Annotated in this window: 55 protein-coding genes and 1 pseudogene (1 of these 56 running past the window's edge); 21 read left to right on the plus strand and 35 right to left on the minus strand. The window is 60.5% G+C overall.

All coding sequences use genetic code 11. The annotated features are described in order from the left end of the window. Positions 1-500 precede the first annotated feature (500 nt). Positions 501-1,133 (minus strand): antitermination protein NusG, encoded by a 633-nt coding sequence (locus tag HKN06_05325; protein ID NNF60735.1) that lies wholly within the window; start codon positions 1,131-1,133, stop codon positions 501-503. A gap of 75 nt (positions 1,134-1,208) precedes the next feature. Beyond that, positions 1,209-3,239, minus strand: coding sequence for a thioredoxin domain-containing protein (locus tag HKN06_05330; protein NNF60736.1), 2,031 nt, complete (start codon positions 3,237-3,239; stop codon positions 1,209-1,211). A gap of 28 nt (positions 3,240-3,267) precedes the next feature. Here HKN06_05330 and HKN06_05335 point away from each other — a divergent pair, with 28 nt between their 5' ends. From HKN06_05335 to HKN06_05355, 5 genes are read left to right on the plus strand one after another with little or no spacing between them, the layout of a single operon-like run. Next, positions 3,268-4,476, plus strand: coding sequence for a class I SAM-dependent rRNA methyltransferase (locus HKN06_05335; GenBank protein ID NNF60737.1), 1,209 nt, complete (start codon positions 3,268-3,270; stop codon positions 4,474-4,476). Between the two features lie 16 nt (positions 4,477-4,492). After that, positions 4,493-5,344 (plus strand): prolipoprotein diacylglyceryl transferase, encoded by an 852-nt coding sequence (locus tag HKN06_05340; GenBank protein NNF60738.1) that lies wholly within the window; start codon positions 4,493-4,495, stop codon positions 5,342-5,344. Further along, positions 5,341-6,135, plus strand: a complete 795-nt coding sequence (gene thyA / locus HKN06_05345) for a thymidylate synthase (GenBank protein NNF60739.1) — start codon at positions 5,341-5,343, stop codon at positions 6,133-6,135. Before HKN06_05340 ends, thyA begins: the two co-directional genes overlap by 4 nt. Before the next feature lie 42 nt (positions 6,136-6,177). After that, the gene (locus tag HKN06_05350; protein ID NNF60740.1) at positions 6,178-6,666 is read left to right on the plus strand and encodes a dihydrofolate reductase; all 489 of its coding nucleotides are present in this window, start codon (positions 6,178-6,180) and stop codon (positions 6,664-6,666) included. Beyond that, entirely contained in the window at positions 6,663-7,127 is a 465-nt protein-coding gene (locus tag HKN06_05355) for a hypothetical protein (GenBank protein ID NNF60741.1), read from the plus strand. The genes HKN06_05350 and HKN06_05355 overlap by 4 nt, the downstream gene beginning before the upstream one ends. Positions 7,128-7,228: 101 nt before the next feature. Here the strand turns inward: HKN06_05355 and HKN06_05360 are convergent, their stop codons facing one another. The 16 genes and pseudogenes from HKN06_05360 to HKN06_05435 all read right to left on the minus strand — a co-directional run bounded on the left by HKN06_05360 (position 7,229) and on the right by HKN06_05435 (position 22,215). After that, positions 7,229-7,432, minus strand: coding sequence for a cold-shock protein (locus HKN06_05360; GenBank protein NNF60742.1), 204 nt, complete (start codon positions 7,430-7,432; stop codon positions 7,229-7,231). Between the two features lie 201 nt (positions 7,433-7,633). After that, entirely contained in the window at positions 7,634-8,989 is a 1,356-nt protein-coding gene (locus HKN06_05365; GenBank protein ID NNF60743.1) for an FAD-dependent monooxygenase, read from the minus strand. Further along, positions 8,986-10,257, minus strand: a complete 1,272-nt coding sequence (gene kynU / locus HKN06_05370) for a kynureninase (protein NNF60744.1) — start codon at positions 10,255-10,257, stop codon at positions 8,986-8,988. Before kynU ends, HKN06_05365 begins: the two co-directional genes overlap by 4 nt. Further along, positions 10,250-11,047 carry a cyclase family protein gene (locus tag HKN06_05375; protein NNF60745.1) on the minus strand — a complete coding sequence of 266 codons (798 nt, stop codon included), beginning with the start codon at positions 11,045-11,047 and terminating at the stop codon, positions 10,250-10,252. Before HKN06_05375 ends, kynU begins: the two co-directional genes overlap by 8 nt. Next, positions 11,044-12,051 carry an amidohydrolase gene (locus HKN06_05380; GenBank protein NNF60746.1) on the minus strand — a complete coding sequence of 336 codons (1,008 nt, stop codon included), beginning with the start codon at positions 12,049-12,051 and terminating at the stop codon, positions 11,044-11,046. Before HKN06_05380 ends, HKN06_05375 begins: the two co-directional genes overlap by 4 nt. 20 nt (positions 12,052-12,071) lie before the next feature. Continuing rightward, on the minus strand, positions 12,072-12,593 hold the full coding sequence (locus tag HKN06_05385; protein ID NNF60747.1) for a 3-hydroxyanthranilate 3,4-dioxygenase: 522 nt from the start codon (positions 12,591-12,593) through the stop codon (positions 12,072-12,074). A gap of 21 nt (positions 12,594-12,614) precedes the next feature. After that, positions 12,615-13,028: pseudogene (locus tag HKN06_05390) on the minus strand (RidA family protein). Beyond that, positions 13,021-14,466 (minus strand): aldehyde dehydrogenase, encoded by a 1,446-nt coding sequence (locus HKN06_05395; protein NNF60748.1) that lies wholly within the window; start codon positions 14,464-14,466, stop codon positions 13,021-13,023. Before HKN06_05395 ends, HKN06_05390 begins: the two are co-directional and overlap by 8 nt. A 4-nt stretch (positions 14,467-14,470) precedes the next feature. Beyond that, on the minus strand, positions 14,471-15,244 hold the full coding sequence (locus tag HKN06_05400) for an SDR family oxidoreductase (GenBank protein NNF60749.1): 774 nt from the start codon (positions 15,242-15,244) through the stop codon (positions 14,471-14,473). A 30-nt stretch (positions 15,245-15,274) separates the two neighbouring features. Next, entirely contained in the window at positions 15,275-16,111 is an 837-nt protein-coding gene (locus HKN06_05405) for a symmetrical bis(5'-nucleosyl)-tetraphosphatase (protein ID NNF60750.1), read from the minus strand. A 6-nt stretch (positions 16,112-16,117) separates the two neighbouring features. Then, complete coding sequence (apaG, locus tag HKN06_05410) at positions 16,118-16,486, minus strand: Co2+/Mg2+ efflux protein ApaG (protein ID NNF60751.1); 369 nt, start codon at positions 16,484-16,486, stop codon at positions 16,118-16,120. A 19-nt stretch (positions 16,487-16,505) separates the two neighbouring features. Beyond that, positions 16,506-16,937, minus strand: a complete 432-nt coding sequence (locus tag HKN06_05415; protein ID NNF60752.1) for a universal stress protein — start codon at positions 16,935-16,937, stop codon at positions 16,506-16,508. 27 nt (positions 16,938-16,964) lie between these two features. After that, positions 16,965-17,732 carry a 16S rRNA (adenine(1518)-N(6)/adenine(1519)-N(6))-dimethyltransferase RsmA gene (gene rsmA / locus HKN06_05420; GenBank protein NNF60753.1) on the minus strand — a complete coding sequence of 256 codons (768 nt, stop codon included), beginning with the start codon at positions 17,730-17,732 and terminating at the stop codon, positions 16,965-16,967. A 1-nt stretch (position 17,733) separates the two neighbouring features. Beyond that, positions 17,734-18,729, minus strand: coding sequence for a 4-hydroxythreonine-4-phosphate dehydrogenase PdxA (gene pdxA / locus HKN06_05425; GenBank protein NNF60754.1), 996 nt, complete (start codon positions 18,727-18,729; stop codon positions 17,734-17,736). 8 nt (positions 18,730-18,737) lie between these two features. Beyond that, on the minus strand, positions 18,738-20,024 hold the full coding sequence (locus HKN06_05430; GenBank protein ID NNF60755.1) for a molecular chaperone SurA: 1,287 nt from the start codon (positions 20,022-20,024) through the stop codon (positions 18,738-18,740). Positions 20,025-20,028: 4 nt separating this feature from the next. After that, positions 20,029-22,215, minus strand: coding sequence for an LPS-assembly protein LptD (locus HKN06_05435; protein ID NNF60756.1), 2,187 nt, complete (start codon positions 22,213-22,215; stop codon positions 20,029-20,031). Between the two features lie 87 nt (positions 22,216-22,302). Between HKN06_05435 and HKN06_05440 the strand changes: the two genes are divergently transcribed. Beyond that, on the plus strand, positions 22,303-22,974 hold the full coding sequence (locus HKN06_05440; GenBank protein NNF60757.1) for a nucleotidyltransferase family protein: 672 nt from the start codon (positions 22,303-22,305) through the stop codon (positions 22,972-22,974). 260 nt (positions 22,975-23,234) lie between these two features. On the opposite strand, the gene HKN06_05445 is transcribed toward HKN06_05440, so the two are convergent. From HKN06_05445 to HKN06_05505, 13 genes are all read right to left on the minus strand, one after another. Continuing rightward, the gene (locus HKN06_05445) at positions 23,235-24,629 is read right to left on the minus strand and encodes a hypothetical protein (protein NNF60758.1); all 1,395 of its coding nucleotides are present in this window, start codon (positions 24,627-24,629) and stop codon (positions 23,235-23,237) included. A 198-nt stretch (positions 24,630-24,827) separates the two neighbouring features. Continuing rightward, entirely contained in the window at positions 24,828-25,742 is a 915-nt protein-coding gene (gene lipA / locus HKN06_05450; protein NNF60759.1) for a lipoyl synthase, read from the minus strand. Between the two features lie 41 nt (positions 25,743-25,783). Continuing rightward, positions 25,784-26,452: a lipoyl(octanoyl) transferase LipB gene (gene lipB / locus HKN06_05455; GenBank protein ID NNF60760.1), complete on the minus strand. Its 669-nt coding sequence runs from the start codon at positions 26,450-26,452 to the stop codon at positions 25,784-25,786. Between the two features lie 5 nt (positions 26,453-26,457). Further along, entirely contained in the window at positions 26,458-26,715 is a 258-nt protein-coding gene (locus tag HKN06_05460; GenBank protein NNF60761.1) for a DUF493 domain-containing protein, read from the minus strand. After that, positions 26,708-27,580 carry a D-amino acid aminotransferase gene (locus HKN06_05465; GenBank protein ID NNF60762.1) on the minus strand — a complete coding sequence of 291 codons (873 nt, stop codon included), beginning with the start codon at positions 27,578-27,580 and terminating at the stop codon, positions 26,708-26,710. Before HKN06_05465 ends, HKN06_05460 begins: the two co-directional genes overlap by 8 nt. After that, positions 27,577-28,704: a D-alanyl-D-alanine carboxypeptidase gene (locus HKN06_05470; protein ID NNF60763.1), complete on the minus strand. Its 1,128-nt coding sequence runs from the start codon at positions 28,702-28,704 to the stop codon at positions 27,577-27,579. The genes HKN06_05465 and HKN06_05470 overlap by 4 nt, the downstream gene beginning before the upstream one ends. A 38-nt stretch (positions 28,705-28,742) precedes the next feature. Next, positions 28,743-29,687, minus strand: coding sequence for a septal ring lytic transglycosylase RlpA family protein (locus tag HKN06_05475; GenBank protein ID NNF60764.1), 945 nt, complete (start codon positions 29,685-29,687; stop codon positions 28,743-28,745). Further along, positions 29,684-30,655, minus strand: coding sequence for a lytic murein transglycosylase B (gene mltB / locus HKN06_05480; protein ID NNF60765.1), 972 nt, complete (start codon positions 30,653-30,655; stop codon positions 29,684-29,686). The genes HKN06_05475 and mltB overlap by 4 nt, the downstream gene beginning before the upstream one ends. Further along, positions 30,652-31,716 (minus strand): rod shape-determining protein RodA, encoded by a 1,065-nt coding sequence (gene rodA / locus HKN06_05485; GenBank protein ID NNF60766.1) that lies wholly within the window; start codon positions 31,714-31,716, stop codon positions 30,652-30,654. Before rodA ends, mltB begins: the two co-directional genes overlap by 4 nt. 68 nt (positions 31,717-31,784) lie before the next feature. Next, positions 31,785-33,680, minus strand: a complete 1,896-nt coding sequence (mrdA, locus tag HKN06_05490; protein NNF60767.1) for a penicillin-binding protein 2 — start codon at positions 33,678-33,680, stop codon at positions 31,785-31,787. Between the two features lie 2 nt (positions 33,681-33,682). Beyond that, a complete protein-coding gene (mreD, locus tag HKN06_05495; protein NNF60768.1) occupies positions 33,683-34,177 on the minus strand; it encodes a rod shape-determining protein MreD in 495 nt (164 codons plus the stop codon). Further along, the gene (gene mreC / locus HKN06_05500) at positions 34,174-35,058 is read right to left on the minus strand and encodes a rod shape-determining protein MreC (GenBank protein NNF60769.1); all 885 of its coding nucleotides are present in this window, start codon (positions 35,056-35,058) and stop codon (positions 34,174-34,176) included. The genes mreD and mreC overlap by 4 nt, the downstream gene beginning before the upstream one ends. A 66-nt stretch (positions 35,059-35,124) precedes the next feature. After that, complete coding sequence (locus HKN06_05505) at positions 35,125-36,168, minus strand: rod shape-determining protein (protein ID NNF60770.1); 1,044 nt, start codon at positions 36,166-36,168, stop codon at positions 35,125-35,127. A gap of 124 nt (positions 36,169-36,292) precedes the next feature. On the opposite strand from HKN06_05505, the gene gatC reads away from it, so the two are divergent. The 12 genes from gatC (at position 36,293) to HKN06_05565 (ending at position 49,827) form a co-directional block, all read left to right on the plus strand. Next, positions 36,293-36,580, plus strand: coding sequence for an Asp-tRNA(Asn)/Glu-tRNA(Gln) amidotransferase subunit GatC (gene gatC, locus HKN06_05510; protein NNF60771.1), 288 nt, complete (start codon positions 36,293-36,295; stop codon positions 36,578-36,580). 4 nt (positions 36,581-36,584) lie between these two features. Then, complete coding sequence (gene gatA, locus HKN06_05515) at positions 36,585-38,039, plus strand: Asp-tRNA(Asn)/Glu-tRNA(Gln) amidotransferase subunit GatA (GenBank protein NNF60772.1); 1,455 nt, start codon at positions 36,585-36,587, stop codon at positions 38,037-38,039. Further along, positions 38,036-39,472 (plus strand): Asp-tRNA(Asn)/Glu-tRNA(Gln) amidotransferase subunit GatB, encoded by a 1,437-nt coding sequence (gene gatB / locus HKN06_05520; GenBank protein ID NNF60773.1) that lies wholly within the window; start codon positions 38,036-38,038, stop codon positions 39,470-39,472. The genes gatA and gatB overlap by 4 nt, the downstream gene beginning before the upstream one ends. 90 nt (positions 39,473-39,562) lie before the next feature. Then, entirely contained in the window at positions 39,563-40,555 is a 993-nt protein-coding gene (locus HKN06_05525; protein ID NNF60774.1) for a glycosyltransferase, read from the plus strand. Further along, positions 40,552-40,965 carry a GtrA family protein gene (locus tag HKN06_05530; protein ID NNF60775.1) on the plus strand — a complete coding sequence of 138 codons (414 nt, stop codon included), beginning with the start codon at positions 40,552-40,554 and terminating at the stop codon, positions 40,963-40,965. Before HKN06_05525 ends, HKN06_05530 begins: the two co-directional genes overlap by 4 nt. After that, positions 40,962-42,791, plus strand: coding sequence for a hypothetical protein (locus tag HKN06_05535; protein NNF60776.1), 1,830 nt, complete (start codon positions 40,962-40,964; stop codon positions 42,789-42,791). The genes HKN06_05530 and HKN06_05535 overlap by 4 nt, the downstream gene beginning before the upstream one ends. Next, on the plus strand, positions 42,788-43,498 hold the full coding sequence (locus tag HKN06_05540) for a class I SAM-dependent methyltransferase (GenBank protein NNF60777.1): 711 nt from the start codon (positions 42,788-42,790) through the stop codon (positions 43,496-43,498). Before HKN06_05535 ends, HKN06_05540 begins: the two co-directional genes overlap by 4 nt. A 61-nt stretch (positions 43,499-43,559) precedes the next feature. Further along, on the plus strand, positions 43,560-43,745 hold the full coding sequence (locus HKN06_05545) for a hypothetical protein (GenBank protein NNF60778.1): 186 nt from the start codon (positions 43,560-43,562) through the stop codon (positions 43,743-43,745). Between the two features lie 150 nt (positions 43,746-43,895). After that, positions 43,896-44,840, plus strand: coding sequence for a metalloregulator ArsR/SmtB family transcription factor (locus tag HKN06_05550; protein NNF60779.1), 945 nt, complete (start codon positions 43,896-43,898; stop codon positions 44,838-44,840). 8 nt (positions 44,841-44,848) lie between these two features. Further along, positions 44,849-45,739, plus strand: a complete 891-nt coding sequence (gene metF / locus HKN06_05555) for a methylenetetrahydrofolate reductase (GenBank protein ID NNF60780.1) — start codon at positions 44,849-44,851, stop codon at positions 45,737-45,739. 5 nt (positions 45,740-45,744) lie between these two features. Further along, positions 45,745-49,443, plus strand: a complete 3,699-nt coding sequence (metH, locus tag HKN06_05560; GenBank protein NNF60781.1) for a methionine synthase — start codon at positions 45,745-45,747, stop codon at positions 49,441-49,443. Positions 49,444-49,503: 60 nt separating this feature from the next. Continuing rightward, positions 49,504-49,827 carry a hypothetical protein gene (locus HKN06_05565; GenBank protein ID NNF60782.1) on the plus strand — a complete coding sequence of 108 codons (324 nt, stop codon included), beginning with the start codon at positions 49,504-49,506 and terminating at the stop codon, positions 49,825-49,827. Here the strand turns inward: HKN06_05565 and prmC are convergent. Continuing rightward, complete coding sequence (prmC, locus tag HKN06_05570) at positions 49,808-50,668, minus strand: peptide chain release factor N(5)-glutamine methyltransferase (GenBank protein NNF60783.1); 861 nt, start codon at positions 50,666-50,668, stop codon at positions 49,808-49,810. The two genes, HKN06_05565 and prmC, sit on opposite strands and share 20 nt — an antisense overlap. Positions 50,669-50,773: 105 nt before the next feature. On the opposite strand from prmC, the gene HKN06_05575 reads away from it, so the two are divergent. Continuing rightward, on the plus strand, positions 50,774-52,168 hold the full coding sequence (locus HKN06_05575; protein NNF60784.1) for a pyridoxal-phosphate dependent enzyme: 1,395 nt from the start codon (positions 50,774-50,776) through the stop codon (positions 52,166-52,168). Beyond that, complete coding sequence (locus tag HKN06_05580) at positions 52,165-53,322, plus strand: cystathionine gamma-synthase (GenBank protein NNF60785.1); 1,158 nt, start codon at positions 52,165-52,167, stop codon at positions 53,320-53,322. Before HKN06_05575 ends, HKN06_05580 begins: the two co-directional genes overlap by 4 nt. Here HKN06_05580 and HKN06_05585 read toward each other — a convergent pair. Genes HKN06_05585 through HKN06_05595 form a run of 3 tightly spaced genes read right to left on the minus strand, consistent with a single transcriptional unit; the run spans position 53,319 to position 56,705 of the window. Further along, positions 53,319-54,323, minus strand: coding sequence for a cysteine synthase A (locus HKN06_05585; protein NNF60786.1), 1,005 nt, complete (start codon positions 54,321-54,323; stop codon positions 53,319-53,321). The two genes, HKN06_05580 and HKN06_05585, sit on opposite strands and share 4 nt — an antisense overlap. Before the next feature lie 9 nt (positions 54,324-54,332). Next, entirely contained in the window at positions 54,333-55,418 is a 1,086-nt protein-coding gene (gene prfA / locus HKN06_05590) for a peptide chain release factor 1 (protein NNF60787.1), read from the minus strand. 24 nt (positions 55,419-55,442) lie between these two features. Then, entirely contained in the window at positions 55,443-56,705 is a 1,263-nt protein-coding gene (locus HKN06_05595) for a glutamyl-tRNA reductase (GenBank protein ID NNF60788.1), read from the minus strand. A gap of 197 nt (positions 56,706-56,902) precedes the next feature. Here HKN06_05595 and HKN06_05600 point away from each other — a divergent pair, with 197 nt between their 5' ends. Then, a protein-coding gene (locus HKN06_05600; protein ID NNF60789.1) for a tetratricopeptide repeat protein crosses the window boundary here: on the plus strand, positions 56,903-57,671 show its beginning. The gene runs 938 nt beyond the window's last position; 769 of the gene's 1,707 nt are visible here — the first part of the coding sequence; it begins with the start codon at positions 56,903-56,905; its stop codon lies beyond the right edge, outside the window.

Raw genomic sequence — 57,671 nt, forward strand, 5'->3', positions numbered from 1 at the left:
GCGACAGGTTCCTGTGGGAGCGGCTTCCAGCCGCGCCGACCTGCGACAGGTTCCTGTGGGAGCGGCTTCCAGCCGCGCCGACCTGCGACAGGTTCCTGTGGGAGCGGCTTCCAGCCGCGCCGACTTGCGACAGGTTCCTGTGGGAGCGGCTTCCAGCCGCGACGACCTGCGACAGGTTCCTGTGGGAGCGGCTTCCAGCCGCGCCGACTTGCGACAGGTTCCTGTGGGAGCGGCTTCCAGCCGCGACTGCCAGGAACGATGGTTAGCCGCAGTCCTGCAAGACAGTATTCCTTGCCAGTTCCGGCTCCCGGGCTCGCAGTCGCTGACAGGAAACACTGTATTCTCTCCCGCCGCACTGTTACCGACCTGAGAGGCTGTTCGCCGCGGTATTAAGATGGTGCTGTGTGGCAACCAGCGTCGCGGCTGATGATGGGTTGGCAGGGTAGAAGAAGTCGAACCGGCCGGAGCCGGTTCGACGATTACTGATTTGCGATTGTTGCTTACAGGAAATGTACGATCGCAAAAATGACCGCGGTCAGCGCCAGGCTGCTGTGGATCACGCCGACGACTGATTTCATCGGTCCGACTTTGCCGACGATCGCGTTGGCTTCAAGTACCAGTATCACGATGAGGGCGAGCATAAAGCCCAGGTCTGAGAAACTCGGTGCCTGGAAGCCGGCCATGCTGAAGGCGCCATGTTTGGAGCCGAGCATGCCGAACAGCATCGGGCCCGAAAACAACGTATTAGTGCGGGAGGCGAGCAGCGCTTTCGGCCCGGCTTTGCCGGCATCGCCTTCGTTTATGCCAATGACAATTTTCTGTGCCGGCCAGATGATCAGCCATACGTTGAGGAACATGAATATGCCCATCAGTGCGCCGAGCAGGATGTATTGGTTGGCACCCTTGCCGAGCGTCCACAGCAGGTAGACACCGGTCAGGAAGGTGAACATGGCACCCCAGCGGAACCACCACAATGCACGTGGCACCAGCTTCTTGGTGGCATCGGCCTTGGCGCCGGCATCAGCCTCGGCGAAGTACGAGCCCTGTACGAAATTGAAGTAGTACAGCAAGCCAATCCAGGTGATGCCGAACAGGACGTGTCCCCAACGGAACAGAAAATCGATCAGCGCCATCATCATCATTCCCCTTTTGGATGAGTGCAGGCACAGAACAGACGTTGTGCCCGTAGTTCGGGGCGAAAGTTTACCCTAACGGTTTTGGTTGCGCAGTAATTCGTCCAGCCCGGCGCCGGCCGTGCAGGTATGGCCGCGGCACAGATAGGCGAAAATTTCGCCACGTGGCTCGCGTAGCGCCAGTCCGTCAGGCAGGTTTTTTGCGTCGGCCGGTATTGCATAGCACAAACGGTCGGGGCGATAGTCGGAGCGGAGTTGCTGCTGCCAGTGATCCAGTTTTTCCGCGCTGCCGCGCAGCACCAGGATCTCGGGTGGCTGCAGGAAACCTGCCAGCGCATTGACCAGGCTGGCATGCGCCTGCGGATGGTGGCGCATCAGGTCCCAGCCGGCGCGCAGCGTGCGTTCGGCCGCTTCCAGGTATCTTGTTTCGCCGACCAGGTAGCCCAGGCGCAGCAAGCCGCGCGCGGCGACGCCGTTTCCTGCGGGTGTTGCCTGATCGTTCAGCGGGCGGGCGCGATGGAACAGCGCCTCATGATCATCGGCGGTGAAAAAGAAGCCGCCGCGCTCGCCGTCTTCAAAATGTGTCAGCAATAGCTCGGCCAGCGCCAGTGCGAAATTCAGATCTTCGCTGCGCCAGCGGTATTGCAGCAGCTCCAGCAGCGCGTCGATCAGGAAAGCGTGATCATCAAGATAAGCGGGCAGGTTCGCTGTTTCGTCCTTCCATGAGGCAAGCAGACGACCATCGCGCCACAATTCACGACGAATGAAATCAACCGCGCTGGTGGCGGCATCAGCATATGCCGGCTCATCGAGGCTGCGTGCAGCGATGGCCAGCCCGCGGATCATCAGAGCGTTACAGCCGGTAAGGATCTTTTCGTCGCGGTCCGGGCGAACGCGTTGCTCGCGCGCGGCAAGCAGCGCGGCGCGGGCGCGGTCAATGCCTTCGCGGTCTGCTTCTTCGACGGCTTGCGCCTGCCACAAGTGATGCTGTCCCTCAAAATTCGGTTCGTCATCGAGGCCGAAATGCGCTGCCACGTCGGGCCAGTCATCGTTGCCGACAATCTGCCTGGCCTCATCGCCCTGCCAGACGTAATACCGGCCTTCCTCGCCCTCGGAATCGGCATCGAGCGTGGCATAAAAGCCGCCGTTGTCCGACCGCATGTCGCGTAGTACCCAGTCGGCCGTTTCGCGCGCCGTGCGTTGAAACAGCGGCTGGCCGGTGGCCTGCCAGGCCCGCGCACATAGCGCCAGCAGCAAGCCGTTGTCGTAGAGCATTTTTTCAAAGTGTGGTATGCGCCACTTTGCATCGACCGAGTAACGATAAAAGCCGCCACCGAGCTGGTCGTAAATGCCACCACGCGCCATTTGTTCCAGCGTAAACACGGCCATGTGCAGCGCGCGCACGTCGGGCTGGTCATCATCGCGGGTTGTGGACCAGTGTTGCAGCAGCCGTTCGATGCTTGTCGGTTGCGGGAACTTCGGTGCGTCGCCGAATCCGCCGTTGTGCGGGTCGAAGGCCTGCTCCAGCTCACGTCGCGCAGCAGTCAGCGGTGTGTCATCGAGCTGACCGGTCGTGGCATCAGTGTTGTCAATCTGTTTGAACGCATCGGCCATGGACGACTTCTGCTGGCCGATTTCAATGCTGTGATCGCGGTAAAACCCGGCCGCCTTGCGCAGCAGCTCCGGAAAACCGGGCATGCCCTGGCGCGGCTGCGGCGGAAAGTAGGTGCCGGCAAAAAACGGCAGTTTGTCATCTGGATCGATAAATACTGTCAGCGGCCAGCCTCCGGGCCGTTGCGCCAGCAGCTGGTGTGCCGTCTGGTACAGTTGGTCGAGATCGGGCCGCTCTTCACGATCTACCTTCACGTTGACGAATAACTCGTTCATCACCGCTGCGATTTCGTCGTTCTCAAACGACTCGTGCGCCATCACATGACACCAGTGACAGGCGGAATAACCGATGGAAAGCAGCACCGGTTTTCCCGCAGCGCGGGCGGTTGCAAAAGCAGTATCGTCCCAGGGGTGCCAGTCGACCGGATTATCGGCATGCTGCTGCAGGTATGGGCTGGTTTCGCCAGCGAGGCGGTTGTTGGGGTTTGCGGGCATAATCAGCACTATACATTTGGATTTTGCAATGAGCGACCAGCACCAGGACCGGCTGCGGCCACTACGATTGAAGCGACGCGAAGGCCGGCGCCTGCGCGCCGGCCATCTGTGGGTATTCAGCAACGAGATCGACACAGACAGCACACCGCTGCGATTGTTCGAGCCAGGTGATGCTGTTGCCATCCGCGCGGCCGACGGACGTTTTATCGCCAGCGGCTACGTCAATCCGCACTCGCTGATTGCCGCGCGGATTTTGAGCCGCGACCAGAAAATAGTGCCCGGCAAATCGTTGCTTATTCACCGGCTGAAAATTGCACTGTCGCTGCGCGAACGTATCTTCGATCATCCCTGTTACCGGCTGGCGTTTGGCGAGGGCGACCTGCTGCCGGGTCTGGTGGTCGACCGGCATGGCGATGTACTGGTAGCGCAGCTGACCACAGCGGGTATGGAACGAATGAAGGATGACGTACTGGAAGCGCTGCGCAAGGTGCTGCGGCCAGCCGGTGTGTTGTGGAAAAATGATTCTCCTGTGCGTGAGCTGGAGGGGCTGGAGCGCTACGTCGAGCCGGCCTGGGGCGAGGTACCGGAAACGGTAGAGATTCGCGAGGGCAGGGCGCGATTCGAGGTGCCGCTGGCGGGCGGGCAGAAAACCGGTTTCTATTACGACCAGCGACTGAATCGTGAACGGCTGCGGCCTTATGTGCGCGATGCCGATGTGCTGGACGTGTTCTCCTACGTCGGAGCGTTTGGCGTGCACTGCATGAAGCATGGAGCAGCGAGCGTGACGTGTGTCGATTCCTCGGCAACGGCGCTGGAGTACGCAAAGAAAAACGCGCGCACGAATCGCGTGCGAATCGACACGCTGAAGGGCGATGCCGTCGACGTGCTGGCCGGCCTGCGCCGGGAGAGATGCAAATTCGACGTAGTAATTCTTGACCCGCCAGCCTACATAAAGCGCAAAAAAGATATTGACGCCGGACGCGAAGCATATCGCCGGATTATTCAGGCTGGTATGCAGCTGATCGGTCGTGAGGGTTACGTGCTGGTGTGTTCGTGTTCTGCGCACATGGCCGAAGATGAATTGTTGCGCCTGGTGCAGCACAGTGCGCGTCACCTGGATCGTCACGCGCAGTTAATTGAAGCCGGTGGCCAGGGGCCGGATCACCCGGTGCATCCGGCAATACCCGAAACGAGATATCTCAAGGCGCTGCTGTGTCGGATTACCCGGCAGCGGTGATACACTGCGCGCTATCGTGATCCGTTACCCCGACATTGACAAAGTAGCCGTCTCACTGGGCCCGCTGCAGGTGCACTGGTACGGTCTGATGTACGTGTTCGGTTTCATCACGGCATTCATGTTGCTGCGTTACCGGGCCAACAGGGAAAATTCAGGCTGGAGCAAAGAGGCACCGGAAGACCTGGTGTTTTTCGGCATGATCGGGCTGTTTGTCGGCGCGCGACTGTTCTACATGTTTGTGTACGGCTTCGATCAGCTCAAAGAGAATCCGCTGAGCATTTTGAAAGTGTGGGAAGGCGGCATGTCTTTCCATGGCGGGTTGATCGGCGTGATGGTGGCGATGTGGTGGTACGCGCGTAAACACCAGCGTGGCTTTTTCGAGATCACCGATTTTCTCGTTCCAGCTATTCCCCCGGGATTGTTTTTTGGCCGGATGGGTAACTTCATCAACGGCGAACTGTGGGGCAAGACTACGGATGTGCCGTGGGCCTTCTACTACGATGGCACCGCGCGCGAGGACGTTGCAGCAGCTTTTGCCGATGGCCAGGCGCGCCATCCGTCGCAGCTTTACGAGGCCGGTCTCGAGGGCCTGGTGCTGTTCCTTATATTATGGGCGTATTCCTCAAAGCGGCGGCCCACCATGGCGGTGTCCGGTATGTTCCTGTTTTTATATGGGATATTCCGTTTTATTGTCGAATTCATCCGGCTGCCGGACAGCCACATGGGCGAGGGCGGCTACCTGGCATTTGGCTGGCTGACCACCGGTCAGTTGCTCACAGCGCCGATGGTCCTGCTCGGGCTTGCGCTGATCGTTATTGCATACCGTCGCGGCGCTGCACCGCTGCAAGCTGAAAGCAAGACCACATGAAACAGTATCTGGACCTGATGCAACACGTGCTGGAAAACGGCACTGAAAAAACTGACCGCACCGGCACCGGAACGCTGGCAGTGTTTGGTCACCAGATGCGCTTTGACCTGCACGATGGTTTTCCACTGGTTACCACAAAAAAACTGCATCTGCGCTCGATTGTTCACGAGCTGCTGTGGTTCCTGCGTGGCGAGACCAATATCGACTACCTCAAGCGTAATGGCGTGAGCATCTGGGATGAATGGGCCGACGAAAACGGCGACCTCGGCCCCGTCTATGGCGCGCAGTGGCGTTCGTGGCCGGCACGCAACGGTGAGCACATCGACCAGATCGAGCGCGTAGTCTCCCAGCTGCGCACCCAGCCTGACTCGCGTCGGATCATTGTCAGCGCGTGGAACGTGGCTGACCTGGATCGCATGGCTTTGTCGCCATGTCACGCACTGTTCCAGTTCTATGTTGCTGACGGACGGCTTTCGTGTCAGCTCTACCAGCGTAGTGCCGATATTTTTCTCGGAGTGCCATTCAATATCGCGTCGTATTCATTGCTGACCTGCATGCTGGCGCAGCAGTGCGAACTCGAGCCGGGCGAGTTCATCTGGACCGGTGGCGACTGTCACCTGTACAGCAATCACATTGAGCAGGCCAACGAGCAGCTGGCACGCAATCCTTTGCCGCCCCCGCGGCTGGTGATCGAGCGTAAGCCGGCGAGTATTTACGAATACCGCTACGAGGACTTTGTCATCGAGGGTTACCAGTCGCATCCGGCTATCAGGGCGGCCGTGGCGGTCTGATTGGCCTGCGCCGACAACAAGACGCTTTCCATTATTGTTGCCATGACCCACGAGCGGGTCATTGGCCGCGACGGTGGACTGCCCTGGCACCTTCCGGCAGACCTTGGTCACTTCAAGACAACCACAATGGGCAAGCCCATCGTGATGGGTCGCAAAACCTACGAGTCGATCGCTAAGCCCCTGCCCGGACGCCAGAACATTGTGGTCACCCGCAACCCGGACTGGGACGCTGCCGGCGTCACCGCTGTAAATTCGCTCGATGCAGCGATTGCTGCCTGCGGCGAGGCGTCGGAGATCATGATCATCGGTGGCGCGCAGCTCTACGCCGCCGCGTTGTCGCGCGCCGATCGCATGCATATCACCTATGTAGGGCAATCCATCGAAGGTGACACTCATTTCCCGGATATCGACCGGTCAGCATGGCGCATGGTCGAACGCAGCGCGACGCAGTTTCACGGTGGTATCCCGTTTTTCTTTTCCCGCTGGCAGCGCCGGACCGCAACCGTGGCAACCGAGCACAGGAGATCATGATGAATCGAAGCCTGGCTGACTGGCTGGTGCTTGTCCCCGGAGCTGTCCTGCTGATGTACCTGGTGTATGCGCAGGCGATCCCCGCGTTTGACTACGAACTGGGGGTGCGCATGGGCACGCAGGAATCGGCGCAGCAGATAACCCGGGTGGGCGCCGCGTTCTGGTACGGATTCGCATTTGCCGATCTGGTGATTTACATCCCGCTGCTGCTCGCCGGTCTGTATGGCTATTGGCGCGGCAGCGGATGGTGTTTACCGGTCATCGGCGCCGCGCTGGGCATCACCGCATACTGGCCGATCGTTGTACTTGCCGCTGCCGTCGATGCGCGTGGCGTGCCCGGCTGGCAGATCGCAGAGGCGCCTTACTGGGTCGTGTTGCTGCCAGTCTTTCTCTGGGCCCTGTGGTCACTGTGGCAGGTCACGTCTGACGGACGAAATGACGGGGTTTCTGAAACGGTTTAGTTGCCGGCGCTGTTGCGGCGACGGGGCCTTGGCTTTCAGCAATAAAAAAAGCGGCCCGGAGGCCGCTTTCTTCAAGCACCAGGGTTTGGCGCCTGGCCGGCTCAGGCTGCTTCGAGCTTGTCGGCGGCGAGTTTGCCGCGCTCGGTGACAACTTCGTAGCTGACCCGCTGGCCTTCGTTCAGCGTATCCATGCCTGCGCGTTGAACGGCGCTGACGTGTACAAATACGTCTTTGCTGCCGTCTTCCGGCGCGATGAACCCAAAACCCTTGGTGGGGTTGAAAAATTTAACTGTTCCAATAGCCATTCTGGCCTCCATATCAAAATCGCGCGCTAATCGGGCGCGTAACGAACAACTCAGAAGGGTAGTCTTTGAAACGTGCCCGGAACCGGGCGGTAGCAGGGAGGCATCCATAACGTAAGTCGCGCGAGGATAATGCCTCATTGGCGGCCGGAATTCAATGCATTTTTGTCAGGAATTGCAATCGCATGGATCCCCCGGGCGTCTCTACAGCCGGGCGTCAATCAGCTCACCGGCCTGGTTGTAGTCGATATGGTCGAGGCTGGCGGCGTCGCCGATCAGTTCGTCAAGGATGCCCTGCTGGATTACGCCACGGCGCCTGGCCTCGGCATAGGGGACATGGTGGAACATCACCAGGGAATAGCGCGGGACGAAGGCCTCGGGGAAACGCCGCTCCAGTTCCCAGGCGAGCTGTTTTTTCAGGTGAAAACGGGGGTCGCGGACGGTGTCGCGCATCTCTATGTAGTTCTCCAGCGCCATAGCTGCAATGGCGTCGGCATTGGGCTTGCGGCGTTCCTCGAACTCGGCAAACACCCGCTCCCAGCCGCGCGGGCCTGGCGCGCCCATCGTCTCCAGGCACTGGTCGAGTTCGAAGCAGTCCTCGAAGGCGCAGTTCATGCCCTGGCCGTGGAACGGCACGATGCCATGTGCCGCGTCGCCCAGCAGGAGGAAGCGGCCGCCGACGCGCCACGGCTGGCAGTAAATTGTGCCCATGGCCCCGGTCGGGTTAGCGAAAAAGTCAGTGGCAAGCTCGGGCATCAGCTCCAGTGCGTCCGGGAACTGTTCGCGGAAAAAGGCCTCGACCGCATCGGCATCGGTCAGTGAGGAAAAGCCGGGCTCCCCCTCCCGTGCCAGAAACAGGGTTACCGTGAAACTGCCGTCGAGGTTGGGCAGCGCGATCAGCATGTAGTCACCGCGCGGCCAGATATGCAGCGCGTTGGCGTCGATGCGATGCCCGCCGGACTCCGCTGCCGGTATTTCCAGTTCCTTGTAGGCGTGTTCGAGATAATCCTCGCGCGAGCTGTAGCCGGGCAGTTTTGACATCTGCCGGCGCACGATGGAGCCGGCGCCGTCGGCCGCAATCACGGGTGTGCGTTCCAGCACGTACTGGCGGCCGCTGTCGCTTTCCTTCATACGCACACTGCCGCTGCAAAGATCAGCCGCCATGACGCGATGGCCAAAATGGAAGTTCACCCCGTACTGGTGTTCTGCGGTATTGAGCAGCAGCTCATTCAGCCCGCCGCGCGAGATCGAATAGATTACTTCGTCGTCTGTCTTGCCATAGGGCTGCAATGCCTGCTGCCCGTCCACGGCGTGCAGCATGCGCCCGCGCATGGTGATGACCAGTTCCCTGACAGCTTTGTACAGCCCGACTTCGCGCAGCGCGCGGATGCCACGGTTGGCCAGCGCCAGGTTGATCGAGCGTCCGGCCGGGATTTCTGTGCTGCGCATGTCCGGGCGCGCCTCGTAAACGTCAACTTCGTAGCCGCGGCGTGCCAGGTAGACTGCCAGGAGTGAGCCCGCCAGACCTGCACCGAGGATAGTGACGCGTTCGCGGCTCATGCCGTCAACAGTTCCTCGAGGATTTGAACAAAGTGATAGACGTCGGTGTAGCGGTTGTACAGAGGTACCGGGGCGACGCGGATGACGTCCGGCTCGCGCCAGTCGCACAGTACGCCACGCTCAACCAGTTTTTCCTGCGTATCCTTGCCAAGTTCAGGCTGGCGCAGTCGCAGCGACAGCTGGCAGCCGCGTGCATGTTCCGGCGTGATGACCTCGATATGCCGGTCAAGCTTTTGCGCTATAAGCCATGCGAGGTAACCGGTCAAAGCGTTTGATTTATTTAATAAAGCCTGCATGCCAACCTGGTCAAAAATCTCCAGCGAGGCAAGCACCGGAGCCATCGAAAGGATCGGCGGGTTGCTGATCTGCCAGCCCTCGGCGCCGGGTATGGGATTGAAATCCGGGCCCATGCGGAAGCGGCTGGACTTGTCGTGGCCCCACCAGCCGGCGAAGCGCGGCAGCGACTTGTCGCTGGCATAGCGTTCGTGTACGTAGGCGCCGGCAATGGCGCCGGGACCGGCATTGAGATATTTGTAGGTGCACCAGGCGGCAAAATCGACGTTCCAGTCGTGCAGCGCCAGTTCGATGTTGCCGGCAGCATGGGCCAGATCGAAACCGACCTTGCAGCCCTGCTGCCGGGCGAGTTTTGTAATCGCTGCCATGTCCAGAACCTGGCCGGAGTAATACTGCACGCCAGGCAGCAGGATCAGCGCAATCTCCCTGCCGTGCTGTTCGATGGTGTCGGCAATATCTTCGTCACGCAGGTGATGCTCATTGGCACGCGGCGCGATCTCGATCAGGTGTTCGGCAGGATCCAGCCCATGAAAGCGCAGCTGCGACACGACGGCATAACGATCAGAGGGAAAAGCGGGTTTCTCAATCAGGATCCTGGTACGAGTGCCGGCCGGGCGATAAAAGCTGACCATCAGCAGGTGCAGGTTGACCGTCAGCGTGTTCATGCACACCACTTCCGTCTCGCCGGCACCGACCAGCCGTCCGCTCAGGCCGGTGAGCTGTTCGTGATAGGGCATCCACGGTCGGCGGCCGTGAAAATGGCCTTCAACGCCAAACTTTGCCCAGTCTTCCAGTTCCTCGACCACGTACAGGCCGGCGCGTACCGGCTGCAAGCCGAGCGAGTTGCCCGCGAGGTAGATGGTCTTTGTGCCCTGGGTGTCGAGCGGGAAATGAAACTGCTCACGGTACGCAGCAAGTGCATCGTGACGGTCCTGTGCCTGCGCCCAGGCAATGTGGTCGCGGTAATCAGTCACGGCTCACCCGGTGCAGCAGAGGGCGGCTTGGTGCAGCATCGCTGACGAATGGCGCAATCTGCAGGTCGAGCAAATACAGGCCGTCGACGACTTCATCCGGCACAAAAACCAGTTCAGTAATGGTTGCCTGGGGCCGGGACGCGTTCTCGATCGAGCGGCTGCCGGGTGGCAGGCCCCAGAAGGCGCGGTGGGCAGCCAGCCGATCATCGTCGAGCCGGTCGACCGACGGAGTGTCGACCAGCAGATGCTGCACGCCTCGCTCGACCAGAAGGTCCATAGCATCAATGCTGAAATAGGGCGTGCTCCCGGAGCGCCATTCTCGTTCGCGCTTGTCACTGTCATTGGGCAGCGTGCGTATCACCAGCGCATCGGGCGCATCACCGAGCAGCGGTTCCAGCGCGGCTCGCGTGATCAGCCGGTCCGGCTTGTGAGCATGCAAAGTCGCCGTTTCGCCCGGATTTTGCACTGGCTCTACAGTGACTACTGCTGCGACGTAGAGCGGTGCGGTAGCCAGCGTGTTTACCGCAACGCGCTCGGTCGTCAGATGACCGACGCACTCGGTATGGGTGCCATTACAGTGCGGGATGAAATCGACATGGTCAGCGTTACAGCTGCCGCCCAGGCGCGTGTCGCCGATGAAGTCGCCGGCATGCATCGGCCGGGCGCTGGCAGATTCGGCGCCAAAAAATCCTGGCTGCGGCCCGTCGAACCGCAACGGTATTGATATGTCTGCCGGCGTGCCGGATGCCGCAAAGTCCTGGCCGTTGTGGTGTAGCACTATCTTGCTCAAAGGAAGCGCTCCTGGTCGAGATTCAGCCAGCGCAGCGCGGTGCCGTGCAGCAGCCGGGCGCGCACGTCCTTGCTCAGCGCCATCGCATCAATCATCGCGCCGGGGCGGTGCTCGCCCAGCGGAAACGGGTAATCGCTGCCCAGCGCAATGTTTTCGGCGCCCATCAGCTTGATCATGTAATCGAGCACATTCGGGTCGTGCACCAGCGAATCGACGACAAAACGTCCCAGGTATTCGCGCGGGTTGGTGGTGTTGTTCACCGCCACCAGGTCGGGTCGCACGTTGTAGCCGTGCTCGATACGGCCGAGCGAGGCCGGAAAGCTGCCGCCGCCATGGGCGAAGGCGATACGCAGGTTCGGCAGCCGTTCGAAAACGCCGCCAAAAATCATCGAGCAGATCGACAGCGCGGTCTCGGCCGGCATCCCGACGAGCCATGGCAGCCAGTAGCGGCTCATGCGGTCGCGGCCAAGCATTTCCCACGGGTGGACAAAAATGGCCGCGCCGAGTTCGGCGGCCGCGGCAAAAAACGGAAACAGCGAAGGATCGTCGAGGTTGTAGCCATTAACATGCGTGCCGATTTCTATGCCTGCCAGGCCGAGTTCGTTGACGCAGCGTTCCATCTCGCGAATTGCCAGGTCGGCATCCTGCATCGGTACCGTGCCCAGTCCGACAAAGCGTTTTGGCTGCTCGCTCACCAGCCCGGCGATGTGGTCATTCAGCAACTTCGACAGGTCCAGCGTGTCTTCCGGGCGCGCCCAGTAGGAAAACATAATTGGCACTGTGGACAGCACCTGTACGTGAACACCGGTTTCGTCGCATTCGCGCAGGCGTTCGGCCGGATCCCATGTGTTTTGCTTTACTTCACGGAAAAACTTGCCGTCGCTGAGCATGTGGGCGCAGCCGGGGCCCTTGTGTTCCAGCGCCACGAACCCGCCATAGCCATAGCGCTCCTTCAGGTCCGGCCAGTTTTCCGGCAGGACATGGGTATGGATATCGATGCGCAACAGCCCGGATAGCGCCATGATCAGGACTCGGGACGCTCCATCACGTCACCGCAGCGTTGGCAGGTGCGATGTTCGCGATTCGAGAAAAATCGTTCGAACAGCGGCGGTAGCTGGGTGACGATGTTTTCCAGCTGCAGGTATTCCTCGTAGAGCAGCTCGTTGCAGTTTTCGCAGTACCACATGAAGCCGTCCTTTTCTCCGGGGCGCCGCTGCCTTTCAATGACCAGACCGGCAGTATCGGCGAAGCGCTGTGGCGAGTGCGGGATACGTGGCGGAAGCAGGAAGATCTCGCCCTCCCTGATCGGGATGTCGACGGCTTTGCCATCCTGCATGGTTTTAAGCAGCATTTCGCCTTCGAGCTGGTAGAAAAATTCCTCGCCCTCGTCGTAGTGATAGTCCTTACGCGAGTTTGGTCCACCGACAACCATGACGATAAATTCTGCATCCTCGTACACCTGCTGGTTGCAAACCGGCGGTCGCAGCAGGTTGCGATGTTCGTCGATCCACTGCATCAGGTTGAACGGTGCCTTTACAGCTTTCATGCCTGCTCCCGGTGCCTGGTTGATAGTTGCCACGCATTTCAGCTCAATCGCAATTGGCGTCGGCAGCCGGCTGATCTCGACTGTCGTACGGCATGGCTGGTTGTCTTTGAAATACTCGGCGTAGATGCGGTTGTAGGTGTCGAAATCGCGCTCGATATCGGTCAGGAACACCGTTACGTCCACGAGGTTTTGCCAATCCGAGCCGGCTGCTTTGAGCACGCTGCGTATGTTGGCAAAAACCGAATGACACTGGGCTTCAATATCGTAATCGACGACACGGCCGTCATCGTCCAGCGTCACGCCGGGTATGCCTTCGCCATCGACCGAGCGCGGGCCGATGCCCGACAGGTACAGCAGGTCACCGACCCGGCGAGCATGCGGATATGCGCCGACCGGCGGCGGTGCGTCAGCGGCATGAATGACCCGTCTAGCCATACTGGATACAGACGTTTTTCGGCTCAGTAAAAAAGCGCATCGATTCGAAGCCGCCTTCGCGACCCATGCCGGATTGTTTCATGCCGCCCATCGGCGTGCGCAGGTCGCGCACCATCCAGGTATTGACCCAGATCAGCCCGGCCTCGATGTGTCGCGCCAGCCGCAGGCAGCGACCTACGTCGCTGCTCCAGATAGACGCAGCAAGCCCGTAGCTGGTCTGGTTGGCCAGCGCCACGGCTTCGTCCTCGCTGTCGAATGCCTGCAGCGTCGTTACCGGGCCAAAGATCTCCTCCTGGTTGGTGGCGCAGGCAGGGCCGAGCCCATCGACCACGGTCGGCGCGACAAACCAGCCGTCGGCGCAGCGTCCGGGAACCGCAACCGGTTCGCCGCCACAGAGTATCTCGCCACCCTCCCGGCGCGCCTGCTCGATACAGCCGAGGACCTTTTCCATATGGGCCTGTGAAATCAGCGCGCCCTGTTCGGTGGCCGGGTCGTTTGGGTCGCCGACTTTCAGTCGCGCAGCGCGCTGTACAAATTCGTCACGGAAGCGATCGTAGATGCTGCGTTCCACCAGGATGCGTGAACCGCACAGGCACACTTCACCCTGGTTGGTAAACGCCGCCCGCAGCGCGCCGGCCATGGTCTGGTCCCAGTCGCAGTCAGCGAATACCAGCGTCGGGTTCTTGCCACCCATCTCCAGCGACAGTTTCTTGAAGCTGCCGGCCGTAGTGCGCTGGATCTGTTCACCGGTGCGGGTGCCGCCGGTGAATGAGATGGCGGCGATTTGCGGTGCTTCAACCAGCAGCTGGCCGATCCCGGCACCGTAACCGTGCACGATGTTCAGCACGCCGGGCGGAAAATCAGCCAGATTGAGCAGGCGACTGAACAGGTAAGCCGTCATTGGCGTCAGTTCCGACGGTTTGGCCACCACCGTGTTACCGGCGGCCAGGGCCGGAGCGATTTTCCACGACAGCAGGTACAGCGGCAGGTTCCACGGCGAGATGCAGCCAATCACGCCAAGCGGTGCCCGCAGGGTGTAGTTGATCGCACCCTGTTCCATCGGGTGTGCTTCGGTGGCGAAGTGCTCAGCAGCACCGGCATAAAACCTGAGGTTGGCCGAGACTCTGGGTATATCAACCGTGGACGCCATGTGCAGTGGCTTGCCGGTATCGATCGATTCGGCTTCAGCGAACTCATCGGCCCGCTGCTCGACCAGATCGGCCAGCTTGTTCAGCAGCAGACCGCGTTGTGCGCCCGGTGTCGCCGACCAGTCCGGAAATGCCGCCTGCGCAGCAGCGAGCGCGGCGTCGAGGTCGGTGTCACCGGAGTCGGGCGCCTGTGCATAGGTGTTACCGGTTGCCGGCTCAAAAACGTCGAGCCAGTCATCGGCTGCGGGTGAGCTGACTTCGCCGTTAATGTAATTGTAGATTTTTTCCATGGTGTTACTGACTGCGGGTGCGGCCGCCGTCGACGGGCAGGTTTATTCCATTGACGTAGGCTGCTTCGTCGGAGGCAAGGAAAGCCACTGCGGCAGCGATCTCGGCCGGTTCGGCAAAGCGACCCACCGGGACTTCGGCGCGCCGCAGTTCGATGATTTCATCGACTGTTCGCTCGGCACGTTGTGCCTGGTGTGCAAAAATCTGCTGCAGGCGTTCGGTATCAGTGTAACCGGGCAGTACGTTGTTAACCGTTATGCCGTGCGGCCCCAGTTCGCGGGCCAGTGTCTTGGCCCAGCCGGCAACCGCTGCCCGGATAGTATTGGAAACACCCAGCCCGGCAATGGGTTCTTTCACCGAAGTTGAAATGATGTTGACGATGCGACCGTGCCGCACCTGTTTCATGCCAGGCAATAACGCCTGCAGCAGCACCTGGTTGGCGACGAGGTGCTGGCGAAACGCGGCGAGGTAGCTGTCCGGATCGGCCTCGGCCGCGCTGCCGGGTGGCGGACCGCCGGAATTGTTGATCAGCACCGTGTAGGGGCGCCGTCTGCTTTTCTCGCTGATCATCTTGCCAAGCGCGGTGCTGTCGGCTACATCGATGGCGACGAAATCGTGGCTGGAGGAATTGGCCAGCCCCGCGGCTACATCGTGTAGTGCACTCTCATTACGCGCCAGCAGGGTGAGGCAAAAGCCGTCTGCTGCCAGCCGCTGTGCAACGGCGGCGCCGATGCCGCGGCTTGCGCCGCAAACCAGTGCGTGCCGGTCCTCATTGCTCATTGCAGCTTCCTGCGACCCGAAAGCCCCATGTTAGCGCGACTTGCTGCCGGGAACATTCTGGTAGGCCGAGCACAGTACGGTGATGCGCTCTTTTGGCTGGTCCAGCGGCATGGCGCTGAGCCTGCCGCCCCAGACGCAGCCGCTGTCCAGTCCGTAGACGCCGGCGTCCTCTATATCGCCCAGCGTGGACCAGTGGCCGAAAATGACCGGCGCGCCGGACGTGTTACGACCGGGTACGCGGAACCAGGGCAGGTAGCCCGCAGGTTCGGTTCCTGGCGAGCCTTTAGCGTCAAGCTGCATCCTGCCGTCGGCATCACAGTAACGCAGCCGTGTCAGCGCGTTGACGATGCAGCGTAACCGTGCCGTTCCGGTCAGTGTATCGCTCCATGCTGCTGGCTCGTCACCGTACATGTCGCGAAGAAAATCATCGCACCGGTCACTGCGCAGGGTGCTTTCCACTTCGGCGGCGCAATGCAGTGTCTGGGTTATATCCCACTGTGGCAGCACGCCCGCGTGTACCATCAGGAAACCGGACTGGTAGATTGCCAGTGGACGACTGCGCAACCAGTCGGTCAGTTCATCGCAATCGGGTGCGGCCAGCACCGCACCCAGCGTGTCGCGCTTCTTCTGTTTCGCGTGTCCTGCGTGCACCGCAAGCAGGTGCAGGTCGTGGTTGCCCAACACACACAAGGCGCGTTCACCGAGTTCTTTTACCAGCCGCAGCGTAGCCAGCGAATCCGGCCCGCGATTGACCAGGTCGCCGGTAAACCACAGGCGGTCATGCTCAGGATCGAATGCCAGTTTTTCGAGGAGCTGCACGAGCGGGGTGTGGCAACCCTGGATGTCGCCAATCGCATAGTCAGTCATCGTGTATCAGTTCAGCGTGCCGGGGGCAGCCAGGGTAAATGGCGCGATCATCGCGTCAAAATCCTCGCCGTCGTCGCCACGCATGCCATAGCTGCCGTGCATCGATCCTACCGGGGTATCCAGCACCGCACCGCTGGAGTATCGAAAGGTCTCGCCGGGCGCAATACGCGGCTGTTCGCCGACTACGCCGTCGCCACGAACTTCCTGCACGTTGCCATTGGCGTCAGTGATGATCCAGTGCCGGGTCAGCAGCTGTGCCGCAGCGTCTCCCTGGTTGCTGATGCTGATGGTGTAGGAAAAGACGTATCGTTCATTGACCGGGTCCGACTGCTGGTCAATGTAGTCGGTGTCGACTTTAATCCGGAAATCGCTCATGCAGTTGTCGCCGCTTTGTTCAGCGTACGCGTACGGCAAGCACGTCACACGGTGCCGCGTGCAGAACCGTGTCTTCGGTGTAGTTGACCAGGATGGCGACACCGTGACGCTCGCGGCTGCCCAGTACGATCAGGTCGGCGTCTAAATCCTCGGCAACCTGCACGAGTTCGGCCTTGATGTTGCCCACCCGGACCAGCTGCGGAACGTCTGCCATGTCGTGCTGCTGTGCCAGCCCGGCCAGCCGTGTTTCCGCGCTGGTGCGCAGGTCGTCCGAGAGTTCCACACTGGGCAGCAATGCCTCACCCATCGGTTCGACCGGTACGTATTCGATAACGTGCAGCAGCGTCAGGCTGGCTCCGTAGCGGCCGGCGAGCTCTTTGGCACGCTGGCAGACAGCCTCGCTGTGCTCACTGAGGTCCAATGCGACCAGTATCTGTCGGTAGGTTTCCATGACCTGATTCTACCAGCCCTGCGCCTGTCAGTGACGACCCGCCTGGGCGCTGATCGAGGCAAAACCCGCCGGTGAAACCGTTTCGGGGCGTGCCTGCGGGTCGATGCCGGCAGCTTCGATGTCTGCTGCCGTTGCCAGCCCGCCCAGCGCGTTGCGCAGCGTCTTGCGGCGGTGACTGAAAGCCTCGCGCACCAATCGCGCAAACAGGGTGTGATCGTCAATGGCAAAAGGTGGTCGGGCATGCGGCACCAGCCGCACAATTGCACTGTCGACTTTCGGTGGCGGGTTGAACGCGCCGCTGCCGACATCAAACAGGTGCTCGGCCGATGCGGCTGCAGCCAGCATGACCGTCAATCGGCCATAGGTTTTGCTGCCGGGACTGGCGGTTATGCGCCGGACCACCTCGCGTTGCAGCATGAACAGCATGTCAGTGATCGCCCCGGCGCTGCCGATCAGGTGGAATAACAACGGCGTGGATATGTTGTAGGGCAGGTTGCCAAACACACGCAATCCGCTGCCAAGCGCAGCAAAATCAAATTTCAGTGCATCGCCTTCGTGTACGCGCAGTGAGTGTTCAGCGGCAAACTGTTCGCGTGTCAGGGCGGCGAGGTCCCGGTCGATCTCGATGACATCAAGGCTGCCGCTGCGTTCGAGCACGCGCCGGGTGAGGGCGCCGCGTCCGGGGCCGATTTCGACCAGCCGTTGCCCTGGTTGAGGGTCAAGGGCGTTGACGATACGTTCGATAACTGCGGGGTCATGCAGGAAGTGCTGGCCAAAGCGTTTGCGAACCGGCATGTCAGGCGCGGCGGCGGGCCAGCCTGACTGCCAGCTCGATTGCTGCGGCAAGGCTGCCTGCATCGGCTTTGCCGCTGCCTGCCAGGTCGAACGCTGTGCCGTGATCGACTGACGTTCTTACAAAGGGCAGCCCCAGGGTCACGTTGACTGCAGTGCCAAAGCCGGAATATTTCAGCACCGGCAGCCCCTGGTCGTGGTACATCGCCAGCACCGCATCGGCCTCGGCGAGGTTGCGCGGCAAGAACAGCGTGTCGGCTGGCAGCGGTCCGGTCAGACGCAGTCCCTCACCACGCAGATTTTTCAGCGTCGGCGTAATTGTTTCGATTTCCTCGTGGCCCAGTTCACCGGATTCGCCGGCATGCGGGTTGAGGCCACAAACGAGGATGTGTGGGTCAGCAATATCGAATTGCCCGGCCAGGTCGCGATGCAGCACGCGCAGGACGCTTTCCAGTCGCCGCGGCGTAATAGCGGCAGGCACCTGTGCCAGGGGCAAATGAGTCGTTGCCAGCGCCACTCGCAGGCGCTCGGTGCAGAGCATCATGACCGGTGTGATGTCGTCACCGCAGGCGGCGGCGATGAATTCGGTATGACCGCTGAAGGGCAGGCCGGACTGGCAGATAACTGCCTTGCTGACCGGAGCGGTCACGATAGCGTCGGCGTCACCGCGCAGGCAGGCTTCAGTCGCCTGCCTGATGCTGTCGACAACCCCGGCGGCATTGGCCGGATCAGGCCTGCCGGCCCGCACCGCTGCCGGAAAATGCAGCGGGCGGACCTGCAGCCGGCCGCGCTGATGCATTGTTGCGTTTTCCTCGGCGGCAAGCGTATCAACAGTTACTCGCAGGCCGGTTTCGGTTGCACGTTGCTGCAGTACATCCGGATCGCCGATAACGGTGATAGCCGCCGGCCACGGCAGCGCGGCAATCTCCAGGCAAATATCGGGACCAATCCCGGCGGGGTCGCCGGGAGTAAGGATCAGGCGGACGGCAGACTCATTCAAAAGCCGGTTCAGATTCTCTTTTCAACGTACGCTTCATTGCGCAGCTGGCGAATCCACTCCTGCGCCTGTTCCTCAAACTTCCGGGCGCGCAGCGCCTGCGCCGCCTGGTTACGCCGTTTTTCCAGCGTTGCGTCGCGTTCCCGCCTGTCCAGCAATTGCACGATGTGCCAACCAAACTGTGTCCGAAACGGCTGCGAGTACTCGTTTTTTTCCAACCCGTCGAGCTGCAGCTCGAATTCGGGAACGAACGCGCCACGGTCGATCCAGCCAAGGTCGCCGCCGTTGGCAGCGCTGCCCTTGTCATTGGAGATCTCGCGGGCAATGTCGGCAAAGTCTTCGCCGGCATTCACCCGTTCCAGGATCTGTGCCAGCTGGTCGCGAGCCTGCTCTTCGCTGATGACCTGGTTGGGCTGGATCAGGATATGGCGAGCATGACGCTGTTCCGTGACTACCTTTTCAACACCGCGTACATCTTTAAGCTTAACGATGTGAAATCCGCCGGGGCTTTCGATTGGTGCGGAAATATCGCCCGGGTCCATGGCCACCACCTGTTCGGCAAAAATGGATGGCAGCGCATTGGGCTTCAGAAACCCCAGATTGCCACGATTCGTCAGCACCGCAGGCGCATTGGAGTAGGCGATGGCAAGGGGGCCGAAGTCATCGCCGTCGGACAGTCGCTTGTGCAGATCGTCGGCTTTCTCGCGGGCTGCCGCTATTTGTTCCTCGCCGGCATCTGCCGGTGTGGCGATCAGGATATGCAGCACCTCGTACTCGATATCGTCCGCCGGGCTTTTTGCGAGAGCCTCATCGACCTCGGCACGCGTTACGAATACACGCGAGCCAACATCGCGTGCACGCAGCTGCTCCAGCACCATTTCCTCGCGCAGTTCTGCGCGGAAGCGTGCATAGTCAATTCCCTCGCGGGCCAGTGCCGCGGGCAGTTCACCTAACGTCAGGTTGTTTCGCTGCGCGACCATGGCCAGCGAACGGTTGATTTCGTCGTCGGAAATTGCCAGCTCGAGTCGATCTGCGCGCTGCAGTTGCAGTTGCTTGACGATCAGGCTTTCCAGAACCTGCGCCCTGAGCACGTCGCGCGGTGGCAGGGCGACGCCCTGTGCAGACAGGCCGAGAGTGACAGTTTCGATCTGGCGGTCCAGTTCGCTTTGCAGTACGACGCCATCATTGACGACAGCAACTATGCGATCGAGCAGCTGTCCCGAGGTGCTGAGCTCGGCGTGCGCGAAGCCGGCACTGGCCAGCCACAGGCAGAGCAGGGTGAATTTGAGAGTTTTCATCAGACTAGTTGTTGGTGCGGTAGCCAAGAATACCATCCTCCAGCAGCAAATCGGCGCGACCGCCGACGCTGGCAAGGCCCTTGAAATGAATTTGTGTAAACAATGCGGTGTCCTTTTCGCCATCGCGGTTGTTGACGAAGTTTCGCGATACGACACGCGCCACCCAGCAGCAGGTTTCGTATTCTACCCCGGCAAAACGCTCCAGAGTCGTACTGTCCTGCAAAGAGTAATTCCAGCGGCCGACCAGGTTCCAGCGTTTCGCGACCGGCCAGGCGAAGGAGAGATCGGACTGCTCCAGTTCCTCGCGGCGAAAACGGTAGGCAAGGTTGACGATGCGGCCCTCATCGGGGCGAAACTGTACTCGCACCTCGGCCTTGGACGACTGGGTTGAGTCCGGGTCCCACTGGTAGCCGACGTCGGCGTTCCATTTGCGACTGAAGTCCATTCCGACTTCAGCGATCAGGTTCGATGCATTGGCCGTTGGCGTCGCGGCGTCGGGCAGAGCCACGCCGCGTTTACTCAGGAACAGTGCCTGGCCGAACGTTGCGGTCAGGTATTCCCGGCCGTCAGCAAAGTCCAGCAGCCGCGATGTGACGCCGATACTGATCTTGTCGGTATCGCCGAGACGATCGCCACCGGTGAAGCGATTCTGGCGAAATAACTGCACGTTGTTGAAATCCGGCTCGCCGCTGTCGAATACCGGGATGTCAGACTGGTCGCGATAGGGGATATGAGTGAATTGCACCCGCGGTTCCAGCGTCTGGGTAAGCTTGCCCAGCGCGCCTACGGGCCGCTCGAATACTGCCTTGCTGTCGAGACTGACTACCGGCGCGCTGAAAGAGGGTGCCCTGGGCTCGCCCGCCTCCACGTTTGAAAGGCTGTACTGGGTGTGGCGAAACTCCACGCGTGGCGTAAAAGAAAAGCCTGGTCCGCCCATCGTCATGCTCAGGTCGGGACGCAGGTCCAGGCGTATGCCGGTAACCCCGCTGCGGCGCTGGAAATTGACCAGTTCGGCCCGCAGCCCCAGGTTCATGCCGGCGACATCGTTCCAGCTGGCATTCGCCAACAGCTGTGGCACGCGTTCATACGGGCGATTGTCTTCTGCGATCTCCGCCAGGGTCTGGAATCCCTGGGCGCGCGCCAGCAGCCGCCAGTTGCGGCCACGGTAGCGCAGGTCGCCGCGGCGCTGCAGGTACGTCGGGCTGGCCGAGCCGAGACTGCGCCCGAGATCCTCGAAGTACTGATCGTCGCTGACATGCTGGACCTGGGCATCAAGATTCCAGCCCTTGCCGAAGCGCGTCTGGTGCCTGAGCGTGGACTTTGACCGGGTGCGTCCGGCGAGGTCGTCGCCCGGCAGGTATTCGATATCGACCTGCCCGCTGGAGCGTGGCCACAGGTAACGGAACTGGGTTTCTATCTGCAGGCCACGCTTGCTCAACAGGCGAGGCGTCAGCGTCGTGTCGAGGTTTGGCCGTATGTTCCAGTAGATCGGCACGCTGATATCGGTGCCGCTGCGTTCGGAGCGGCCGAGGTCAGGTGCCAGCAAGCCGGTCTTGCGCTTGTCACTGACCGGAAAAGAAAGATATGGCGCATACAGAATCGGCACGCCCTTGAAACGCATCTGCACGTTGCGACCAACACCGACGCCTTTTTCGCGGTCGATGCGCACCTGTGGTGCCAGCAACACCCAGTCGTCCTTGTCTACCGGGCAGGTGGTATAGCTAACGCCACGCATTTCGAGGATGTTGTCGTCAGGGGTGAATATCTGCTGCGCTTCGCCACGGCCATCCTGCTGCGGCAGCTGGAACGAGGCGCTGACAAAGTTGCCGGTGGCGTCCCCGGTCTCGAATTCGCCCTGGCGGCCGGTCAGCTCGACGCGCGGATCGGCATAGCGCACGTTGCCACTGGCGCTGAGCCGGCCGGAGTCCGGGTTGTAGCTGACCTGGTCAGCAATGATCCGCCGGTCGCCGTAGCGCACCTCGACGTCGCCGGTAAACACGGAGTCCTCGCGCCGCGACAGCACGGCAAGTTCGGAGCTGACATGCACCAGCTCGTGGTCCAGTCGGGGGCTCATGCGCAGGGCAACTGATTCGGATTGGGCGCCGGCGCTGTTGTACAGCAGCGCGCAAGCCAGCAGGGAACTGGCGAGCATCAGTCGGGTGGCGGCCGGCTGGCAGAATAGGTGGTTCAATCAGACTATCCGGGACTCGACTCGGCGCGAAGCGCCGCTACAATGGCACACTTCATTCATTGCTTCAAACCACCCATCTAGTTGAATATCCCCGCAATAATACTGTCCGCGGGACGCGGCCACCGGCTGCGGCCACTGACTGACCATGTACCAAAGCCGCTGCTGCAGGTTGGTGCCGAGGTATTGCTTGGACGCCACCTGCGCGCGCTGAGTTCCTCCGGGGTTCGCCGCGTCGTCATCAATGTGGCCTGGCATGGACAACTGATCCGCCATTTTGTCGGGGACGGTACCGGTTCTGGCGTGGAAATAGCGATTTCAGACGAGGGGTCTACCGCCCTGGAGACCGGCGGAGGAATTTTCCGGGCGCTGCCGCTGCTCGGGGCAGGCCCGTTTATCAGCATCAATGCTGATGTATGGACCGATTTCGATTTTTCCGCCTTTGCGCCACCGGCCGGTGATGACCTGGCAACCCTGGTGCTGGTTGCCAACCCGGAGCACAACCCGGACGGCGATTTTGCGCTGGCCAATGACCGGGTCGTGTCAGAGGGCGAGCGCTACACATTCTCCGGCATCGCCATGCTGCGGCCGGAGCTGTTTGCCGACAGCGATGAAGGAATCTACTCCATCGTTCCGCTGTTGCGCGAGGCAATCCGCGCTGGCCGGGTGCGCGGACAGCTGCACTGTGGCGCATGGTTTGATTGCGGTGCCCCGGAGCGCCTGGCGGCCGCCCGGCACTACGCTGCCACTCATCGTAAATAGTTAATCGCGCTGCGCCGCTACTTGTACCCCTGCTTACAGGCGAGGCCGAAGTTCGCCTCCAACGATCAGCAAGTGGCAGCCGCGCTGCCGCGGCGCTGCGCATAGCGCGATGTGCATGGCGGGGGAGGGTCAGCGTCAGCGTGCTTGCTGACCTTGTCTGTTGCCGCGTGGCGAGAAAGGGAAGCTCGCCCAGGAGCCCGCAAAAAGAAAAGGCCACGTCTTGCGACGTGGCCTTTCCCACTTCTTATTCTAACTTTTTGTTAGAACTTCAGGCCGAGCGCCCGGATGATTTCCATCGTAATGTACTTCTCACCGGAGGGCAGACCCTTCTGGTTGGCGTAGCAGCGAGCAGCCTTCAGCGTGCACGGACCGATGACGCCGTCGATCTGGCAGGTCCGGTCGCGGTTCGGGCCACAGCGGCAGCAGCCGGTCTTCTGCAGGGCGGCCTGCAACGCACTGACGTTCTGGCGAGTCATGTTGACTTCGCACAGAACCGGGCGCCACTGGAGGCTTTCCTGAGAGACTTTCTTGGTCAGTGTGACGGTCTCGTATTCAGCCGGAATGGCGATACGGCGCTCCGTTGCCGGGCTGACCATTTTCTTGACCTTGACTGTGCCGTATTCGGCCGGAATGTTGATCTCGCGAGTCGAGGCCGGACGAACCAGCTTGTTCACCTTGACGGTGCGGTACTCAGCCGGGATCGGCATGGCCGTCGTGGTGGCCGGCTTGGCCAGAACACGCTTCTCAACCGTGCGGTATTCAGCCGGGACTTCGATCTTGCTAGTCGTAGCAGGCTTCACCAGAACGGTCTTCTGGATGTTCTTGTAGGTGGCCGGAACTTCAACCAGGCACATTACTTCGCCGGTGCTTTCGGTGCGGGTATCCAGAACCACGAGGTCCTTGTCGCCAAAACGCTGCACCTGGGCGGCTGCGCCACCAAAGGCAACGCCGGCACCCGTACCCTGACCTGTGGAACGCTTCCACTCGGTGCGGGCGGGGGAGTCGAGCACACGCTCGGTGACTGTCTTGTACTCAGCCGGGATTTCTACGATCTTGGTCGAAGCCGGGGTTACCAGTACACGCTCGGTAACAGTCCGGTACTCGGCCGGAACTGCGACCAGCTTCTCGCCGGCGGGCTTGACCATGACACGCTCTTCAGCCATTTCGTACTGCGCCGGAATGGTCTCCAGACGAGTTGAGGCTTCCTTGAGGAGCACGCGCTCTTCAGCCATCTGGTATTTAGCCGGAATGACTTCGATACGCTCGCTGGCATCACGCTTCAGTACGCGTTTGGATTCCGTCTCGTACTTGGCCGGAATGATGACGCGTGCATAGCACTCGCCCGGACGCGGGTTCGGCGGGAACAGGTCGGAACCTGCGCCACCGGCGGCGCTCATGCCACCCGTGCCACCGCTCATGCCGGTCTTGGCGTTGTCCAGATCGCTGGACAGGCTTGCAACCTGGCGCTCTTTGTTGCGCAGCTCAGACTCGAGCATCGAGATCTTGCGCTGCTGTTCACTAATCTTATCGGCATTGGCCGAGCTGCTCGATGCAGCTGCGGTGCTTGAGCTGCTGCTTGCGCCCTGACTGGCGCAACCGGCGAGCGTCAAAGCAAAAGCAGACACCAGCAGTACGGTAATAGCACGTACGTTCATTTTAAATCTTCCTCCGGGAATCCCAATAAAAAGAGAGGCTGAGTAGCCAGCCTGTCTCCACTTCTGGCCCGCTTCGGTCGCTCGAAAAAAAGCGTGTTGGAAGCGGCACGGGGCGTCATTATAGGGAGCGCGTCGCAGAATGCTACGGGCCCCATAACTTTTTACATTGATGGAGTTTTATGTCCCGGACGGGCGCGGTCAGACCAGGTCCTGGGCCTGCTGGTCGGCATGGTAGGAAGACCGTACCAGCGGTCCGCTGGCCACGTGGCTGAAGCCCATTTCGTAGCCGATTCGCTCGAGCTCGGCGAATTCCTCAGGTGTTACAAAACGTATAACGGGGTGATGGTGGCGGCTGGGCTGCAGGTACTGCCCGATAGTGATCATGTCGACATTATGCTCACGTAATGACTGCATTAGCTCTGCTACCTCGCCCAGTTCTTCACCCAATCCGAGCATGATGCCAGACTTGGTCGGGACCTGTGGGTGGCGCCGGCCGAACTCCGCCAGCAGCGTCAGCGAGTGGTTGATATCGGAGCCCGGTCGTACCGGCCGGTACAGCCGGGGTACCGTCTCGACGTTGTGGTTGAACACGTCCGGCGGCTGCAGGTCGAGGGCCGCCAGGGCCTGGTCCATCCGGCCGCGGAAGTCCGGCACCAGCACCTCGATCCGGGTTTCCGGGCAATCTGCGCGAACTGCGCCAATGCATTCGGCGAAATGCGCGGCGCCGCCGTCACGCAGATCATCGCGATCGACGGATGTGATGACCACGTAACGCAACTTCATGGCGGCGATGGTACGGGCGAGGTTGGCGGGCTCATCAGTATCGAGCGGAGCAGGGCGGCCATGGGCAACATCGCAGAACGTGCAACGACGGGTGCAGATATCGCCCATAATCATGAAAGTGGCCGTGCCCTTGCCAAAGCACTCGGCGATGTTCGGGCAAGTCGCTTCCTCGCAAACCGTGTACAGGCGATTCTCGCGCAGTATCTTTTTCAGATTAGCGACAGCAGGTGTTGCCGGTGACTTGACGCGCAGCCAGGGCGGCTTGCGCAGTGGCTGCGTAGTCGGTTCGATCTTTACCGGGATGCGCGCCATTTTTTCAGCAGCGGTCATTTTTCGTCCCGGTTCGAGACGCTGTCGTTGTGGTCGGTCGCTCAAGAGGCCTCGTCCAGTTCCTGTGGTGCTTCAGCGAAGCTGATATCGGGGGGCGCATTGTAGCCCAGGTTGGCCAGCAGCCGCCGCGCAAGGTCGGTGCGCACCGTTTCGGGGTTGGCAGGACCACCGATCGCGGACAGCTGGGTTACCTCCAGGCCACGAAAGCCGCAGGGGTTGATGCGCAGGAATGGTTCGAGGTCCATGTCGATATTGAAGGCCAGCCCGTGGTAGCTGCAGTCACGGCGGATACGCAGCCCGATGCTCGCTATTTTTGCGTCATCGACGTAAACACCGGGTGCATCGGCGCGGGCAGCGGCGGCGCAGCCGTAACCAGCCAGCGTCTCGACGATCGATTGCTCCAGCGCCGTCACCAGCGCCCTCACGCCGAGATCGAGCCGCTTGAGGTTGATCAGCGGGTAGACGACGAGCTGGCCAGGGCCGTGGTAGGTAACCTGGCCGCCACGATCGATGTTTATCACCGGGATGTCGCCCGGCATCAGCACGTGCGAAGCGTCAGCATTCATGCCGAGCGTATAAACCGGACGATGCTGCAGGAACCAGATTTCATCGCGCGTGGCATCGTCACGTGACCGGTTGAACTGCTGCATCCGCCGCCAGACCGGCTCGTAGTCGCGCAGCCCGAGATCACGCAGCAGCGGCACCTGGATGGTATTCACAGCGCAAACAGGACCAGCTCGGAGCCACTGAGTTCACGATAAAGCCCGTCCAGCTGTTCCTGGCTGGTCGCGTTGATAGTGAAGCTGAGGGCAAGGTAATTGCTGTCCCGGCTGAGTCGTTGGCGTAATTCGAACTCGTCATCCGGCGTATGACGCCGGACAATTGCTTCGACCGTGGTGCGAAATGCATCGGTGTTGCGACCCATCACCTTGATGGGAAACCGGCACGGGAATTCGAGCAGGGATTCAGTCATGGGACTGGCGCTGTTTATGGTACTGATACAGCTTGTATGTTTGTGCAAAAACAGTTCCGGGGCGGCCATCGCCAACGGCGCGGTCGTCAAGGGTGGTAACCGGCAGCAGTTCCCGCAGTGAACTGCACAGCCAGACCTCGTCGGCATCGCGCAGCTGTTGACGCGTGACGGTGCCAAAGCGGGCCTTTAGCCCGGCATTGCTTGCCAGCTCGAGTATAAGGTCGCGCGTAGTTCCCGGAAGTATCTCTGCGCCATCCTCGGGCGTAACGATAGCGTCGCCGAACACCGCGAACACGCTGCTGGCCGAACCTTCGGTGATGAAGTCGTCACGATACAGGATTGTCTCGGCTGCGCCGGCGTCCACGGCTTCCTGGCGCAGCAGCACGTTGGCAAGCAGCGAAACCGATTTGATGTCGCAGCGGGCCCAGCGCGAGTCCGGTCGCGTCACGGCCTTTACACCGTTGCTGATCATGCCAGGATCCAGCTGCGGCAGCGGACTGCACATGGCAAGCACGGTGGGCGCCGTGTTGGCAGGGAAGGCGTGATCCCGGTAGTCAGGTGCGCCACGCGTTATCTGGATGTAGACCGACACATCAGCAACGTCATTTTTTGCCACGATGCCGGTGATCAGCTCGTGCCAGCCGGCCGTGTCGAGCGGATCGTCGATGCGGATGGCAGCCAGACCGTTTTGTAACCGCGTAACATGACGCTGTGGCTCCAGCGGCTTGTGGTCAAAAACGGGAATGATTTCGTAGATTCCGTCGCCGTACAGAAAGCCGCGATCCAGCACGGACACCTTCGCGTCCTGCAGGCCGCAATAGCCGCCATTAAAATAAATTACGGGTAGCGGTCCGCGGGCAGTCATTCGAACCAGAGCATTACTTCATCGATCGCGCGGCGGATCAGGCTGCCACTTTCGACCGGGGCCAGCGGAAACAAGGCCGCTTTGGTAATGAGCTCATCACCGAGACTCACACGCAGCTGGCCAACCTCGCTGTCGGCGGCAAGCGGCGCCATGATGATCGATTGCAGGTCCATTTCGGCACTCAGTGATTCGTAATGGCCGCGGGGTATAGTCACAAAAATCTGTTCGCGCACGCCCAGTTCGACCTCGCGAGTGACACCCTTCCACACTTTTGCGGTTGTAATCGGTACCCCGGCTTCATAAAGCGAGTGGGTTTCGAAAAAACGAAAGCCGTAGTTGAGCAACGCCTGCGTCGCATCGGCGCGGGCCTTTTCGCTGCCGGTGCCCATGACAACGGCGACGAGGCGCGTGCCATCGCGTTCTGCGGACGCAACCAGGCAATAGCCGGCTGAATCGGTGTGCCCGGTCTTGACACCATCTACCGAATCGTCGCGCCACAGCAATGTATTGCGATTGTGCTGGGTAATGCCGTTGTAGGTGTATTCGCGTGCTGAGTACCAGCGATAGTATTCCGGGTATTCACGAATAATCGCTGCCGCAAGTATCGCGATATCGTGTGGCGTGGAAACGTGGCCGGGCGACGGCAGGCCGGTCGCGTTCGCAAAGGAGCTACTGTGCAGACCGAGCCTTTCGGCATACTGGTTCATCAGCTCGGCAAAGGTCTCTTCCGAGCCGGCAATGTGTTCAGCGAGAGCAATACTGGCATCGTTGCCCGACTGAATGATCATGCCCTGCAGTAATTCGCTGACCGCAACCCGTTTACGTTCTTCGATGAACATTCGTGAGCCCACCGCACGGTAGGCTTTGTTGCTCACTGTTACCTGTTCATCGAGTGCCAGCGTGCCGTTGGCGATTGCGCTGAATGCAATGTAGGCCGTCATCAGCTTGGTGATGCTGGCCGGCTCCAGCTGCTCGTCAGGGTTTTTGCTGGCGATCGCGTGGCCGCTGTTAAAGTCCATCAGGAAATACGCAGTGCCAGGCACCGGTGGCGGCGCCGGTACCGGTACATCGAAAGCTGATACGGGCTGCGCAATAAGGATCAGCAGCAATAAAGCGGTTCGCATAGTTGTTCCGAAAAAAAACTGTTCAGCCCGGAAGGGCGTTACTCGGTTACCAGGTGCGTGTCACTGATGCCGAGCGAATCCAGGCGGGCCATCAGGACATCATATTCCACCACGCCGGTAACCGGGCCGATCTGGACACGATAAACCGGGATCTCCTGCATGTATCCGCTGTTCACGCGGACACCGGTCAGGCCTGCATTGTACAGGCTGGCCTGCAGCCGTTGCGCATTGGCGACATCACCGAAGGCACCGACCTGTACGTAAAGACTGGTGGCCATATCGCTCTTGCGCCGCGCAGGATCCTGCACGCCTGCGGGAGGACTCGTCACCGTCGCGGGAGGGTTTGTCACCGTAGCGGGCGGGCTCGTCACCTTCGCGGGAGGGTTTGTCACCGTAGCGGGCGGGCTCGTCACCGTCGCGGGAGGGTTTGTCACCGTAGCGGGAGGAGGTGCAGGCGCTGCGGGCCGCGATGCGGCGGTAATTACCGCTGCCTCGGCCGGCGGATCGATCATCTCGACCTCGACCAGGGTAGTGCCGGCATCGACCATGCCAAGCCGCAGAGCCGCGGCATACGACAAGTCGATGAGCCGGTTTTTTACAAACGGCCCACGATCATTGACCTTGACGACGATTTCGGTGCCGTTGCGCAAATTGGTGACCCGCACCCAGGTCGGTAGCGGCAAGGTCTTGTGTGCGGCGGTGTACTGATACATGTCGTAGCGCTCGCCGTTGGCGGTTTTTCTGCCGTGAAATTTTCCGCCGTACCAGGATGCGACGCCACGTTCGCGATAGCCGGTGGCGTCTGTAATCGGGAAGTAACGTTGGCCGAGTACTTCGTATGGCGCGGTTTTTGCCGCGTTGTTTCCGGCAGGCCGTCGCGCTTCAGGCTGCGCTTCGGGCTGCGGCGGTGGCAGTGTAATCGGTGCGCCTGCGCAGCTGGCAACCAGTGCAGCACAGGTAATCAGTAAAAGTCGCACCGTCATTGCGTGTTAACCCGCATGCTGATTTCGGTGCTGAGATCACGAACCGCCATTGCGTACATAGTGCTGCGGTTGTAGCGCGTTATTACATAGAAGTTGTTGTATCCAACCCAGCGTTCGCGACCGTTTTCCTGCTCAAGCTCGAACATCAGTACCGGCATATCGTCATTAATTGCATAGCGTAAGGGAATGTCAGCCGCGCGCAGGTCGCCCGCGCGGTGAATAAGTTCAATCTTGTCGCCAAGAAATTGTGCGGCTTCAGCTTCGCCTGCTGCAACCTGTTCGGCGACCGGCTCGTTTCTGCGCCAGCCGAATTCATGCAGGTAGTTTGCAACACTGCCGATAACGTCGCGCCAGTCCTGCCACAGGTCGACCCGGCCGTCGCCGCTGCCGTCAACTGCATAGCGGCGGTAGCTGCTGGATATAAACTGCGGTGCGCCCATTGCGCCGGCATACGAACCTTGCGCCTGCAGCGGGTCGATCGCGTGTTCCCGGGTCAGTAGCAGAAACTGTTCGAGTTCGCTGCGAAAAAACTCGCTGCGTGGCGGGTAGGCAAAGGCCAGGGTAGCCAGCGCATCCAGGACGCGGTAGCCGCCCGAACGGTTGCCATAGTGTGTCTCTATACCCAGTATGGCCACGATGACGCCGGCGGGCACGCCACAGTCCGCGGCTACCTGTTCGAGGATTTCGCGATGCTCGCGCCAGAAGGCCACGCCGTCACTGATGCGGCGTTCATTAATAAACAGCCGGCGATATTCGTGCCACGGTTTAGCCTTCTCGGCCGGGCGGCTGATGGCATCGAGTATTGACTGCTTGCGTTGCGCCGCAGACACGATGTCCCGCACCCAGCCCGCATCGAGGTCGTGGCGATCCGCCACGGTGGTCACGAAGGAATCAATCTGCGGGGTATCAAAAGCAACGGACGCTGCGGGCAACAGCATGAAAGCCAGGCAGCACAGGGCGGTTTTCACGTCGATAGCAGTTTCCGATTGGTCTGGATAGACATGAGGATACCGAAACCGGCCATCAGGGTCACCATGGACGTGCCGCCATAGCTGACCAGTGGCAGCGGCACACCAACGACCGGTAACAGACCCGTTACCATGCCGGTGTTGACGAATACGTATACGAAGAAGGTCAGGCTGATCGCGCCGGCCAGCAAACGTGAAAAAGTGTTTGGTGCCTGGGCAGCTATCAGCAGGCCTCTGCCGATAATGAACACGTAGATCAACATCAGCACCAGGATACCGAGCAGCCCGAATTCCTCACCGAGGACCGCGAAGATAAAGTCGGTTGATCGTTCCGGCAGGAACTCGAGCTGGGCCTGGGTGCCGTTGTTCCAGCCTTTGCCAAAGATACCGCCTGATCCGATGGCGATATTCGACTGGATAATGTGGTAGCCGGCGCCGAGCGGGTCGCTTTCCGGGTTGAGAAAGGTCAGCACCCGCTGCTTCTGGTAGTCCTGCATGAACGCCCACAGCACGGGACCGCTGGCAAGAGCGGTCGCGCCGGCAATCAGGATCAGCCCCAGCGGCAAACCGGACAGCAGCACGACAATAATGCCGGACGCGGCGATCAGCAGTGCGGTACCGAGGTCAGGCTGCATACCTATCAGCACCGTCGGAACGCCCACCAGGATTGCCACTGCCAGCAACGGCCCAAGGGACGGCGGCAGCGGACGATGGTGCAGGTACCAGGCCCCTGCCATTGGCAGCGCAAATTTCATTATTTCTGACGGCTGGAAGCGTATTACGCCCACGTCCAGCCAGCGCTGCGCTCCTTTTCCTATATCACCGCCTACCAATACCGCGAACAGCAGCAACAGCGCGAGCAGATAGATCCACGGTGCCCACAACCGCAGGAAATGTGGCGAGATCTGTGCAACCAGGAACAGAGCCAGCAGTGAAATGCCAAAACGCACCGCCTGCTTGATAACGATTGCTGAATCCTGGCCGGAAGCGCTGTACAGCACAAACATCCCGATGATCGCAACGGCGATCAATGCCGCGAGCAATGGACCGTCAAGGTGCATTTGCCGCAATGTGCGGCCGACGATGCCAAGCGGGCGCGCATCCCTGAAGCTTTCGGCCTCGGCAAAAATCATGGCTGCGGCACCGCCCGGTCGGCAACTACACCGGCGCTGCCAATCATCCAGGCATCGAGCATTGCGCGTGCCGCAGGCGCAGCTGCCGAGGCCCCGCTGCCGGCATTTTCAATCACCACCGCCAGGGCAATCTGCGGCTCATCAATTGGCGCGAATGCTATAAACAGGGCGTGATGACGCAGGCGTTCGTCGACCAGTTCTTCATCGTATTCATCATCCTGGGCGATCGTGAATACCTGTGCGGTACCGGTTTTGCCAGCAATGCGATAGCCAAGGCCGGGGCTTATGGCCATTGCGGTTCCATGTTCGCCGTGCACAACATCGGTCATGCCGGCAATTACGGTTGCCCAGTGCCTGGCGTTCGTTACCGGAACCGGCTCAAGTTGTCGCGGCGCTTTTTCGATCAGTTCTCCGGTCAGCGGGTCACGTACCGCCCTGATGAGGTGTGGCTGGTAGCGCTTTCCACGTGCCGCGATGACTGCCGTCGCCTGCGCCAGCTGCAGCGGCGTTGTCAGCATGAAGCCCTGACCGATACCGGTTATCAGCGTCTCGCCGGGAAACCACACCTGTTCACTGCGTTCGCTGAACGCGGTTCGTTTCCACTGGCGCGATGGCATGAGACCGCTTTTCTCGCCGCGGATATCAATGCCTGTCGGCTGGCCAATGCCGAAGTAGCTCATGAACTCATGCATGCGGTCGATTCCAAGCTCGAGCGCAAGCTCATAAAAATAGACATCACATGATTGTTCGATTGCAGAATTGAGATTTATTTCGCCGTGACCCTCTTTTTTCCAGTCACGGTAACGATGATCGTCACCGGGCAGCATGAAATAGCCAGGGCAAATCAGTTCATCATGAGTACTGCGTATCGAGTAGTGCAGTGCGGCCAGCGCCAGAATTGGCTTTATTGTGGAGCCCGGTGGGTAGTGGCCGCGCAATGCGCGATTGAACAGCGGTTTGTCCGGGTCGCCGGACAGACGGTCGAACTGCGCACGTGTCAGGCCCTCGCCAAACAGGTTGGGGTCGTAGCCGGGCGAACTGACCAGCGCCAGGATGCCGCCGCTGCCGGGGTCGATCGCGACGGCTGCGCCCCGCGAACCTGCCAGGGCCTGCTCTGCCGCGCGCTGCAGGGTGGCATCGAGTGTAAGGATAATGTCGTGACCCGGGTCCGGTGTGGCGCCGGGTAACGCCTGCAATGCGCGACCCTGGGCGTTGACGATGACCTGCTGGTGGCCAACGGTGCCGTGCAGCGTTGGCTCAAAGGCCTGCTCGACGCCCACTTTGCCGATATGCGTGGTGCCGGCGTAGTCATTGTTGTCGACCCGGCGCAGGTCATCCGGGTCGATGGCGCCAACGTAGCCAACCGCATGCACGGCCAGCGTGTCGGCCGGGTAGTGGCGCGCCAGCCGGGCGCGAATATCGACGCCGGGAAAATGTGGCCGTTGCACGGCGAAGCGTGCCACCTCGTCATCGGCGAGCCGGTAACGTAAGGGCACGGCTTCGAAACGCCGCCGCTTTCTGATCTGGTTGCGAATGTCGGGCATATCTTCGGCGGCGATCAGCTGTTGCAGTTGCAGTGCTTCGATAGTGGCTTCGGGGTCGCCGGCCTGTTCCGGTATCAATTCGAGCTGGTAAGCGGGCAGGTTTTCTGCCAGCAGGATGCCGTTGCGATCGAATATCAGCCCGCGCGTTGGCGGTACCGGCTCGATACGTATCCTGTTGCCGTGCGACAACTCACGATAGTGATCAAAGTTAATGACCTGCAGAAATATGAGACGCACCAGAAGCAGTGCGATAAGCAACAAACCGACAACGCCGGCAACCATCAAACGGGTACTGAAAATGCGCTGTTCGCGCCAGTGATCTTTCAGTTGTCCGGCTCGCAATGCCATCGTTATACCGTCCGTGAGGTGTCACGCGCCTGGCGAATGCGGTGCAGTGCAGAGCTGACCAGCGGCCAGAATGCCGCGCTGCCGGGCACACTGAGCCAGCGCCGCCAGTCACTGCCAGGCTCGCCGGTCACACCGTCTACCCAGAACAGCAGGAATTCGTAAAGCGCCACCAGCATGAATACGGTCGCCGTCTGCTGGGCGATTGGAAATACCCGCACTCTCAGATGCAACTGCATCGACAAAAACGCCACTACGGTCAGCGCAAGTGCATGCTGGCCCAGCAAGACGCCGCGCAGCGTATCGAGCATCAGGCCAACCAGCCAGGCAGCGAGCAGACCGACCCGCTGCGGCTCGTACATCAGCCAGTAGATCACTACCAGCGCCAGCCACGAGGGGCGCCAGGGCTGTGCCCATCCCGGAAGCGGCACCAGGGTAAGAACCAGTCCCGCAAGTATCGACAGCAACAGCGCAGGCCACAGGCGGTCCGGGTTGCTCATCGTTCCGCCGCCTCACGTGCGTCCGGCGTGGGCACTTCGGTGGTTGACCAGACCAGTAATACCTCGCGATTGCGATTCAGGGCTGCCGCCGGTTGTGCACGCACCGTAGCAAACGGGCTGGCGGGGTCTCGCGTGATTGAGGAAATTGTTGCAACCGGGTAGCCGGGTGGAAAGTTGCCGCCCAACCCCGACGAGACCAGCAGATCGCCAACCTCAACGTCTGCATTGTTTGGCAGAAACGGCAGGCTCAGCGAAGCCGGGTCACCGGTACCAACGGCGATTGTGCGCAGTCCGTTGCGATTGATCTGCACTGGTACAGCATGGCTGGCGTCGCTTATCAGTATCGCTTCTGAACTTACCGGGCTGGTGTGCGTGATCTGACCGACAATTCCGTTTGCGTCGAGCAATGGTTGGCCGCGATACGCGCCATGCACCGTGCCCTTGTTGATGACAATATGTTGGCGCAGCGGGTCGAGATCGACCGCCATAATCTCGCTCACCAGCACGCGGTCTGCAACGCGGGCCGAGGATTCCATCAGTGCCCGCAGTCGGCGATTTTCTGCGAGTAATGACTCGAGTCGTTGCAGGCGCGCCGCGTTTTCGAGGCTGTCGGTCCGCAGTCGTTCATTTTCGGAAAGCAGCTGTCGCCTCAAGGTAAAACTCTCGCCGACCCAGTTGATGGCTACAAACGGCAGGTCAACGGCAACCCGCACCGGATGCAGCATCAGCGAAAGCGAGCTGCGTATGGCGTCGAGATGGCCGGCGCGAAAGTCCAGCATCATGAAAACGATTGCCAGCAGCACCAGCAGGCCGCAGCGGACTGCCGGCGATGGCCCGCGCAGGAACAGCGGTTTGATTTCTGTTTTTCTGAGATCGATCACTGCCGGCGTTCACCGCTGCTTGCTGCGGCGAACATATTACACTGTAACGGCTTGATTGGTGGCGAATTAGTCGAGGGCAAACATTGCCGCGCCGTGCTCGTCCATCAGTTCGAGGACGCGACCGCCGCCACGCGCAACACAGGTCAGCGGATCGTCCGCTACCACCACCGGCAGGCCGGTTTCTTCCATCAGCAGCTTGTCCAGGTCCTTCAGCATGGCGCCACCCCCGGTCAGCACTATGCCGCGCTCGGCTACATCGGCGCCGAGTTCGGGTGGTGTCTGCTCGAGCGCGCCCTTGACCGCGCCGACGATGCCCTGCAGCGGTTCCTGCAACGCCTCGAGTATCTCGTTGCTGTTGAGCGTGAAGCTGCGTGGTACGCCTTCGGAAAGGTTACGGCCTTTCACTGAAATTTCGCGTACCTCTTCACCGGGGTACGCCGATCCGATTTCGTGCTTGATGCGCTCCGCGGTTGCTTCACCAATGAGTATGCCGTAGTTGCGGCGCACATAATTTGTTATTGCTTCGTCAAACCGGTCACCACCAACGCGTACGGATGCAGCGTACACAATACCGTTGAGTGAAATGACGGCAACTTCGGAAGTGCCACCGCCGATGTCGAGTACCATTGACCCGCGTGCTTCGTGTACCGGCATGCCGGCGCCGATCGCGGCAGCCATCGGTTCCTGTATCAGGTAAACCTTGCGTGCACCGGCGCTCTCTGCCGATTCGCGAATAGCGCGTCGCTCAACTTCGGTTGCACCGTAAGGAACGCAGACGAGCACGCGTGGACTGGGGCGAAAGTAGCGACTGCCGTGCGCGCGCTTGATGAAGTACTGCAGCATCTTCTCGGTAACAACAAAGTCAGCGATGACGCCATCTTTCAATGGTCGTATCGCCGTGATGTTGCCGGGGGTGCGGCCGAGCATGTTTTTGGCTTCGATACCAACGGCCTGAATCGACTTGCCACCGCGACCCGATTCCTCACGTATCGCGACAACGGACGGCTCATTCAGAACGATTCCGCGACCGCGAACGTAGATAAGCGTATTGGCTGTCCCCAGGTCGATCGAGAGATCGTTGGAGAAGTAACCCATCAGGTTTTTAATCATGTGCAGCTGTCGACCCGCCGGTGGGTGCAAAAAACAGCTTAATCTAGCAACGGGGGCGACAATGGGCAAGGCGCAATGTATGATAGCGCGCTGCCAAATTCAGGGTTTTCAGGGGACATTCACGATGTCGCTCACACGCGAGGATGTCGAAAAAATTGCATGGCTGGCACGGCTCGAAATCGCTGATGACGAGATGTCGGGATTTGTTACGACGCTGTCCAACATCATCGAGTTTGTCGAGCAGCTGTCTGCCGCACCCACGGATGACGTGATCCCGATGGCGCACCCGCTGGACATGAGCCAGCGGTTGCGCGCCGATGAGGTGACAGAGACTGACGAGCGCGACCGCTTCCAGGGCAACGCTCCGGCCGTAGAGGCCGGCCTGTACCTGGTGCCGCGTGTAATCGAGTAATCTGATGCATACGCAGACACTTGCAGAGCTGTCGGCCGGTCTTGCCGCCGGGGATTTCAGCAGCGTTGAACTGACCCGGCATTACCTGGAGCGGGTCGGGCAGCACAACAGCCTCAATGCATTTATCACGGTGACCGCGGATCAGGCCCTTGATTCGGCGGCAGCAGCCGATGCGGCCCGCGCCAGCGGCGCGGCCGGCCCTCTCACCGGCATCCCTCTGGCGCACAAGGATATTTTCTGCACCAGCGGCGTCCTGACCAGCTGTGGCTCGAAAATACTGTCCAACTTCGTCTCGCCGTATGACGCGACCGTGGTCAGCCGCCTGGCAGACGCCGGTATGGTGATGATTGGCAAGACAAATATGGATGAGTTCGCGATGGGTTCGTCCAACGAGACCTCGTGGTACGGGCCCTGTCTCAATCCCTGGGACACGACCCGGGTGCCGGGTGGCTCATCCGGCGGTTCGGCCAGTGCCGTGGCGGCACGACTGGTTCCGGTAGCGACGGGCACCGATACCGGCGGCTCGATTCGCCAGCCCGCCGCGCTGACGGGAATTACCGGTATCAAGCCAACCTACGGGCGTGTTTCGCGCTACGGGATGATCGCCTTTGCTTCCAGTCTCGACCAGGGCGGCATACTCAGCGCCACCGCGGAAGATGCGGCAATGGTCCTGACGGCCATGGCCGGCTTCGATCGGCGCGATTCAACCAGCGTGGACGCACCGGTACCGGATTACCGTTCCGGGCTGGAAGCAGATATTTCCGGGTTGAAGATCGGCGTGCCCGGACAGTTTTTCAGCGCCGGGCTGGACCCGGCCGTGGAGCAGGTTGTGCGCAATGCGCTCGACGTGTATGTCGGGATGGGGGCGCAGCTGGTAGAAGTGGAGCTGCCCAATCTTGACCTGTCGGTGCCAACTTACTATGTGGTGGCGCCCGCCGAAGCTTCCTCGAACCTGTCGCGCTTCGACGGCGTGCGTTTTGGTTATCGCAGCGAGAGTGCAAAAAATCTGCACGAGTTGTACTGCAAGAGTCGCGGCGAGGGCTTCGGCGCCGAGGTCAAGCGCAGGATCATGACCGGTACCTATGCGCTGTCGGCGGGTTACTACGATGCCTATTACCTGAAGGCGCAAAAAGTACGGCAGCTTATTGCCGATGATTTTCGCGCAGCTTTTGACAAGGTAGATGTGATCATGGGTCCGACAGCACCGACGGTTGCTTTCGGTATTGGTGACAAGGCCGATGACCCGATCACCATGTACCTCAATGATATCTACACCATCGCCGCGAACCTGGCAGGGCTGCCCGGCATGTCGGTTCCCTGTGGCATGGCCGGTGGCCTGCCGGCCGGGCTGCAGATAATTGCGGGACATTTTGCCGAAGAGCTACTGCTGAAGGTGGCGCATCATTACCAGCGTGAAACCGACTGGCATCGCCGCATACCCGAGGGTTTCGGGGCATGACGTGGGAAGTGGTCATAGGTCTCGAGGTGCATGCGCAGCTGCGCACGGACAGCAAGATTTTTTCCGCTGCCTCAACCGAATTCGGCGCGGCACCCAACACCCAGGCGTGCGCGGTCGATCTGGGCTATCCCGGTGTGCTGCCGGTATTGAACGGTGTGGCGGCGCGTATGGCGGTAAAGTTTGGCCTGGCGGTCGACGCGAAGATTGCACCGCGCTCGGTCTTCGCCCGTAAGAACTACTTTTACCCCGACCTGCCAAAGGGCTATCAGATAAGTCAGTTCGAACTCCCGGTAGTGGAGGGCGGTCACCTCGATATCACCCTGGAAGACGGTAGTCGCAAGACAATCGGGATTACCCGGGCGCATCTGGAGGAAGACGCCGGAAAATCGCTGCACGAAGACTTCCACGGCATGACCGGTGTCGATCTCAATCGCGCCGGAACACCGCTGCTGGAAATCGTTTCGGAGCCGGACCTGCGTTCGGCTGCGGAGGCTGTCGCTTACCTGAAAAAAATGCGCACGCTGGTGCAGTACCTGGAGATCTGCGACGGCAACATGCAGGAGGGCTCGTTACGCTGTGATGCGAACGTGTCGATACGACCGGTCGGGCAGGCAGAATTTGGTACGCGCACGGAGCTAAAGAACCTCAATTCATTCCGCTTCATCGAAAAGGCAATCCTGCACGAGATCGAGCGCCAGAAAGATGTGCTCGAAGGTGGCGGCAGCGTGGTTCAGGAGACCCGCCTGTACGATTCCGACCGGGACGAGACGCGGCCCATGCGCTCAAAAGAAGAAGCAAACGACTATCGCTACTTTCCCGACCCGGACCTGTTACCGCTGATCATCGATGCGACGTTGGTCGAACAGATGAAAGCAGAGTTGCCCGAATTGCCGGCGGCGCGTCAGCAGCGATTTGTCGAGCAGTTTGGCCTGTCGCAATACGATGCCGAGGTGCTGACGGCCAGTCGCGACATGGCTGATTACTTTGAGGAAGTCGTCGATGGCACCGGTGGCGCGGCCAAGCTTGCAGCCAACTGGGTGATGGGCGAGTTGTCGGGTGCCCTGAACAAGGAGACCCTGTCAGTTGCTGCCAGCCACGTCGATGCAAAGATGCTCGCCGGCATGCTGCAGCGAATAGAGGACAAGACCATCTCGGGCAAGATTGCCAAGCAGGTCTTCGAGGCGATGTGGGCCGGTGAAGGTGATGCCGATGCCATTATCGAAGCCCGCGGCCTGCGCCAGATCACCGACAGCAGTGCAATCGGCGTAATTATCGACGAGGTGCTGGCGGCCAATCCCGGCCAGGTCGAGCAGTATCGATCCGGCAAGGACAAGGTTTTCGGCTTTTTCGTCGGCCAGGTGATGAAGGCGACCCAGGGCAAGGCGAACCCGCAGCAGGTAAACGAGCTGCTGAAAGAGAAGCTCGCCGGCTGATTGCCGGCCCCGGCCGCCCGGTCGGGACAGCCCCGGAAACCGGAACTGGCGCACATTCTGCAGTTGGCTGGCTTATGTACAATTGCCGCCATGACCTCTGCCGCTCCTTTAAATATCACTCGCGCCGGCCAGGACGATGGCGACCTGAGTGTTGCCGTGCTGCTGCCCTGTTACAACGAGGCCGCCACGATCGGAGCGGTCATTGATGATTTCCGGGCCAGCGTTCCGCGGGCCAGGGTCTACGTGTACGACAACAACTCCAGCGATGATTCTGCGGCCATTGCACGCAGTCACGGTGCCACGGTGGTGCGGGAGCGCGAGCAGGGCAAAGGTCACGTGGTACGCAGGATGTTTGCCGACATTGACGCCGATATCTACATCCTCACCGACAGCGATGCGACTTACGATGCGGCATCGGCGCCACGCATGGTGCAGATGCTGGTGGAGGAGGAGCTCGATATGGTCACGGCGCGCCGGGTCGCGACGTCGCAAAGCGCATTTCGTGCCGGCCACCGTTTTGGTAATCGTTTTCTTACCGCCCTCGTGTCCCGCAGCTTTGGCAAACCTGTGTCAGACATGTTGTCGGGCTATCGGGTGCTGTCGCGTCGCTTCGTCAAATCTTTCCCGGCACTCAGCGGCGGTTTTGAAATTGAGACCGAGCTTACTGTGCATGCGCTGGAACTTGGCATGCCGCAGGCAGAACTGGACACGCCGTATCACGAACGACCCAGTGGGAGCGACAGCAAGTTGAGCACCTGGCGCGACGGCACACGAATTCTCAGGCAGATACTGGTGCTGATAAAGGAAGAACGGCCGCTGTTCTTTTTCGCATCGATATTTGTAGTCCTCGTGCTGCTGTCGGTTGGCCTGGCAAGGCCGGTTATCGTGGAATTTCTGGCTACCGGGCTGGTGCCACGACTTCCGACCGCCGTGCTGTCAACCGGCCTGATGCTGCTGGCGTTTCTGTCGCTGGGCTGTGGCCTGATTCTCGATACCGTGACGCGCGGCCGGCGCGAGATAAAACGCCTGCACTACCTGCGGCAGCGTGGTCCGGGGGCCCGGCATCTTTCGCCGCCAGAATGACCGGGGATAAACGCGAGTCTCTTTTCCCGGCATTTGCCGTCGTTGGCATGGTCGGGTTTATCGTCGACGCTGCGGTATTCCAGTTGCTGTACTCGACGCTGGGCGGGTATGTCCTGCCGCGAATCCTGGCAACGGCGGTTGCGGTTGTGGTCACGTGGGGCCTGAACCGGCGTTTCGTTTTTCGCACTGCCGGCACAACTGGAGCTGCGAAGGAATTCGTGCGCTATGTCACCGTGCAGTCGAGTGGCATAGTCGTCAATTTTGCGGTTTATGCGCTGCTGCTGACCCTGTCAGAGGCGTTACGGCAGGTACCCGTGGCGGCCGTTGCAGTCGGGGCCCTGGTAGCGATGGTATTCAACTACCTCGGCGCACGTCACTGGGTATTCGCTAAGACAGGATGGCGCCCGTGAGTGATCGTGGCGTGGTTTTTTTCATCTGGATCGGGGCCAGTCTGCTGGCCATTGTCAGCGCCCTGCAATATACCGATGCAGCTCTGTTCGGGTCGCAATTCATTCCCGTTGGCAACGACTCTTTCTATCATGCGCGCCGGATACTGGATGCCGCATTCAGTGCGCGTGGTTTTTACCAGTTCGACAACACGATTCATGTGCCTGAGGGCAGCTGGGTCACCTGGCCCTGGGCCTACGATTACCTGCTGAGTCGGCTGGTCAGATTTGTTGCCTGGCTCAGCCCGGGTATCGCGCCGATGGCGGTGCTGGCACATGTTGCTGTGGCCTGGTTTGTTGTCAATACGGGCCTGTTCATCGCCGTGTGCCGCCAGTTGCGACTGCCGTTGCCACTGTTGGCAGTAGCAGCGCTGGCATTTGCCGGGGCGCAACTCAACCAGCAGCTGCACGGCCTTGGCACGCTGGATCATCACTTCATCGAGCAGACATTTGTTTTGCTGAGCCTGTGGCTCGGTCTGCGGTTCTTCGCGACGGGCAGCGGCGGCGCGGCCATAGCCCTCGGCAGCGTGCTCGGCCTGGCGACGGCGTTTCACAGTGCGCTGTTCATCCTGCAATTGCCGGCGCTCGCAACAGCGCTGCTGTTGTGGTGGCGTGGGTCCCTACCGGCACCCGCTGTCATGTTCAGGCTTGCTGCCGCGCTGGTTGCTACAACTTTGCTCGGATTGTTGCCTTCGGCACCCTTTGCTGACCTGCAGTTCAGTTTTACCACGCATTCCTGGTTCCACCTGTACGTGGCCGTATGCAGTGCGGTTGTGCTCGTAGCGATAGCGCTGCGGCCGTACAGTGCCCGGGCGTTTGCAGTTGTGGCTGCCGTATCCGCAGCACTGGCTGTCCCGATCGCCTCACAGGTGCTGACCGGTGCACAATTTGTATCGGCCAGCATTGACGCGGTGCTGAACGTCATCGCGGAAACAAAAAGCCCGTTTGCCCTGCTGCTCGGCAGCTGGGGTCTGAAGGGTGTGGGCAGCCTGTACAGCCTGCTGATATTCCTGGTCCCGGTCCTGCTTTTGTATTTTGCGTGGCAAGTGTGGCGGGAGAAGAACAGCCGGCAGCTGCACCTGGCTGTAAGCGCCGTGTTTTGTCTTGCGCTGATGGCGATGCAGTACCGGATGCAGTATTTCGGGTCGTGGGCAATGATACTCGGGCCGTTGTATCTGCTTGCCGCAGTAACGCAAAAGAAACAATGGCCCGGCGCGGCCGTAGCCGGTGCTGCCGCCGTCGCATACCTGTTCGCCTATATACCGGTACTGCAGACGCAACGCCTCGCTGAATTTGTCCCGGCAAACGATGTGGATTACCAGCACATAGCACCGGTATTTCCTGTGCTTGACCAGCTGTGCAGCCAGCAGCCCGGGAATGTGCTGGCCTCCATGAATGATGGTCATTACATTCGCTACCACACGTCGTGCCGGGTGATCGCAAATAACCTGCTGTTAACGCCGCAGCATTTCCAGAAGGTGGCAGAGGTAAAAAGGTTGCTGTCGTTGACGCCACAGCAGTTCGCCGATACCGAGCACCATGCAGACTATGTCCTGGTGCGTCTGAGTCGCTTGCCGGATGTGTTACAGGCATTGGCTGCCGGCGTTTCGTTTGAACGCATTGCCGCGGCCAGCCCGACATTGGTCGAGCACCTGATCATGGCAGACCAGCACCCGGGCCTGGAGCTGCTGGCGCAGGCAGTCACCGATGGCGCACCGTCAGTGCCGTATCTTCGTATCTATCGCGTCACGCCCGTGGGATCGCCGGCTACGGCAGGCGGCCAGCGATGAGTGACGTGCCGGCAGCTAACGAGGTCTATCCTGGCGTCGAGAATCTCGAGGCAATGCGTCATGCCCGCCGCTACAACAACTTTCTGATCGACCTGATCTGCCATTACACGAGCGGATCCCGGTTGATGGATTTCGGTGCCGGTGCCGGCACGTTTGCAGCTAGTCTGAAAGAACGCGGTCGCAATGTGGTTTGCATCGAACCGGCTGCAGCCTTGCGAGAGCGACTGGCAGCGGACGGGCTGGAGGCGCATCAATCCACAACCGGTCTGTCACCGGATTCGGTCGATAGCGTTTATACGCTCAATGTGCTCGAGCATATTGGTGATGATCTCGGCGCAGTCAAGGAAATGACCAGGTGCCTGCGACCTGGCGGCCGCCTGCTGATCTATGTGCCAGCGTTTCAGCTGCTGTTCGGCGCAATGGACAGGCGTGTCGGCCATCTGCGCCGCTACCGCCGGCGCGCGCTGGTGCGAATAGTGCGCCAGGCCGGACTGAAAGTTGAGACGGCCCGGTATGCGGACAGCCTGGGATTTCTTGCTGCCCTGGCTTACCGGTTTATCGGTGACGACAGCGGCGTTATCAGTCCGCGTTCGGTGCGGGTTTACGACCGCTTCCTGTTTCCTGTGAGCCGGCTGGTCGATCAGCTGACGCTGGGCAGCTTCGGCAAGAACGTGCTGGTTGTTGCCAGCAAACCGGATGTGACGTAAGTGACCGGCCACGCTGCAGTTACCGTGTTTCTGCGGTATCTTTAGTGGTATGGAAGGGCTGTTGCTGGCACTGAAAAAACGCGGGCTCGACATCCTGTTTATCGGGCTGCCGGCCGCCGCCGCTGTCGCCTGCTGGATTTACGGGCTGCCGGCCTGGATGCTCTTCATTTGCCTGATTGCCGTGTTCTTCGGCGTCCTCTCACTGCTTGGCGATCTGGGGGTCTTTGGCGGCCGAGACGACGACTGATCTTGCAGCACGTCGCCGGTTTTTTTGCCAGGCCCCGCGAATTCACGTTAGTCTTTGCCTAAATGGGGGCGAGGCCCCCAAAATATAATTATGTCAACTTGATATAAGTTAAAGATATACGTATATTTGCAACTGTGAGGAGGGCACGGAATGGCCCAAGGTCTCCGACGGATGATCGAAGCGTTACGGGCCGCAGCCGAGCCGACCCGGCTCAGGTTGCTCGCTATCTGTGCCGAAGGTGAACTCACTGTCAGCGAGATCACCCATATCGTCGGTCAAAGCCAGCCGCGCGTTTCGCGGCACCTCAAGTTGTTGTGTAACGCAGGTCTGCTCATCCGGTTTCGCGAGGGTCATTACGTTTTGTATCGCGTTCCTGCCAAAGGCGAGGGTGCAACCCTGGTGCAGCAGCTGCTTAGCCTGCTGCCGGACGAAGACGAACAGCTGCAACTCGACAACGGCCGAATGGAAAAAATCAAGTCCGAGCGGGCACGCCGGGCGGCTGACTACCTGCGTTTCAATTCCGAGGACTGGTCCCGGTTGCGCGAGGCCAACGTCGCGGATTCCGAAATTAATCACATCATTGTCGAGCTGCTGGACCGAAATAATATTGGCGACCTGCTCGACGTTGGGACCGGAACGGGGCGCATGCTGAAGTTGCTGGGCGGTCATGCTGAAAGTGCAGTCGGAATCGACCTGTCACCGGAAATGCTGGCGGTCGCGCGCAGCAACCTGCACGCAGCCGGCCTGAACAAGATCATGGTGCGTCGCGGCGATATGTACGGGCTGCCGTTCCCCGATAACTCCTTTAATACCGTGACCGTTGATCACGTGTTGTACCTGGCGGACGATCCGCCAAAAGCCGTGCGCGAAGCAGCGCGCGTGTTGCGTTCGGATGGCCAGCTGCTGGTGGTCGATTTTTCCCGTAATGGTGGCGGTGGTCACGACATACCCGGGGTCAGTGACGACAGCCTGCAGCAATGGTTCGAGGCGGCCGGTTTACACTGTGCCGACCTGCGTCATCTCGACGGCAGTTCGCTCAAGGTCGTACTCTCGGTGGCTGTAATGCAGCAACGCCGTGGCACAGCTGTTGCCTGAGTAACCTGATGACTGACCAGCGCGACTTACGTGTATCGTTCGAGTTCTTCCCGCCAAAAAGCGAGAAGATGGAGCAGACTTTATGGCGCTCGGTGCAAAACCTCGAACCGCTGGGGCCATCATTTGTATCGGTAACTTATGGCGCCGATGGCTCAACCCGCGATCGCACTCACAACGTCGTTGCACGCGTCCTGAGCGAAACCTCCCTGCGGCCGGCCGCGCACCTGACCTGTGTTGGAGCCAGCTGCGCCGAAATCGATGACATTGCGCGGCGTTACTGGGAGGCCGGAGTGCGCCACATCGTCGCATTGCGCGGCGATCCGCCGCAGGGCAGTGACAGCTACGAACCGCACCCGCAGGGTTATGCCTACGCTGCCGACCTGGTGGCCGGCCTGCTGCGGGTTGCCGACTTCGAGGTTTCGGTGGCCGCTTATCCGGAGGTGCACCCGGAGGCACCGGGCCCGCAGTTCGATCTTGATAACCTGAAGCGCAAGGTTGATGCCGGTGCCAGCCGTGCAATCACCCAGTTCTTTTTCGATACCGAGTGCTTCCTGCGTTTTCGTGACCGCTGCAGTGCTGCCGGAATCGCTGTCGAAATCGTACCAGGAATATTGCCCGTAACAAATTTTGCTCGCCTGCTGAGTTTTGCGCAAATGTGCGGCACAAGTGTCCCGCGCTGGCTGCACGACCGTTTTGAAGGGCTCGACGATGATCCCACGACGCGCCAGATGATTGCCGCAAATACTGCGATCGAGCAGGTCAATCGCCTGTACGAGCACGGCGTGCGTGACTTCCATTTCTATACGCTCAACCGCTACGAACTGACCAAGGCGATCTGCCATGCGCTTGGTGTGCGTCCCGCGACAGACAACGCGGAAAGCGGCGTCGCAACGGGTTGAATGCAATGAGCTCTGACGTTCGCAAGGCACTCGACGAGCTGCTCACGCAGCGCATCGCTGTACTCGATGGCGCGATGGGTACGCAGATACAGTCGCACCGGCTGACTGAAGAAGATTTCCGTGGTGAGCGGTTCGCGAACTGGCCGCAGGACCTCAAGGGCAATAATGACCTGTTGTCATTAACGCGGCCGGATGTGGTTCTCGACATCCACCGTGAGTATCTGCGCGCCGGCGCCGATATTATCGAGACCAACACCTTCACCGCCAACGCACCGTCTATGGCCGATTACGGCATGGCGGATATTGCAGCGGAACTGAACGAGGCGGCAGCACGGCTGGCGCGGCAGGCAGCCGACGAGATCGGGCGAGAAACAGGCAGGTTGCGTTTTGTTGCCGGCGCGCTGGGACCGACGACGCGAACGGCATCGATTTCGCCGGACGTCAATGACCCCGGCACGCGCAATGTTACTTTCGATGAGCTGGCCGAGACTTATGCCGATTCGACGCGGGCACTGTTGCGCGGCGGTGTCGACCTGCTGCTGGTGGAGACGATTTTCGACACCCTCAATGCCAAGGCAGCGTTGTTCGGTATTGCGACAGTCCTGGAGGAAGTCGACCAGGATGTGCCGGTAATCGTGTCCGGCACGATTACCGACGCTTCCGGCCGCACCTTGTCGGGCCAGACTACCGAGGCATTCTGGAACTCCGTACGCCACGTGCGTCCGTTTATGGTGAGCCTCAACTGCGCGCTCGGTGCCGCCGAACTGCGTCCGTACATCGAGGAACTGTCGCGCATCGCTGATTGCTGGGTTGGTGTCTATCCCAATGCCGGGTTGCCAAATTCCTTTGGCGAATACGACCAGACGCCGCAGGAAATGGCCGCAATAGTCCGTGAATTTGCCGATGCCGGCTTCGTCAATCTCGTGGGCGGCTGTTGCGGCACAACGCCGGGGCACATCGGGATGCTGGCGCAGGCAGTGGAAGCGTGTGCGCCGCGCGTTGTGCCCGAACTGAAAACCCGCACCAGGCTCAGCGGACTGGAGCCGCTGAACATCAGCCCCAGCAGCCTGTTTGTCAACGTCGGCGAGCGTACCAACGTTACCGGCTCGGCGGTATTCCGCCGGCTGATTACCGCTGGCGATTATGCAAAGGCCGTCGACGTTGCGCGTCAGCAGGTGGAAAACGGCGCGCAGATAATCGACGTCAACATGGACGAGGGCATGCTCGAATCCGAGCAGGCTATGACCACGTTCCTCAACCTGGTTGCCGCAGAGCCCGATATTGCCCGGGTGCCGGTAATGATCGATTCATCAAAGTGGAGCGTAATCGAAGCCGGGCTCAAGTGTGTGCAGGGCAAAGGCATCGTGAACTCGATCAGCCTGAAGGAAGGCGAAGATCAGTTCCTTGAGCAGGCGCGACTGGTGCGCCGCTACGGCGCTGCGGTAATCGTGATGGCCTTCGATGAGCAGGGGCAGGCTGACACGTTCGAGCGCAAGGTGGAAATATGCGAGCGGGCCTACAACCTGCTCATCGACAAGGTAGATTTTCCGCCTGAAGACATCATCTTTGACCCGAATATTTTCGCAGTTGCCACCGGTATCGCCGAACACAATGGCTACGGCAAGGCGTTTATCGATGCGGTGGCCGCGATCAAGCAGAAGCTGCCGCACGCGCTGGTCAGCGGCGGTGTCAGCAATGTTTCTTTTTCCTTTCGCGGTAACAACCCGGTGCGCGAAGCGATGCACTCGGTGTTTTTGTATCACGCGATCGAGGCCGGCCTGGATATGGGCATCGTCAATGCCGGGCAACTGGAAATTTACGAGGAAATCCCGGCCGAACTGCGTGATGCGGTCGAGGATGTAATTCTCGGCCGGCGTGACGACGCAACCGACCGGCTGCTGGCAATCGCCCAGAGTTATCAAGGCGAGGGCAAGGCAGCCGCTGCGCCCGATACCGCCTGGCGCAACAAGCCCGTGCGCGAGCGGCTGTCGCATGCGCTGGTCAAGGGCATCGACGAATTTATTATTGCCGACACCGAGGAAGCACGGCAGCAGGCTGACATGCCCATCGAGGTTATCGAGGGGCCGCTGATGGATGGCATGAACGTCGTAGGCGACCTGTTTGGTGCCGGCAAGATGTTCCTGCCGCAGGTCGTCAAGTCTGCGCGGGTGATGAAAAAAGCCGTCGCACACCTGGTGCCTTACATCGAGCGCAGCAAGGGCGGTCAGAGCAGCTCGAACGGCACCATTGTCGTGGCGACGGTCAAAGGTGACGTGCATGACATCGGCAAGAACATCGTCAGCGTGGTCCTGCAGTGCAATAACTTCAAGGTAGTCGATCTTGGCGTCATGGTGCCGGCCGAGAAGATCCTCGAGGCGGCGCGCATCAACGATGCCGATATCATCGGCCTGTCCGGGCTGATCACTCCGTCGCTGGACGAGATGGTTCACGTTGCGGCCGAAATGCAGCGAACCGGGTTTGATATTCCGCTGCTGATTGGTGGCGCAACAACCTCGCCGGCCCATACGGCGGTAAAGATCGACCCGGCCTATGAGGGTGCGGTTATTTACGTCAAGGATGCCTCGCGTGCTGTCGGGGTGGCGCAGTCACTGGTAAGCACCGAGAACCGCGAGATATTCGTTGCCGATGTGGCACAGGAATGCGCCCGCCGTCGCGAGCAGCATGGCCGGCGCAGGCGTAAGGGACCGGAGCTGAGCCTGGAGCAGGCGCGCGCCAATCGCTGGCAGTGCGAATGGCAGGAGTACCAGCCGCCACAACCGTCCGAGCTGGGCATCGAGACATTCGATAACTATTCGCTGGAAGAACTTGCGCGTTATATCGACTGGGGGCCGTTTTTTAATGCATGGGAGCTGAGCGGGGGGTTCCCGCGCGTGCTCGACGACGACAAGGTTGGCGAAGCAGCGCGTCGTCTGTTTGCAGACGGTCAGAAAATGCTTGAGCGCATCATCAATGAGCGCTGGCTGCGGGCACGTGGCGTCATTGGTCTGTTTGCCGCCAATCAGACCGGGCTGGACGATATAGAGGTGTACTCCGGCCCCGACCGCGATCAGGTTCTGGTTGAACTGCATCATTTGCGACAGCAGAAAAAGAAGCCGGCAGGGCAGGCGCATTACAGCCTCGCCGATTTCGTCGCGCCACGCGACAGCGGCCGGGACGATTACGTCGGGGCGTTTGCTGTGGCAGCCGGGGGGCTCACAGAACGGGTTGCAGCCTTCGAAGCCGACAACGACGACTACAACGCAATTCTGCTGAAATCGCTCGCCGATCGCTTTGCCGAGGCCTTTGCCGAACGGCTGCATGAACGGGTACGCCGGGAATACTGGGGTTATGCCGCCGATGAGAAGCTCGGCAACAACCAGCTCATCGCCGAAGACTACCGCGGCATCCGGCCGGCGCCGGGCTATCCGTCCTGCCCCGATCACACCGAAAAACAGACGCTGTGGCAATTACTCGATGTTGAGGCGCGCGCCGGCATCTCGCTGACCGAGTCCTTTGCAATGCTGCCAACAGCGGCCGTCAGCGGCTGGTACTTCTCGCATCCGGACTCGAAGTATTTTCCGCTGGGCCAGATTGCACGCGATCAGGTTGTTGACTATGCGCGCCGCAAGGGCGTCAGCATCGAGGCTGCCGAGCGCTGGCTGAGCCCGGTACTCGGCTATGAAGCAGGAAGTGCCGCAGCCTGACTGCGTGTGCCGCGACGGCTTTAGTGGCGGCAGCCGGCCCTGCTATGATCGACTGCACTGATGGAGCTGAACTTCAACAAGGAAAAGCAGCGTGTGGCAGAGATGTCAGACGCCGAACTGATTGCGCGGATTCGCGATCCGCGTATCAACGCAACGGACCGAATGCTTGTCGAAGCCGAGATTGCACGGCGGGGCGTTAATCGGCATCAGCGAGTAAGCGTGCCGCGTGAACCGGAAAAACGCGGGTCGAAACTGATGTCGAATCTTTTTTCACTCCTGATTGTTGGCGGCATAGTGATTTCCATCGTCGCCAGCATGCTCGACGATATGGGCATCGACATAATCGAGTGGCTGCGTGAATTACTCAGCGGCGCTGAGGGCTGATATCCGGTTTTCGGCCCATCGTCAGCCGCGCCCGGTCGCCGAGATCCCGGCGCGTGGAAATATCCGTAAAACCGGCATCCCGCATCAGCTGCGCAACTGACTCTGCCTGATCATAGCCGTGTTCGAATAACAGCCAGCCGGCTGGCTGCAGGCAGCTCATTGCCTGCGGCACGATTTGCCGGAATGCTTCCATGCCATCGTCGCCGGCGACCAGAGCCAGCGGCGGTTCGGCGCTTACGCCATCGGTCTGCAGGTGCGGGTCATTTGCGGCGATATACGGCGGGTTGGACACAATAAGATCAGCGCCGGCCAGCCCGGTGAGCCAGTTTGCCCGAACGAAATGTATGTTCAGGTTCAGCCTGTCGGCATTGGCCCGCGCAACCTGCAAAGCAGCGGCCGAGATATCCGTTGCGATGACCTTTGCTGCCGGGAGCTCGCTGGCCAGCGCAAGGGCAATTGCGCCGCTGCCGGTGCCGGCATCGATGATGCAGTCGTGCAGCCCGGCCAGCGCCAGGGCCTGTTCCACCAGCAGCTCCGTTTCCGGTCGTGGCACCAGCGTGTGGGTATTCACTTCGAGTTGCAGCGACCAGAATTCTCGCACGCCGGTGAGGTAGGCCAGCGGGATGCCGCTGTTGCGCTGGTCAACCAGCTGCAAAAACTCCTGCACGACGGTCTCCGGCAATTCATGCTCCGGCCTGGCCGCCAGCCAGGCGCGATCCTTCTGCAACAGGTGAGCCAGCAACAGCTCGGCGTCCAGGCGTGGCGCAGACGTCTCCGCGAGCTGCCGGGCCGCATTAGCGAGCACGGTGGCGACTGTATTTTGCGCTGGTTTTTCGACCATCACTGACATGCGGCCAATGATACCGTGCCACCAGCGCATAGCCGCCGGTTACGGGCTAGAATAGCGCCACTTCCAGCCACCTGTTGCCCGCCGGAGTTTGCGACCATGAGCATTTACCGCAGCGTGCTCGAGATGATCGGGAACACGCCTCTGCTCGAGATAACCAATATCGACACCGGTCCGTGCCGGCTGTACCTCAAGCTGGAGCTGGCCAATCCGGGCGGGTCCATCAAGGACCGTATCGGTATCGCGATGATCGAGGCCGCCGAGAAGCGCGGTGACATCAGGCCGGGCGATACCATTGTCGAGGCAACTGCCGGGAACACCGGTATCGGGCTGGCGCTGGCTGCTGCACAGAAGGGCTATCGCCTTGTTCTGGTGATACCCGACAAGATGAGCCAGGAAAAGATTTTCAACCTGCGCGCAATGGGGGCAGAGATAGTGCTGACCCGTTCCGATGTTGCCCGCGGTCATCCCGAGTATTACCAGGATCTCGCCAGCACGATTGCCACTCAGAACGGTGGCTATTACATCAACCAGTTCGGTAACCCGGACAACCCCGATGCTCACGAAGCGACCACCGCTCCGGAAATCTGGGAGCAGATGGGCCACGATGTGGACGCCGTGGTGGTTGGCGTGGGTACCTCCGGCACGATTACCGGTCTGACGCGGTTTTTTCGCAAGCACGCACCGAAAGTGCAGATTGTGCTGGCCGATCCCAAGGGTTCGGTGCTCGCAGACTACGTTGATACCGGCAAGCTTGGTGCCAGCAGCACCTGGCTGGTGGAGGGAATTGGCGAAGACTTTATCCCCGACATAGCCGATCTCGAAGCGATTGCCAGCGCCTACACCATAGACGATGCCGAGTCGTTTTCGGTGGCACGTGAGTTGTTGCTGAAGGAAGGCCTGCTGGCCGGTTCGTCCAGCGGCACGCTTGTAGCTGCCGCCTTGCGCTACTGTCGCGAACAGACTGAGCCAAAACGGGTGTTGACCTTTGCCTGTGATACCGGCAACAAATACCTGTCAAAGCTTTACAACGACTTCTGGATGGAAGACCAGGGTTTTGTTCAGCGTGAGCAGCATGGCGACCTGCGCGACCTGATTGGTCGGCCGCACGAGCAGGCGGCGACGGTTACGGTAGGTCCGGAAGACATCCTGGTGACCGCGCACAATCGGTTACGCAATGCGGGTTTTTCCCAGCTGCCGGTGATGGAAGCCGGCGAGCTGGTCGGTGTGCTCACCGAGGAAGACATTATTCGCATCGCCTTCGGACACCCGGAGCGGCTGCATGATCATGTACATACGGCGATGCAGACCGCGTTTCCGAGTGTGCAGATCGATTTTGGCATCCAGAACCTGGTGGCATTGCTCAGTGGTGTGCCGTATACGGCCGTTGTTCACGATGGCAGGTTTCTTGGCCTGATAACGCGCGCCGATGTACTGAATCATCTGCGCAAGCAAATGCCGCCCGACGCAACGCCAACGAGAGACAGTGCATGAGCGATAAACGCAAACAAAAATTCGCCACCCTTGCCATCCATTCCGGCCAGGCACCCGATCCGTCGACCGGGGCGGTGATGATGCCGATATACGCTACATCGACCTATGCGCAGGCCAGTCCGGGCAAGCACCAGGGCTACGAGTATTCACGCACCCAGAATCCGACGCGGATGGCCTACGAGCGCTGTGTCGCCGGACTGGAAAATGGTACGCACGGCTTCGCCTTTGCTTCGGGCATGGCGGCCACCGGAACGCTGCTCGAGCTGCTCGACTCCGGCAGTCACGTCGTGGCAATGGATGACCTTTACGGCGGCAGCTATCGGCTGTTCGAGCGTGTGCGCAAGCGGTCGGCCGGGCTGGATTTCAGTTTCGTCGACATTACAGACCGCGCTTCACTGGAGAACGCGATCCGGCCACAGACAAAGATGATCTGGATCGAGACGCCCACCAACCCCATGCTCAAACTGGTCGATCTGGAAATGGTCGCAGCAGTGGGGCGTGAGCGTGGCATCCTGACCGTAGCCGACAACACTTTTGCAACACCGTACGTGCAGCGACCGCTGGACTACGGTTTCGACATAGTTATGCATTCGGCGACCAAGTATCTAAATGGGCACTCTGATGTCGTCGGCGGCGTCGTGGCGGTCCGCGAAGACGAACTGGCCGAGCAGCTGGCCTTTCTGCAAAATTCCGTCGGTAGTGTGGCAGGGCCGTTTGACAGTTTTCTCGCATTGCGTGGACTGAAGACGCTGGCGGTGCGCATGCAGCGTCACGGTGAAAATGGCCAGCGCATTGCCGAGTATCTGGAGACACGGGATGAAGTCGAGCGAGTCATCTATCCGGGCCTGCCGGATCACCCGCAGTACGAGCTGGCGCGGCGGCAGATGCATTCCTTTACCGGCATGGTTTCGCTGGTAATGCGTGGCGGGCTGGCCCAGGCCAGTCGTTTTATGGAGCGGCTGCAAATTTTCACCCTGGCCGAGAGCCTCGGTGGCGTCGAAAGCCTGGTGAATCATCCGGCCATCATGACTCACGCTTCAGTGCCGCCCGAAAAACGGCAGGAGCTGGGTATCAGCGACAGCCTGGTGCGTCTGTCGGTCGGCATCGAGGACATTGATGACCTGATCGCCGATATCGACCAGGCCCTGGGCTAATCGCCCTGGGTCAACCAGTCCGGTACCGTGACGCCTTTTTCGCGTAAAAATTCCGGATCGTACAAACGCTGCAGGTAACGCAGGCCGGTATCGCACAGGATTGTAACGATCGTATGGCCAGGGCCCAGTTCGCGTGCCAGGCGCATGGCGCCGGCAACGTTAATGCCGCTGGAACCACCGAGGCACAGGCCCTCGTCATGCATCATTGAAAAAACCAGCGGAAGGGCCTCGCTGTCCGGTATCTGCATGGGGAAGTCGACCGTGCATCCATCCAGGTTGCCGGTAATGCGGCTGTTGCCGATACCCTCTGTGATCGAGCTTCCCTCGACCTTGAACTCGCCATTGGCAAAATAGTTGTACAGCCCGCTGCCATGAGGATCGGACAATGCGATCTTGATATCCGGGTTGCGTTCCCTGAGACAGGCGCTGACACCGGCCAGTGTGCCACCGGAACCGACCGCACAGACGAAGCCATCGACCTTGCCGGCGGTCTGCTGCCAGATTTCCGGCCCGGTTGTGCGGTAATGGAAGTCACGGTTGGCTGTGTTGTCGAACTGGTTTGCCCACAACACACCACGCGATTCGGTTTGCCCCAGCTGCTGCGCCAGTTCGCGTGACTGATGTATGAAGTGCTGTGGATTCTTGTAGGGCACCGCCGGAATCTGATTTATCTGGCAGCCATAGGCGCGCAGCGCGTCGACTTTTTCGCGGCTTTGCGTGTTTGGCATCACGATAACCGTGCGGTAGCCGAGTGCATTGCCAACCAGCGCCAGGCCGATCCCGGTGTTGCCGGCGGTGCCTTCAACAATGACGCCGCCTTTATCGATTGCACCACGCTGCTCGGCGTCGCGAATAATTCCCAGTGCGGCACGGTCTTTTACCGAAGCGCCCGGGTTTAGAAACTCGGCCTTGCCGTAAATATCGCAGCCGGTGGCTTCCGAGGCACGACGCAGGTAAAGCAGCGGCGTATTGCCGATAGTGTCGAGGATGGTGGTGGTCATGTTTCTTCTTTATTCGATATCAAGGTCGTCGAGCTGTTCGGCCTGATACTCGGCCCGCAGCGGGTCGATAACCTGGTCGAGATCACCCTCGAGGATATCACTGAGACGGTAAAGCGTGAGATTGATGCGATGGTCGGTGACCCGGCCCTGCGGAAAGTTATAGGTGCGGATACGTTCGGAGCGATCACCCGATCCTACCAGCGACTTGCGCTGCTGCGCACGTTCCCTGTTCTGCCGGTCGCGCTCGTCGCCCAGCAGCCGTGCCCTGAGCAAAGACTTTGCACGGTCGCGGTTCTTGTGCTGCGAGCGCTCGTCCTGGCACTCCACCACGATGCCTGTCGGCAGGTGCGTGATACGCACGGCGGAATCGGTCTTGTTGACATGCTGGCCACCGGCGCCGGATGCGCGATAGGTGTCGATGCGCAGTTCGTCATCCTTCAGTTCGATCTCATCAATTTCCTCGGCTTCCGGCAGGACCGCCACGGTGCAGGCCGATGTGTGGATGCGGCCCTGTGATTCGGTTTCCGGTACTCGCTGTACACGGTGAGCGCCGCTTTCAAATTTGAGGTGCGCGTAAGGCTGCTTGCCCCGCAGGCTGACGATTATTTCCTTATAGCCGCCGTGTTCGCCGGCCGACTCACTCATGATTTCCATTTTGTACTTCATGCGTTCGGCGTAGCGGCTGTACATGCGAAAAAGATCACCCGCGAAAATTGCCGCCTCGTCACCGCCGGTACCGGCGCGTATCTCGAGGTAGACGTCCTTGTTATCGAGCGGATCGACCGGAATGAGGTGCGCGCGAAGTTTCCGCTCCAGGCTGGTGGCAAGTTCTGCCGCGGCATCTGCCTCGCTGCGTGCCAGCTCGGCCATTTGCGGATCATCGTCGCCGGCCATTTCTGCTGCCGCTGCCTGTTCGTCACAGGCGCTCTGCCATGCGTGAAAATCCTTGACGACCGTCTCGAGGCGCGAAAACTCCCGCGACAGGTCGCGGTACCGGGTCTGGTCGGTAATCACGTCCGGATCGGCCATCAGCGCCGCCACTTCCGTGTGACGCCCGACCATGGCGTGCAGCCGTTTTTCCATTCCTGGTCTCATGGTGGGCAATTGTGCCAGAGCGGCTCAGTCGGAGTCTTCGGGATCGAGCGACAGGCCGAACAGCTCGGCGGCCGCGCGGCTCAGGCCGACGTCGGCTTCCTCGCCCGCCTGGCGCAGGGTGGTGCTGGGGCTGTGCAGCAGTCGGCTGGTCAGCGTGTTGGCGATAAACTCGATTACCTCGACCGGGTCGCGACCCGCTTTAAGCATGCGACGCGCCTGCTCAACCGTAATATCGCGTGTCTGCTCGACCTGGCCACGCAGCTGGCGAATCAGGGGCGCCGCGTCGCGCGTCGCGAGCAGTTTGTCAAAGCGTTTGGTTGCCGCCTCGATTATCACGCGGGCGTCGACGGCAGCCTCGGCACGGCTGCGCTGGTTGCGCTCGATGACGCTGTGCAGGTCATCGACGGTATACAGGTAAACATCCTCGAGGTCGGCAACATCGGCCGCGATGTCACGCGGGACAGCCAGGTCAACCATGAACATTGGCCGGTGCCGACGCTTCTGCAGCGCTGATTCAACCATCCGGCAATCGATGACAGGCTCATTGCTGGCAGTGGATGAGAACAGGAAATCGGCTTCGGCCAGGTGGGTTGCAACCTCGTCCAGCGAAATTGCATACGCGCCAAACTGCAGAGCCAGCCCGCGCGCCCGCTCGACGCTGCGGTTGGCGATGACCATGCGGCCGATTCCGTGTGAATGCAGGTGCCGGGCCGTCAGCTGTGTCGTTTCCCCGGCTCCGACCAGCAGCGCAGTCAGCTTGTCGAAGCGTGAGTAGACCTGGCGCGCCAGCGACACCGCCGTCGACGCAACCGATACCGGGCTGGCACCAATGCTGGTGTCGGTGCGCACCTGCTTGGCAACTGCCAGCACCTGCTGGAACAGCAGATTCAGCAAAGAGTCGGCAGTACCATGCTGCTGTGCCACCGCATAGGCCTGTTTTACCTGGCCAAGGATCTGCGGTTCACCCAGCACCATCGAATCGAGCCCGCAGGCGACTTCGAATACATGCCGTACTGCAGCCGGGCCGTCGAGCACGTACAGCGAGTCGCGGGCAGCGGCAGACAACCCACGATGCTCTGCAAGCCAGTCGCACAGGTTGTCGGCCTGCGCAGCCTCCATGTCGCAATACAGCTCGGTGCGATTGCAGGTCGAAAGGATGACAGCCCCGCGCACCCCGCTGGTGGCGTGCAGCTCACGCAGCGCTTCGGGCAGCCGGGCCGGATCGAACGCGACCTGTTCACGAATTTCCACAGGTGCGGTGCGGTGATTCACCCCGAGCACGTACAGGTTGCTGCGTGACCGGTTCAATTCAATGCAACCCGGGCAGGTTCAATGCGGTCAAAGATGTTGGCGGGCTGGTGCTGATGGCTGCGTACAAGACAATGACCGGAGTCGCGGAAACGCAGGCATTGTCCGGGATGCGGCGAACGCCATCAACCCGCGGCTTTCGGTTATAGTGTTGTGAGACCCACCCTGGTGCCTGTATGAAGCCACGATTTGACAGCCGTCCCGAGGCGGTTTTGCTGATTGCCGTGTTGCTGGGCGGTTGTGCCGGCACCGGCCAGTTGCCTGAACGGGGGCAGCAGGCGGAGGAAGTTGTACCGTTCGAGACCGCCGCCGGTGAGGCGTCATATCACCTGCTGCTGGCGGAGCTTGCACTCGAGCGGGACCAGTTCGATGGAGCTGCAGATGAATACCGCCGGGCAGCGCAGCTGAGTGATGACCCGGAGATTGCGCAGCGGGCCGCGACCCTGGCGTTCAGCCTCGGCCGCAACAAGGACGCATTGGTCAGCGCGCAGCGCTGGGCCGCGCTGGAACCGGCCAGCGTCGAGGCGCGTCGTTACCTTGCCAGCCTGTACCTGCGTGAAAGCGACCTGGACGGCGCGGTAAACGAGCTGACCGGTTTGCTGGAAATGCTGGGTGACACCGCCGAGGACGGTTTTTTGTCGATCACCAGCATCCTGCTCGAGGAGCCTGACCAGGTGATTGCCTCGCGGGCAATGGACCGGCTGGTAGCGCGCAAGCCGGAGGTGGCCGCAGCCCACTACGGGTCTGCGTTGATGGCGATGCAGGCCGGGAACTACGACAAGGCGCAGCGTGAAGTGCTGCGAGCCGAGCAGCTGCGCCCGGACTGGCCACGTGCCGGTCTGCTGCACGCAAGAGTCCTGGTGGCGCGTGGCGAGGAAGACTCCGGACTGGAAAAGGCAGCGGAACTTGCACGCAACGCCAGCGATCCGTCGCTGCGCCTCGATT

This window comes from Gammaproteobacteria bacterium (assembly GCA_013003425.1).
In the GTDB taxonomy this organism is placed as follows: Bacteria; Pseudomonadota; Gammaproteobacteria; order Steroidobacterales; family JABDKV01; genus JABDJB01.

Coding starts and splice junctions, on each gene's coding strand:
- HKN06_05335 (NNF60737.1), top strand. CDS start 3,268: ATGAGCGACCAGCACCAGGACCGGCTGCGGCCACTACGATTGAAGCGA.
- HKN06_05475 (NNF60764.1), bottom strand. CDS start 29,687: ATGACGGTGCGACTTTTACTGATTACCTGTGCTGCACTGGTTGCCAGC.
- HKN06_05355 (NNF60741.1), top strand. CDS start 6,663: ATGATGAATCGAAGCCTGGCTGACTGGCTGGTGCTTGTCCCCGGAGCT.
- HKN06_05445 (NNF60758.1), bottom strand. CDS start 24,629: ATGAACGTACGTGCTATTACCGTACTGCTGGTGTCTGCTTTTGCTTTG.
- HKN06_05540 (NNF60777.1), top strand. CDS start 42,788: ATGAGTGACGTGCCGGCAGCTAACGAGGTCTATCCTGGCGTCGAGAAT.
- HKN06_05550 (NNF60779.1), top strand. CDS start 43,896: ATGGCCCAAGGTCTCCGACGGATGATCGAAGCGTTACGGGCCGCAGCC.
- mrdA (NNF60767.1), bottom strand. CDS start 33,680: ATGGCATTGCGAGCCGGACAACTGAAAGATCACTGGCGCGAACAGCGC.
- thyA (NNF60739.1), top strand. CDS start 5,341: ATGAAACAGTATCTGGACCTGATGCAACACGTGCTGGAAAACGGCACT.
- metF (NNF60780.1), top strand. CDS start 44,849: ATGACTGACCAGCGCGACTTACGTGTATCGTTCGAGTTCTTCCCGCCA.
- mreD (NNF60768.1), bottom strand. CDS start 34,177: ATGAGCAACCCGGACCGCCTGTGGCCTGCGCTGTTGCTGTCGATACTT.
- HKN06_05525 (NNF60774.1), top strand. CDS start 39,563: ATGACCTCTGCCGCTCCTTTAAATATCACTCGCGCCGGCCAGGACGAT.
- HKN06_05405 (NNF60750.1), bottom strand. CDS start 16,111: ATGACTGACTATGCGATTGGCGACATCCAGGGTTGCCACACCCCGCTC.
- HKN06_05580 (NNF60785.1), top strand. CDS start 52,165: ATGAGCGATAAACGCAAACAAAAATTCGCCACCCTTGCCATCCATTCC.
- HKN06_05575 (NNF60784.1), top strand. CDS start 50,774: ATGAGCATTTACCGCAGCGTGCTCGAGATGATCGGGAACACGCCTCTG.
- HKN06_05330 (NNF60736.1), bottom strand. CDS start 3,239: ATGCCCGCAAACCCCAACAACCGCCTCGCTGGCGAAACCAGCCCATAC.
- HKN06_05565 (NNF60782.1), top strand. CDS start 49,504: ATGGAGCTGAACTTCAACAAGGAAAAGCAGCGTGTGGCAGAGATGTCA.
- prmC (NNF60783.1), bottom strand. CDS start 50,668: ATGGTCGAAAAACCAGCGCAAAATACAGTCGCCACCGTGCTCGCTAAT.
- HKN06_05460 (NNF60761.1), bottom strand. CDS start 26,715: ATGACTGAATCCCTGCTCGAATTCCCGTGCCGGTTTCCCATCAAGGTG.
- HKN06_05350 (NNF60740.1), top strand. CDS start 6,178: ATGACCCACGAGCGGGTCATTGGCCGCGACGGTGGACTGCCCTGGCAC.
- HKN06_05395 (NNF60748.1), bottom strand. CDS start 14,466: ATGGAAAAAATCTACAATTACATTAACGGCGAAGTCAGCTCACCCGCA.
- metH (NNF60781.1), top strand. CDS start 45,745: ATGAGCTCTGACGTTCGCAAGGCACTCGACGAGCTGCTCACGCAGCGC.
- lipA (NNF60759.1), bottom strand. CDS start 25,742: ATGACCGCTGCTGAAAAAATGGCGCGCATCCCGGTAAAGATCGAACCG.
- HKN06_05430 (NNF60755.1), bottom strand. CDS start 20,024: ATGAAAACTCTCAAATTCACCCTGCTCTGCCTGTGGCTGGCCAGTGCC.
- rodA (NNF60766.1), bottom strand. CDS start 31,716: ATGCACCTTGACGGTCCATTGCTCGCGGCATTGATCGCCGTTGCGATC.
- HKN06_05415 (NNF60752.1), bottom strand. CDS start 16,937: ATGGAAACCTACCGACAGATACTGGTCGCATTGGACCTCAGTGAGCAC.
- HKN06_05365 (NNF60743.1), bottom strand. CDS start 8,989: ATGAGCCGCGAACGCGTCACTATCCTCGGTGCAGGTCTGGCGGGCTCA.
- HKN06_05585 (NNF60786.1), bottom strand. CDS start 54,323: ATGACCACCACCATCCTCGACACTATCGGCAATACGCCGCTGCTTTAC.
- rsmA (NNF60753.1), bottom strand. CDS start 17,732: ATGCCGGTTCGCAAACGCTTTGGCCAGCACTTCCTGCATGACCCCGCA.
- HKN06_05385 (NNF60747.1), bottom strand. CDS start 12,593: ATGAAAGCTGTAAAGGCACCGTTCAACCTGATGCAGTGGATCGACGAA.
- HKN06_05530 (NNF60775.1), top strand. CDS start 40,552: ATGACCGGGGATAAACGCGAGTCTCTTTTCCCGGCATTTGCCGTCGTT.
- prfA (NNF60787.1), bottom strand. CDS start 55,418: ATGAGACCAGGAATGGAAAAACGGCTGCACGCCATGGTCGGGCGTCAC.
- gatB (NNF60773.1), top strand. CDS start 38,036: ATGACGTGGGAAGTGGTCATAGGTCTCGAGGTGCATGCGCAGCTGCGC.
- gatC (NNF60771.1), top strand. CDS start 36,293: ATGTCGCTCACACGCGAGGATGTCGAAAAAATTGCATGGCTGGCACGG.
- HKN06_05325 (NNF60735.1), bottom strand. CDS start 1,133: ATGGCGCTGATCGATTTTCTGTTCCGTTGGGGACACGTCCTGTTCGGC.
- apaG (NNF60751.1), bottom strand. CDS start 16,486: ATGAGCGATTTCCGGATTAAAGTCGACACCGACTACATTGACCAGCAG.
- HKN06_05400 (NNF60749.1), bottom strand. CDS start 15,244: ATGAGCAATGAGGACCGGCACGCACTGGTTTGCGGCGCAAGCCGCGGC.
- HKN06_05470 (NNF60763.1), bottom strand. CDS start 28,704: ATGCGAACCGCTTTATTGCTGCTGATCCTTATTGCGCAGCCCGTATCA.
- gatA (NNF60772.1), top strand. CDS start 36,585: ATGCATACGCAGACACTTGCAGAGCTGTCGGCCGGTCTTGCCGCCGGG.
- HKN06_05465 (NNF60762.1), bottom strand. CDS start 27,580: ATGACTGCCCGCGGACCGCTACCCGTAATTTATTTTAATGGCGGCTAT.
- HKN06_05360 (NNF60742.1), bottom strand. CDS start 7,432: ATGGCTATTGGAACAGTTAAATTTTTCAACCCCACCAAGGGTTTTGGG.
- HKN06_05505 (NNF60770.1), bottom strand. CDS start 36,168: ATGATTAAAAACCTGATGGGTTACTTCTCCAACGATCTCTCGATCGAC.